Raw genomic sequence first — 57,671 nt, forward strand, 5'->3', positions numbered from 1 at the left:
CCGATGCTGCCAGGCGGGTTGTACAACCCCGCCCGCAAGGGCACGATGATAACCCCGGACTCTACTTATGAGTGGAGGAGAAAAGGGGAGCACGTCACCATTATCGCCACGCATTCCCCAGTTGTTTTGCAAGAAATCCCAAGGTCCTGCGCGTATGTAATGACGCGTTCGAGACTTTCGATGCAGGCGGATCGCCCCCAGATTGAGACTTTTGGCGAGAATGTCGGTTCGTTAACACGTGAAGTGTTCGGACTCGAAGTCACACAATCAGGATTTCATGCGTTACTGCAAAAGGCCGTAATAGAAGGAGGCAGTTACGATACGATCGTAGCATCCTACAACGATCAGCTGGGGCAAGAAGGGCGGGGCATTTTGCGGGCCATGGTCGCGAACCGCGATTCCGGAAAAGCCACGGCGTGAGGAAGCTTGTCACGCCGCAATTCGACGCCCTCGAAACATTTGATCGCTGTGTTGAAGACGTCGCCGACCTGAACCTGCGGGCAAGCTATGTCGGCAGCCGTGCAAGTATAGGGCTAGCGAACACTGCCTTTGATGCTGCTGGCCAAGCCGCTGCCTGGACCACCCTGCCAAGGGTTGCGAGGGGCAATCCCGACGTCGTTATCGCTGGCACACTCACCAAAAAGAATCTGATGGACCTCTATTCGACGAACATGGTCGGCACGACCGGCCCATCGCGCGATATCTATGATCAACTCCTTACTGCAGCCGGGGGATTCTGTCCTTTTTGTGGGGGTCTCGGCCATGTTCGGTCTCTCGACCACTATCTGCCTAAGGCAAACTTTCCTGCATATTCAGTGCACCCAAGCAACCTCGTACCTTGCTGCCGGGACTGCAATACGGGCAAGAATGCCTCTTTCGGTCAATTTACACACCAGCAGTCTCTGCATCCGTATTTGGATCACAATCAATTTTTCAGCGAACGGTGGATCACCGCTCTGGCCTATCCAGGAAGATCGGTCCTAGTTAAGTATAATTGTACGCCGCCCGTGGCCTGGTCGGCCAACGACAAGCAGCGGGTTCAAAGTCATTTTGATGGATATGATCTGGCTCTGCGCTTCTCTGTACAGGCCGGCAGTGAGGTTGCGAAGGTCGTTTCGACCAGAGCTAGCAGTCTTCAAACGCTTTCTCCGGATAGTTTTCGAAACTTCCTTCTGGATGGAGCGAACAGTCAAAGCCATGCACTAAATAGGTGGCACCGCACGATGTATAGCGCTCTCGCCGCCACGGATTGGTTTGTGCAGACAGACTTTCAAAACCCTTATTGGCACCTGGCACTCGTGCCTGAACTATAGTCCGAATCTCATGGTGGTGACGAAGCGAATGTCGGCTCTCGTGACTACTGATATCAGCTTCGCATAGCCAATTGTAGGGTGCATAGCCGTCTTCAGGTCAAAAGTCCGCAATGGGACGCAAACCGCCACCAGCACTTTCCTACACCCACCCGATCATGATATGTTCCCCACCGCTCTTTGACATCGCCAGCACCACTAAACCCTCGTTTCACACCAGACCGCAACGAACCGATGGAGACCCGCAACTTCCGCAACTTCACCTGCAACTTTGGCCCCAATCCGGCCCGCGACTCACCCGATCACGAACACTGCCGCCAGCCCTGCCAGCGCCAGCGCGACGAGCGTTGCCACGCCGATCACCAGCAGCGGCTTCGCTCCGGCATCGAGCAATTGCCGCATCGGGGATCGGATCGCGGTGGCGGTCACCGCGGCGGCGAGAGCGGCGGTGGCGAGGGTTTCGGCGGCGCTCGCGACGATCGCGGGGATGACGCCCAGCGAATGCACGCCCGCCACCGCGAAAAAACCGATGACGAACCACGGCACACCCGGTCCTTTCGTCTTGCCGCTATCGCTCGCGAAAAACAGCACGACGATCGCCAGCACCGGCGCGAGCAGCGCGACGCGGGTGAGCTTGACGATCGCGGCAATATCCCCCGCACCGGGCGAAAAGGCGTAACCCGCGCCGAGCGTCTGCGCGACGTCATGAATTGAGGCGCCCAGCATGAACCCGGCCTGCAGATCGCTCAGCTGCATCGCCTGGGCGAGGATGGGATAAAGCACCATCGCCGCCGCGCTCATCGCCGAAATGCCGACCAGCACGATCGTCAGCTGCGCCTGGCTCGCGCGTCGTTCGCCGAGTGTTGTGGCGAGCGCGAGCGCGGCGGAAGCGCCGCAAATCGCCACCGCCCCGCCCGCCAGCACCCCGAATGCGCTGTCGAAGCCGAACCGCCGCGCCGCGAGCACGCCCGCGCCGATCACCAGCGCAACGATCACCGCCACGCTCAGCAGCGCCACGGGCCCCAGCGCCATGATCTGCCCGAACGTCACCCGCACGCCGACCAGCACGATCCCCCAGCGCAGTAGCGATCGTGACGCAAAGCTCAGTCCATCATGCAGCCGCGCATCGGCATTCAGGAAATTGAGCGCGAGCCCGATCAGCAGCGCCATCAAGGTCAGCGGGGCGCCATAATGATCGGAGATGAACCCGGCGGACAGCGTGCCCGCCGCGACCACCGCCAGCCCGGGGAACAGCCCGCGCCATGTCGATTTGGGGCTCGGCTCGATATCGCCGTACAGGTCGGCGGCCATCGGCAGCGGGCGTTTTGCCGGTTTTGCTTGCGTCGTCGCCATGCCCCGCCTTCTATGCCTTCGCATCAAAATACTAGCCGAACCGTCACGGGTATGACAACGTTATCTGAAAGACGCGGGTCAACCGCAAGCGACCGGGGAGAGCGATGATGGTGGGCATGACTGGAACCCGAAGCGGCGCAAGCCGCTGGGTCATTGTCGCGATGGTGTTCTTCGCGATCATGCTCAATTACGTCGATCGTCAGATCCTGGCGCTGCTGAAGCCGACGCTGGAGGCCGAGTTCAAATGGTCTGATGACGATTATGCCAATATGGTCTCGGCCTTCCAGTTGTCGGCGGCGTTCGCCCTTCTGGGGACGGGTTGGTTCATCGACCGGGTCGGCTTGCGGATCGGCTTTGCGCTCGGCGTGGCCGTTTGGAGCATCGCCGGGATGGCGCACGCCTTTGCGAGTGGGGTGGTCGGCTTCATTATCGCGCGGGTCGTGCTCGGTGCGGCGGAGTCAATTGGTACGCCCGCCGCGGTCAAATCAGCGGCCACCTATTTCAGCCAAAAGGATCGCTCGATCGCGCTCGGTGTGGCCAATACCGCGCCCAATGTGGGGGCCATCGTGACGCCGCTGGCGATCCCCCTGTTGGCAGTCACGCTGGGATGGAAAGCAGCCTTTCTGATCGCGGGCGGGCTCGGCCTCGTCTGGGTCGCGGTGTGGTTCGCTGTGCGCGTTCAGCCCGTCGCAGTCGAGGGCGAACAGCCCGCACCGATTGCGTGGACAACCTTGTTACGCGATCGCAAGACGCTGGCGCTGGCCATTGCCAAGGTATTGTCGGATCAGGTCTGGTTCTTCATGCTCATATGGCTGCCTGATTTGTTTCACCGGCTGTTCGGGCTACCGCAGGGAACTCTAGGGCTGCCGGTCGCGCTGGTTTATGTGTTCGCCGCGCTTGGAGCGCTCACCGGTGGCTGGCTTTCGTCGAGGCTGATGGCCAAGGGGTGGAGTGTCGACCGGGCGCGCAAGTCGACGCTGTTGTTCTATGCGGTGCTGATCTTACCGGTGAGCGGCGTGCTTTTCGTTTCAAGCCCCTGGAGCGCAGCGCTGTTGCTGGGGCTTGGCTTGTTCGCGCACCAGGGGTTTTCGACGAACCTCTTTGGCCTCGCGACAGATGTGTTCCCGGCGCGCGCTGTGGGATCGGTGATCGGGATGGCAGCGTTCTGCGGCAATCTTTGGTCGATCGGGTTAATCAAGCTGACGCCGTTTTCGCTGGCGATGGGCTGGGGCTATGGCCCGTTACTGGCGATCTGTTCGGGCAGCTATCTCCTCGCCCTGCTGTTCATCCACCTACTGATCCCCAAGATTGTCGCGGTCGACGAAAGCGAACGCGGCGACGGGCTGGCGATGGCGCATTAACGGTGTGGATCGCCTCTTCGGCTAGAGGACTTGACGGATGCGTTAGCGTTTGCTAACACATCCGTATGACGACCAGCTTTACCCTATCCAGCGATCTCGATCCGCCCGCCAAGCGCGCCATTGTGGCCACTGCGCTGCGCTTGTTCGCGACCCACGGGGTCGACGGCGTCAACATTCGGGACATTGCCGCCGGTGCGGGCTTCACCAACCCGGCACTGTTCCGCCATTTTGCGAGCAAGGAAGCGCTCGCCCAAGCGTTGTTTGATCGGTGCTATGCCGCGCTCGCCGCTCTGCTGCTCCCGGATCCGGCGCTGTCGCTGAAGGAGCGGCTGACTTCCATCGTCCTGCTGGTCGAGGCAGCACCCGAAGCGGTACATTATGTACTCGAAAACCTGCGCCGTTATTGGCCCGGCTTGCCCGAGACGCAGCGTGAGCTGCCATTGCCTGCGCGGATGCGGCAGTTGATCGAAGCGGAACAGGCGGCCGGGCGGATTGGATGCGACGTCGACCCCCGGCTCGCCGCGATCATCCTGCTCGGCACGCTTGGGCAAGTGGCCCGGCTCGCGCATTTCGATGATCTGCCGCGACCAGTGGATGACTTTGTCGAAACGCTATGGACCCTTGTTTTTCGTGGACTGGAGAATTGAAATCATGTCATATCAGTTAGCAAATGCTCACACATCGCATACCCCATGGGCGCTGATCGGCCCAACCGGGGTTACCGGCGGAATGATCCTCGAACGTGCGCTGGCACTCGGGCATCGGCCCCATCTAATTGGGCGCGATCCGGCAAAACTCACCGCGCTCGCTGAACCTGCGGGACTCTCTTGGTCGGCCGTGGATATCGGTGACAAGGCAGCGCTCTGCGCGGCGCTGGAGGGACAGAAACTGGTGCTCAATGCTGCCGGCCCATTTGCGATTACCGCCCCGCCCGTGATCGCGGCGGCATTGGCGAGCGGGGTCGATTATCTCGATCTCAATGGGGAGTTGCTGGCGCTTGAGGCATTGTTCGATCGTGATGCCGACGCAAAGGCTGCCGGAGTTGCCCTGATTGGCGGCGTCGGCTTCGGGATTGCCGCAAGCGACGGGCTGGCGATGCAGGTGGCAGCTTTACTCGGCGGTGCGGATTCGATGCGGATCGCGGTTGCCGCCGGTTCGGGCTTCGGCTCTCCGGCGGTTGCCGAAAGCACCGTTTCGGTCATCGCAGCTGGCGGGCATGAGGTGCACAAGGGTTCGCTTGTCCGCGCCAGGCTGGCACGTCGCCGCTGGATCGAACGGGACCCGTCAGGCGCTGTGCATAGCTTTGCCAGCGCGCCGCTAGCCGATCTCGCCGCCACGCGCCGGATTGCGGGGGTGCGCAACATCACCGCTGGCGTGCCGATGCCGCGGGGGCAGGCACGCATCCTCTCAATCATCGCGCCGCTGTTGCCGACAATGCTCAAATTCGGCCCGATCCGCCGGGCAATGGCCAATGCCGGGGGCCATGCCGGCGCAGCCCGAACCACCTATGCGTCACGCGTTTGGGTGACAGCGCGGCGTGGCAAACGTACCGCCTCAGCGCGGCTCGATGCAGGCGAGGGTTTTGCTTGCACCGTCGATATCGCCTTGGCCGCTATCGCTGCAACATTGCGCAATCGCCCAGCGTCCGGCGCACACAGCCCGGCAACCGCCTTCGGGGCGGATTTCATCACCGGCGTGCCGGGTATATCCATCGTGATAAACCCCGCTTAACGACGAAGGCCCGGCCAGCTTGCGCTGACCGGGCCTCCCTCCCCCCGAAGGGCCGTGGATCGGATCAGAAATTGACCCGACCAGTAACACCAAAGTAGCGATCCGCATCACGCGGGATCTGGTAGCGATAGGCGCCGCCGGGCCCGCCATTGGCGATCGCCGCCGCAAAGCTCTGGTCAAACAGATTGCGGACCTGGAACGTCAGGCGATATTTGTCGTCATTGGTTGCAACTGCGGCGGTCAAGTTGACCAGACCATAAGCGTCGACCGTGCCCAGGCGGCGCTGGACGGGATCGGCGGCAAACAGCGTCAGCTGCGAGCTTTGGAATGATCCTTGTGCGCCCAGATAAACGTCGGCCGATCCACCGGTGCGAATGCGGTAATCGACGCTCAGATTGCCCTTCCACTTCGGCGCAAAGGCAAGCGGTGTGCCGGGCGGGACCACTGCTGCGCCGAGCGGTGCCCGGAACGCATCGACCTTAGCATCGGTATAGGCAACACCGCCGTTGAAGGTCAGATCGGGGATCGGCCGGAAGCTGGCATCAAGCTCCACGCCGCGCGTGGATACCTTACCAGCATTGGTGAAACGGGTGACGACGACGCCCGCCACAAGATCGGGGTTGTTGGCCTGAAAATTGTCATAAACGGCATAGTATCCGGCAATGTTCAGGATCAACCGACCGTCGAGGAAGGTATTCTTCAGACCAACTTCATAGGCATTCGACGTTTCAGGCGCGATCACGTTGGTACCGTTCTTCGACAGGTTGAAGAACACGTTGAACGCCGGCCCCTTATACCCGCGCGAATAGGTGAAATAGGCGATGTTGTTTTCGGTCAGATCGGCCTGAATCCCCGCCTTTCCCGAAAAATTGGTTGAGCTGGTGCGCGCGGTGAAGGGTACGCCGTTGGTGGCCGTTACCGTACCGTTGATGCCTGGCGAATTGAACACGCCCTGATCGAAGTTTGGCACGATCCCGCTTGTCGGCACCGGCACGCCGCCCACGACATCCAGATTACGGCTGACACGCGAGTGGAACACGTCAAGATGATCTGACGTAAAGCGCACGCCGCCGATCAACCGCACCCAGCTTGCGACATTCAGCGTACCCTGGCCGAACAGCGCAATATTGTCGAAGGTCGAGCCGAAATTGGCCGTGCCGCTCGGGAAGGTCGAAGGTGCCGCGAGCGGGCTGGTGCACGGCGTCAAGCTACCAGCCGGAATGATTGCCCCGACAGCGGCAGCGCAACGCGTTACGTCACGCGTGAAGGTCCTTTCGGATACCGCGCTCGAATAAAAACCGCCGATCACATAATCGAAGAACTGCTTGCCCGGCGACGTCAGGCGGAGTTCCTGGGTGACGGTATGGCCCGTCTGGGGGCCGAAATCATGCAGTTGGTTGAATCCGATAAAGGCCATGGGCAACCAATCCCCATCGCGAATTTCGGTGTTGCGCCAGTTCCGGTACGACGTGATCGACGTTACCGTATGCTCAGCCACGGTATAGTCGGCCTGCAGCGAAAAGCCGTAGCCGGTTTCACGGGTCGCGGTGATCAGGTTTTGGGCGACCTGACGGGTTTCATCGCCACGCGGCGTGGGCAAGGCGAGCGTTGACGCATTGGTGGTCGGCAGGCCGGTTGTGCCATTGATCGGGGGCGTGCCGATCACTTCAGCGCAGCAATCATCCACATTGCGATGATAATCGGCGATGAACATCAGGCTCAAATTGGATGTTGGCTCGGCTTCGATCTGCAGGCGGCCGCCATAATGTTCCCAACCGTTGACAAGCGTGTTGGTGGTGACGTTGCGAATATTGCCGTCATAGTTGCTGTAATAGCCGCTCAGGCGCGACCAGACATTCTCCGCGAGCGGTACGTTGATTGCTGCCCGCGCGCGATATTCGGTGTCCGAGAAATAACCGACTTCGCCGTAGCCGCTGAATTCACGGGTCGGTCGCTTGGAGACGATGTTGATCACACCCGCGCTGGCGTTCTTGCCGAACAGCGTACCTTGGGGCCCGCGCAGCACTTCGATCCGCTCGATATCGAGCAGATCGCTAAACGCTTCGCCTGCACGGCTGAAGACGACGCCGTCGAGCACCGTCGACACCGATGGCTCACCCGCGATCGAGAAGGTCGCCGTGCCGACGCCGCGCAAGAACAGCGATTGGTTGAGCGTGGTGCCCGATTTCAGGAAGTTGAGGGTCGGTACCAGATACTGCGCGCCTTCAAGGCTCACTTTGCCGGTCGCAGCGAGCGTATCGCCGCTGACAACGGTAACCGCCAGCGGCACGTCCTGTAGCCGTTCGCTGCGCTTTTGCGCGGTGACGATGATTTCACCCGTAGTGTCGCTCTCTTCGGCGGCAGGCGCCTTATCAGCCGTCTGCGCAAAGGCCGGTGTCGTCATCAACAGCGCCAGCGATGCGGCACCTGCCATTAGAATTGATCGTTTCATGGTCATCCCTCCCTAAATCCTACTATTTTGATAGGTTATTCTATCTTGGCGGCAAACGCCGCGTTCTTGGCCAGGTTGAAGAAAAACTTGCCCGGCGAGATCTCCACGCTTCAGAACCCCAATTCTGCCATTGTCACGACTCGCTTCTCGCGCGCGCTGAGTTCGGCGGCAGCGCCGATTGCAACCGCCATCAGCCCGTCATGCGCGGTCACCTCAACCGGCCCGGCCCCGCGCACCGCCGCATTGAAGCGCTGATGTTCGTAAAAGGTCGATCCGTGGTGGCTGCCTGCTGCCAGCGCTGCCGGATCAACATCGACCACGCGGCGCTCGACCTGCTTCGGATTGCGAAAGCCGACGCGCGGCGAGAAAACAATAGCGCCCTCGGGAATCAGCACATCAAGACGGGCCTTGTCGCCGACCGCCGTAATCTCTTCCTGATTCTCCGCCCCATCAGCGAACATCGACAAATCGAGCATTGCGCGCACGCCATTGTCGAAATCGATTGTCGTGTAGCTGTTGTCGATAATGTCGGGGCGCTGGCCGTCATAGGCTTCGTCGAGATGGTTCACATCCATCGCGCCCGAGCAGTAAACGCGCACCGGTTCGGCCTGGGTGATCAGCCGCATCAGATCGAAGAAATGGCAGCATTTCTCGACCATCGTGCCGCCAGTGTTGCGCGAAAAGCGGTTCCAGTCACCAACCTTGGGCAGAAACGGAAAGCGATGTTCGCGAATCGACAGCATCTGCAGGCGGCCGATCTTGCCACCATGAATATCGGCGATGAAATCGGCGGCCGGGGGCATGTAGCGATATTCCATCGCCGTCCAGAAAACCTTGTTTGACTGGGCGGCGCGGTCCGCAATCCAGCGGGCATCCTCGATCGTCGTCGCGATTGGTTTTTCGCACAAGATATGGAGCCCCGCGTCGAACAGCGGAATCAGCACGTCGCGGTGGGTGTAGTTGGGGCTAGCGACGATCACCGCGTCGCACAGGCCGCTGGCCGCGAGCGACGCAACATCGTCAAACGCCTGCACACCGTCTGCGCGGTCACCCAGGGCTGATTTGGCCCAGCCGAGCGAACCCGGCACCGGATCGGCAAGCGCCGTCACAACCGCGCCAGGGGTGATGGCGAGATTGTTGATATGTTCGACACCCATCATCCCGGTGCCGACCAGACCATATCGCACTTGCTCTCCCAACCGTCTCACCTCTATGTATGACAACGATGTCTGAAATGCAGCTTACACCCGAATCGCGGCCGCTCGGCAAGAGTGGAATCATGGTCAGCCCGATTGCGTGGGGGATGTGGCGATTTAGTCACGCCGGTGTCACACAGGGCCGCGCGCTGATCGATGCAGCGTTTGAGGCCGGGGTTACGCTGTTCGATACCGCGGATATTTATGGTTTCGACGGCGATGGCGGGTTCGGCGATGCCGAAGCGCTGCTGGGCGATATCTTCGCCGAATCACCTGGCCTGCGCGACCGGATGGTGCTCGCGACCAAAGGCGGCATCACCCCGCCCGTGCCCTATGATTCGTCGCGAGCCTATCTGATGGATGCGCTCGATGCGTCATTGCGCCGGATGCGGACCAATCATGTCGAGCTGTTCCAGATCCACCGGCCTGACGTGCTCGCCCACCCGCAGGAAGTGGCGCGTACGCTTGAGGATATGGTGACGTCGGGCAAGGTCCGCGCGATCGGGGTGTCAAACTACACGCTGGCGCAGCACCGGGCGCTGGCGGCGTTTCTGTCGATCCCGCTGGCATCGACCCAGCCCGAATTGTCACCACTCGCGATTGAGCCAGTCGAAGGCGGTCTGCTCGATCTGGCGATGGAAACTGATCTGGCGGTGCTCGCCTGGTCACCGCTGGGCGGCGGTCGGATCGGCGATCCGCAGGACGCGCAGGCTGTTGCGGTGGCGGCGGCACTTGATGTCGTGGCCAACGACGCCGGCGTTTCGCGCGCCGCGGCTGCCTATGGCTGGATCATGGCGCACCCGGCGCGCGCCATTCCGATCGTCGGGACGCAAAATGTCGAGCGGATCGGCGAGATTGCCGATGTGTTCAAATGCCATTGGACGCGCCAGCGTTGGTATGACGTGCTGGTCGCGGCGCGGGGGGAAAAGCTGCCATGACGACTGAGCCGCTGGGTCCGTGCGAAATCAGCTGGTTTTCCGCTCTGTGCGATGATGATTATGAATTTCTCGGCGTGCCCGATCCGATGCTTGCCTCCAGCTGGGAGCATTGCCGCGATATCGTGATGCAGGCCGAAACCGGCGGGTTTGACAATATCCTGCTGCCCTCGGGCTACGCGCTGGGGATCGACACCACGGCCTTTGCCGCCGCGATCGCGCCAATGCTCAAGCGGCTGGCGCTGTTGATGGCAGTGCGGATCGGCGAAACGTGGCCGCCACAGCTCGCGCGCCAGATCGCGACGATCGATCGGATGCTCGGTGGGCGGCTGAAGGTCAACATCATCTCCTCCGATATGCCCGGCGAGACCATGGCGTCAGAGCCGCGTTATGCCCGCACGGTCGAGGCGATGCATATCCTGAAGACCCTGCTGAACGGCGAGCCGCTCGATCATCAGGGGGAATTCTGGCAGCTAAAACTCGATCCGCCGCGCATCGGCACGCTTTCGGGTAAGGCACCCCAGCTCTATTTCGGCGGCCTCAGCCCGGCAGCGCGCGATGCTGCGGCCAAGGGCTGCGATGTCTTCCTGATGTGGCCCGACAAGCGCGAGACCGTTGCCGACATCATCGCCGATATGCGCGCCCGGGCCGCAGCGGAAGGGCGAACGCTGCGTTTCGGCTACCGCGCGCACGTCGTCGTCCGTGAAACCGAAGCCGAGGCGCGCACCGCTGCCGACCGGCTGCTCTCCAAGCTTGATGCGGCGCAGGGCGCGGCGATCCGGGCGAAGTCGCTCGATTCGCAATCGGCTGGCGTCGCCGCCCAAGCGGCACTGCGCGATAATGCGGGGGATGATGGCTATGCCGAGGCCAATTTATGGACCGGCATCGGTCGTGCGCGTTCGGGCTGCGGCGCGGCGATCGTCGGCGATCCGGATCAGGTGCTGGCCAAGCTGAACGATTACCGGTCGATGGGCATTGAGGCGTTCATCCTCTCGGGCTATCCCCATGCCGCCGAGGCGGATTTATTTGCGCGGCACGTGCTGCCCAAGATTGATCACGCCCTGCTGCGTTAAAAGGACTTTGCCCGAATGGCCGATGTTGCCCCCGCCGATCTGCCGCTTGTCGTCGGGATTGGCGGCACGATCGGGGGTGTTTCCTCCACCGAACGCGCGCTGCGCATCGCGCTCGATAGTGCCGCGCGTGAGGGCTTCCGCACGCGCATGTTCGGCGGGGCCGATATGGCGCAGCTGCCGCTATTTGATCCCAAGGCGACCAGCCGCACCGATGCCGAGCGTGAGTTCGTGGAAACGGTGCGCCAGGCATCGGCGCTGATCATTGCCAGCCCCGGCTATCATGGCAGCATTTCGGGCGTGGTGAAGAATGCGCTCGATCTGCTTGAGGAAACATCGGGCGATGACCGCCCCTATCTGGCCGACATGCCGGTGGGATTGATCGCCACCGCCTATGGCTGGCAGGCGACTGGCAGCACGATCGCGGCGCTGCGATCGATCGTTCACGCGTTGCGTGGCTGGCCAACGCCCTTTGCGGCGGCGATCAACACCCAGATCACGAAGTTCGATGACGCGGGCGGGGCAAATGAACCCGCCGTCATCGAACAGCTGACGCTGGTCGGCCAGCAGGTGGCGCGGTTCGCGCCGCTCGCCACGGCAACCAATGGCTGAGATCGACCGCCGCGATGCGCTCGCGGCGCTGGCGATTGGTGGCGCGGGCCTGACGCTGCCCGGCTGGGCAATGCCTGCAATAGCAGGTACACCGCGACTGGCAGACTTTCCCGAAAAACGCGGCATGCTGATCCGCCGCCAGCGCGCACCTTTGCTCGAAACGCCGTTCGAGGTGTTCGATCAGGGGATCATTACCCCCAATGACCGGTTCTTCGTGCGCTGGCATTATGATGACATTCCGCTGAACGTCGATGTGGCGACTTTTCGCCTACGCGTCGGTGGGCGGGTAAAGACGCCGATCGCGCTGTCGCTCGCCGATATCCTGAAAATGCCGCGCGTCGAGGTGACTGCCGTCAACCAGTGCTCGGGCAATTCGCGCAGCGCCTTTTCGCCGCGCGTGCCCGGTGCCCAATGGGCCGATGGCGCGATGGGCAATGCCGTGTGGACGGGCGTGCGGCTAAAGGATGTGCTCGTGCGCGCCGGGGTCAAGCCAGGTGCGGTCGCCGTGCGCTTGTCGGGGCTTGATCGCCCCCCCGGGGAGGCCCCCTGGTATGCCAAGTCGCTCGATATCGATCATGCGCTCGGCGACGATGTGATGATCGCCTTTGCGATGAACGGCCAGCAATTGCCGCTGCTCAGCGGTTTTCCATTGCGGATCGTCGTGCCTGGCTGGTTCTCTACCTATTGGGTGAAGGCACTCGACCGGATCGAGGTGCTTGCGGCGCCCGATACCGGCTACTGGATGGCCAAAGCGTATCAGATCCCGACCACCCCGCGTGCCAATGTGCCGCCTGGCGCGCATGATTTCGCCAAGCAGCCGATCAGCCGGATGATTCCGCGCGCCTTCATCACCAATCGCGCCAGCGGGCCTGCGCCCGCATCCCGGCCAATCGCGTTGCGCGGCATTGCGCTGGGGGGAGACAGCGGCGTGGCGAAGGTCGAGCTGTCGGTCGACAATGGCCAGCACTGGCGGTCGGCACGGCTGGGCCGCGATTTTGGCCGCTACAGTTTTCGTGGCTGGGACTTGACCCTGCCGGGCATGCCGCGCGGACGGCACACAATCATGGTGCGCGCGACCAACGCCGCGGGCGAAACGCAGCGGCCCGATGCGATCTGGAATCCGTCGGGCTATATGCTGAACACCATCCAGCACATCATGGTGGACGCGACGTGATGCGCAGGTCGATCATTATTGGCCTCGCGGTCGTGCTTGCGGGGTGTAGTGCACCATCTGCGCCAAAAACCGAGGCGCTGCCCAAGGACTTTGCGCTCCGCTCCGCCGCGATAACGCTGCCAGCGGATCAGGTCTCCTTGCCGCCCGCTGCCGAAATCGTGACGATCAACTGCACCGCCTGCCATTCGCCGGAAATGATCCTCTCGCAACCGGTGCTTGACGCGGCGACCTGGCAAAAAGAGATCGACAAAATGCGCACCGCCTATCGCGCATCGATCGACCCGAAAGACGATGCAGCACTGGTGGCTGCCCTTATCAAGATGCAACAGACGCCGACGACGCCGAATTGAGCGGAGCCGGAACAACATTGATCGGGTGGAGCGGCTGGATGCCCCGTGAGGATTCGAACCTCAATTAACGGAGTCAGAGTCCGTAGTCTTACCTTTAGACGACGGGGCAGTGCCGGGCCGCGAGATAGGCGGGGCGTGATCATGTGTCAACGTGCCGGCAACGCTGCCCGCTCGCTTGCCGATAGATATCGGCTGGGCTAGGCTTTGCCCCAAGCACGGTGGGGGCGCCACGCCCCGGACCGCAGAACATAAATGTGAGTAACGGCCGTGGGTGATCAATCCGCCCGAGCGCCGTACCGGCAGGGCGCTAGCCCCGCCCGTTCGGCCCCTCCAAAGGCAGCGCGCGCGCGCTGGCCAGAAGCACGCCATTATGCGGCGCTCGACCTCGGCACGAACAATTGTCGCCTGCTGATCGCACGACCGGCATCGCACGGCTTTACCGTGATCGACGCATTCTCCCGCATTGTCCGGCTGGGCGAGGGGCTGTCGGCCACCGGGCGGCTGAGCGATGCGGCGATTGATCGTACACTGGCGGCGCTATCGATTTGTGCGGACAAATTGCGGCGACGCAATGTAACCCTTGCTCGATCGGTGGCGACCGAGGCCTGCCGCCGGGCCAGCAACGGTGCCGAATTTATCGAGCGGGCGTACCGCGAAACCGGCATCGCACTCGATATCATTACCGCAGAAGAAGAGGCGCGGCTGGCGGTGCTCGGCTGCCATGTGTTGCTTGAGCCTGGTGATGATCCCGCCGTGGTGTTCGACATTGGCGGCGGATCGACCGAACTCGTGCTGATCGACACCCGCACCACTGTACCGACGATACTCGACTGGCACAGCGCCCCCTGGGGCGTCGTATCGCTCACCGAGAGCGCCGGTGGCGGCGACGGACCGGGCGGCCGGGCGGCCGCCTATACCCGAATGAAGCATATGGTGGCTGAAAGCTTCGCCGATTTCGCCAGTCGCCTGCCGAAAGGGGTGGTGCGACCACGGCTGTTGGGGACGAGCGGTACCGTCACCACGCTCGCCAGCGTGCATCTCCGTCTGGAACGCTATGATCGCACGGCAGTCGACGGGTTGATCGTACCCGCGCCGGCGATGCGTCAGATCAGCGCTGATCTGGCAGCGAAATCAATCGAGGATCGCGCACTCCTTCCCTGTATCGGCACCGAACGCGCCGATCTAGTGGTGGCGGGCTGTGCCATTCTGGAGGCGATCATGGATATCTGGCCCGCCGAGCGGCTGGGCGTTGCCGATCGCGGCATTCGCGAGGGCATTCTGCGCCGCTTGATGAACGGGCACGAAAAATGAGGCAGCTTCGATGAGCCCGGTAGATGAGTAGGGGCGGTTCAGGCGGCCGGGTACGCGTGCGCACCTCGCGCGGGCGTACGCCGCAATCGAACCGCTGGCTCGAACGCCAGCTGAACGATCCCTATGTCCGCAAGGCAAAGGCGGAGGGGTATCGCAGCCGCGCCGCGTACAAGCTGATCGAGCTCGACGAGCGGTTTTCGCTGCTGAAGGGCGTAAAGCGCGTGATCGATCTGGGCATCGCGCCGGGTGGCTGGAGCCAGGTGGTCCGCAAGATGACGCCGGGTGCCGCGATTGTTGGCATCGATCTGCTGCCGGTCGATCCGATTGACGGTGTCGTGATCCTGCAGATGGATTTCACTGATGATCGCGCGCCCGAAAAGCTGATGGAGGAACTGGGCGGCGCGCCCGATCTGGTCCTGTCGGACATGGCTGCCAACACCGTCGGGCACCCCCAGACCGATCACCTCAGGACGATGGGGCTTGTCGAGACTGCCGCTGCCTTTGCCTATGATGTGCTGAGCCCCGGCGGCGCGTTCGTCGCCAAAGTGCTGGCGGGGGGTGCGGACAGTGAGCTGGTGAGCGAACTCAAGCGTAATTTCACTGCGGTAAAACATGCCAAACCCCCGGCGAGCCGCAAGGACTCGTCGGAATGGTATGTCATTGCACAGGGGTTCAAAGGGCGACCTGCAAAATAGCGTAGGGGGAGCTGCGCTGCGGCTCCACCCATCGTCTTTCTTCGCTCGATCTACTTGAAAAAGCGAAGGACTCAGCCTTCGTAATCACTGCCCAGATTCTGGTTGCGCGGGGGCGCCGCTGCGGTGAGGCGCAGTGCTTCGGCTGATGCCGCCAGCGAACCGATCTCATCGGGCGCATCGTCATCATCGATCTGAACCCGCTGCAGGCTTTGCACCACTGCTTCCTGCAGATGCTTGGGCTTCACTGTTTCCTCGGCGATTTCGCGCAACGCGACGACCGGGTTCTTATCGCGATCGCGGTCGATGGTCAGTTCGGCACCGCCCGAAATCTGGCGCGCGCGCTGGGCGGCGAACAGCACGAGATCGAAACGGTTGGGAATCTTGTCGACGCAATCCTCGACGGTAACGCGCGCCATAGAAACGCATCCTTCAATGTAACGGAAACCGCGCGCCTAAGCGACAACCACCCTTGAGTCAAGAAAAGCGCTTATCTGGTCACCGTGCCGCTTGCGGGCTTCATGCGCGATGAAACCGCCTTGCCGATTCTGAGTTGTGCTCGCATGACCAGCGCCATGACGGATGTCGCCCCGCCCCCTGCCCCGATGGCGGACAGCCATGTCGTCGACGGCAACCGGTTCATAATGCTGGAGACCGGGCCGCAACGGCTCGAAACACTGATTCGGCTAATCGATTCGGCGCGGCAGACCCTGCGGGTCATTTATTATATCTATGTCGATGATAACGCAGGTACGCGGGTGCGCGATGCGTTGATCCAGGCGGCGGGGCGGGGCGTGGCAGTGTCGCTGATCGTCGACGGGCTGGGCAGTGAGGCAGCGAACCAGAATGATTTCTTCGGTCCGATGCGTGATGCTGGCATCGACGTATGCCGTTTCGTGCCACGCTGGGGCCGCCGTTATCTCCTCCGCAATCACCAGAAGCTCGCGCTCGCCGACGGCGAAGATGACGATGCCCGCGCGATCATCGGCGGGTTCAATGTCGAGGATGCCTATTTCGGTACGCCCGCCGAACAGGCCTGGCGTGATCTCGGCCTCGAGATACAGGGTCCTGCCGCCCAGCGCATCACAGGGTATTTCGATGCCCTTGCGCGTTGGGCGCGCCGACCCCGCCCGCCGCTTCGGGCGCTGCGCCGCGCATTGCAGGGGTGGAGCGAACCCAACGGCCCGGTGCGCTGGGTGTTCGGTGGCCCAACCAGGCGCCTGTCCCCCTGGGCGCGGGCGATAAAGGGCGATATTGAGCGGGCGGCGCGGCTTGACCTGATTACCGCCTATTTCGCACCAAGCCCGGCGATGCTCCGGCGGCTGGACGCGGCGGGGATGCGCGGGCGGGTGCGCATCATCCTGGCATCGAAGAACGATCATGGCGCTGCGATCTGGGCATCACGCTTCACCTATGCCGGATTGCTGCGCAAACGCGTCGAGATTTACGAGTATCAGCCGACCAAGTTGCACACCAAGCTCTTCCTGATCGACGATGTCGTCTATATCGGCTCGTCGAATTACGACGTCCGGAGCCTGTTTCTCAATCTGGAGATGATGCTGCGGATTGAGGACGCCGATTTTGCCGCTCATGTGCGGCGCTACATTGACGGCGAGGTTGCTGATTCGGAACGAATTACCGCTGCCGTGTATCGATTACGCACAAGCTGGTGGATGCGGATCAAGCAAGGGATGGCATTCTTCGTGATGACCGTGCTCGATTATCACGTCACCAAGGGGCTGAACTTCGGACCGGATCAGCGCCAGCGTTAAATTGCCGGGTACGGGGTTGCACCGCGCCCTGAACGGCCTAATCGGGGCCAATGCACAAGCGCGTGGGCCAGATCGCCGTGATCTTCGTGTCGGTACGGACCGAGGAGGATGATGCGGGTTATGCAGCCGCAGCCGCTGCGATGGATGCGCTGGCAGCAGAACAACCGGGCTATCGCGGCATGGAGAGCGTGCGCGGCGATGACCGGCTGGGCATTACCGTCAGCTATTGGGCCGATGATGCGAGCGCCAAGGCCTGGCGTGACCACCCCGATCACAAGGCAATCCGCGATCTGGGCCGCGCGCGCTGGTATCAACGCTATGATCTGGTCGTTGCTGAAGTGACGCGTGATTATGACTGGCAACGCGATCGGCAGGGCCGGGCAGCATGACTCTGCCCAAGATCACGGACCGCGATTTCGCTCTGATGTTCCTCGTGATGCTCACCATCGCTGCGGGCAATACCGGGCTGCAATCGATCCTGCCGGCGCTTGGCCGGTCGCTGAAAGTGGCCGATAGCGGCGTCGCCGCCGCCTTCTCTGTCTCGGCGCTGTTATGGGTGATCGCGGCGCCCTATTGGGCAAAACGATCGGACCAGCATGGCAGGCGGGCAATGATCTTGCTCGGCATGGTCGGATTTGCCGTCTCGCTGGGGCTGTGCGGGCTGTTCCTGATGGCCGGGATTAATGGCTGGATCAGCGGCACCTTGGCGTTTCTGCTCTTCATTGGTGGTCGGCTGATCTACGGCACCTTCGGTGCCGCCGCGCCACCCGCCGTCCAGGCGCTGATCGCCGGGCGCACGACGCGCGAGGAACGCACCAAGGCACTGACCTTGCTCGGCTCCGCTTTCGGCCTGGGGACGATCCTGGGGCCGGCGATTGCGCCCTATCTGATCCTCGGCTGGATCGGGTCAGTCCATATCGGGCTCGCCGGACCTGCATTGATCTTCTCGGTTTTTGGCGCGGCAATGGTTGTGACGGTATACCGGATGTTGCCCGATGATCGCGGCCAGCCGATCGAACATGCCGCAGCGCCCAACGCCTATCCTTCCATCGCCGGGCAAAGCAGTGGCGCGAGCATAACCGCAGCGACCGCGCCCAGCAGCGAACAGGTGAAGTTTACCGATCCCCGCATCCGGGGCTGGATGATCGCCGGACTGGTGATGGGCCACGCGCAGACGATGACGGGGCAGGCGATCGGCTTTCTGGTCATCGATCGGTTGGGACTTTCGCCGATCGATGCACTGCAGCCAACGGGACTCGTGCTGATCATGGGCGCAGGCGCGGCTCTATTGGCGCAGTGGGGCATTATTCCGATCCTGAACCTCGATCCCCGCCGCCTGATGTTGGTGGGGTTGGCGATTGCGGCGGTGGGAACGGTGATGACAGGGATCGCGACATCGCTTTACGGCATCGCCTTATCTTTTGCGCTCGCTTCGCTTGGCTTCGGATTTACGCGACCGGGCTTTACTTCGGGTGCGTCGCTGGCGGTGGGGGCGGAGGGGCAGGGATCAGTGGCAGGCAAGGTGACGTCGATCAACGGCGCGGCCTATGTGCTTGGGCCCTCGATTGGTGTTGGCCTGTACGAGGTTTTCAAACCGCTGCCTTATGTCGTAGCGGGATTTGCATTGGCTTTGCTGTTCATTGTCGCTTGGCGACAGCTCAAGAACAGCCCCGATCCCGGCGCCGAAATCTGACAAGCATTCTGCCGCCGGTACAAAAAAAGGCCGACCCCCAAAGGGATCGGCCATGAAAGTTTTAGGAGAGGATGCCTGAAAGGCACATCCTATGTGCAGTGCAGCAGAAAATTGTGCAAGTGCGAAATGAATAACCGCGATTGCGAATCTTGCAATTGGATCTGGTATTTGGCGCAATCGCTCTGATAATCGTTGACGCCGAATTGCGATGATGCACCGCGCCAGGGAGGAGTCGTTTTGCGCAGATTACCGCCGCTGACCGCGATCGAAGCTTTCGTCCAAGTGGCCCGGTTGGGCTCCGTCAAGGCCGCCGCTCAGGATCTGGCGCTGTCAGCCCCTGCCCTTAGCCGCCGGGTCCAGGCGCTTGAACGCTTCATTGGCAAGCCATTGTTTGATCGTCGGCACCAGTCGATGGACCTGAATAGCGATGGCGAGCGGTTGATCGCGCAGATTGCGCCTGCGCTCGATATCTTGTCCGACGCTGTCGAAACACTAACGAGCGGTGATGTGCTCAGGCTGCGGCTGGGCGTGCTCCCGCTGTTCGCGACTCAACGCTTGTTTCCAAGACTACCGGCGCTTCGGTCAATGCATCCCGATCTTCATCTGGACATCGACACGGCCGGCCATGGTACGACTCGGCTGGGCGAGGGGCTCGACGCGGCGATCGTCTTGCAGCGCGATGTCGATCCAGCGCTCTATGCCTATCGGCTCGATCGCAACACGATCTACGTGATCGGCGCGCGGGAGATGATGACCGGCGACTCGCCAATCGTCGAACCGCGCCAGCTCGCCGGGCTAACCGCACTGGTTCACCGCGACATTCCCGATACCTTCGCGACCTGGTGCAACGCCGCCGGGCTACCCGAGCTTGAACCCCGCGCGATTGACCATTTCGATTCGGGGGCGCTGATGCTCGAGGCAGTGGCGCAAGGCCTAGGCGTTGCCTTCATGCACGCGAATCATTTCAACGATGCGCACGATCCACGGCTTGTCCGGCTGTTCGATATCGAAGTCGAAAGCCCCTACAGCTATTGGTTTGTATGCCGACCCCGCGCGCTGCAACAGCGCCCGGTGAAACTGTTCCATGATTGGCTGATCGATGCATTGGGGGCACCCGGCACCTGATCCGGATGCCCCCCGCTGTTCGAAAAGGTCAGGCAGCGCGCATCGAGACGATCTTGCCGGGGCTACGCGGCGGCTCGCCCTTGGGCAGCGAATCGATATGCTCCATACCGTCGGTGACCTGGCCCCAAACAGTATATTGACCATCTAGGAAGCGCGCATCGTCAAAGCAGACGAAAAACTGGCTGTTGGCGCTGTTGGGCGCCGACGATCGCGCCATCGAGCAAACCCCGCGGATATGCGGTTCCTTGCTGAATTCGGCCTTGAGGTCGGGATTTTCCGATCCGCCCATTCCGGTACCGGTCGGATCGCCGCCCTGCGCCATAAAGCCTGGAATCACCCGGTGAAAAATCACGCCATCATAAAAGCCTTGATTGGCCAACGTGCCGATCCGCTCGACATGGCCCGGCGCCAGATCGGGGCGCAGCTTGATCGTCACGTCGCCGGTTTCCAGCGTCATCGTCAGGGTTTCGAAATGATCTGCCATTGGGCATCCTTTGTTCGGGGAAAAATGATGACGCGGCCCTAGCGATGCTAGGGCTTGGTGGCAAATGACAGTCCACGCGTCGCGCACGCCACCGCTGTCGCCGCCCGATCCCGCACGGCATTGGCATTGCTGGCACACAACGGTAGAGCCCAAGGCTGCAACGCCAAGCCGAGGGAGGTCGAATGATGAGCGAGACCGATCTTGGCCATGCCGATCTGAGCGGCAACGACAGCAACCAGCTCGATTCGGACGATATGCTGAAGCCCGAATTCGTCCGCGCCGTGCTCGATGCGGTCGATCAGGGCGACACCGAAGGGGCCCGCGCCCTCGTCGAGCCGCTGCACCCGGCGGACATCGCCGATCTGTTCGAGCTCGTGCCCGCTGATCAACGCGCCGCGCTCGCAACTGCGATCACCGATCTGCTTGATGGCGATGTGTTCGCCGAAATGAACGATTACGTGCGTGAAGCGCTGATCGATGCGCTCGATCCGGCGCAGGTCGCGGGCATCGCCGCCGAACTCGATACCGACGATGCCGTCGCGATCATCGAGGACATGGAGGAGAGCGACCAGCGTGCAGTGCTGCGCGCGCTTGATCCCGATGATCGCGCCGCGATTGAGGAAGCGCTTTCCTATCCGGAGGAATCCGCCGGCCGCCTGATGCAGCGCGAGCTGATCGCGGTGCCCGAACATTGGACCGTCGGCGATGTGCTTGATTATCTCCGCGGCAACGACGATCTGACAACCGATTTCTGGGAAATCTTCGTCGTCGATCCAGCCCATAAGCCGGTCGGCACCTGCCAGCTTTCCTGGATCATGCGCACGCCGCGCTCGGTGGCGATGGCTGACGTCATGAAGCGTGAACAGACGCTCATCCCCGTCGACATGGATCAGGAAGAGGTGGCGCTTCGCTTCCAGAAATACGCGCTGATCTCCGCCGCGGTCACCGATCTCAGCGGGCGGCTGGTCGGCATGATCACTGTCGACGATGTCGTCCACATCATCAGCCAGGAGGCCGGCGAGGATATTCTACGACTGTCAGGCGCGGGTGAGGGCGACATCAACGAGCCCGTGATCGAAAGCTACAAGACGCGGGTCCGCTGGCTGATCGCCAATTTGTTCACCGCGCTGCTGGCCTCCTCGATCATCGCGCTGTTTGAAGGCACGATCGCCAAAATGGTGGCGCTGGCGACGCTGATGCCGATTGTTGCGGGCGTGGGCGGCAATGCGGGTACGCAGACAATGGCCGTTACGGTGCGCGCGATCGCGACCAATCAGCTGACCGATTCGAACACCTGGCGCACGATCCGCCGCGAGATCAGGGTCGCGCTGCTTAACGGGGCGACGATCGCGGTGGTTATCGGCACGGGGGTGACGATTGTTTTCCAGAACCCGCAATTGGGCGCGGTCATTGCCGCCGCGATGATGACGAACATTCTCGTCGCCGGGTTGGCAGGCGTGCTGGTGCCCGTGACGCTTGATCGGATGCGTACCGATCCTGCCGTTTCATCGTCGATCTTCGTGACGATGACGACCGATTCGATGGGTTTTTTCGCTTTTCTGGGTCTCGCAACGCTCACCGGTTTGACCGGCTGACTTGACGCCCCGGCCCATGCGCCGCACGCAGAAGTGACCATGCCGCTTCACTTGACCAAGGTCGCGTTCGGCGCGACCGGCACCGATCATCTCGCCGAACGCCTGCTTGCCCGCGCCGCGCTGGGACCGCTGTTTCTAACGACGCGTTACCTCCCCAAGCGGCATCAGGAGATCGCCGGGCAGGGTTCGCTGTTCTGGATCATCAAGCATCAGTTGATTGCGCGGTCGCCGATCACCGGTTTCGGTGAGGCGGAGGGCGGCAAGGTCGCGATCCTGCTCGATCCGCATCTCGTCCTCGTCAGCGCCGTGCCGAAACGCGCGCATCAGGGCTGGCGTTATCTGGAAGGCGCCGATGCACCCGCCGATCTGATTGGCGATGCGACCGATATCGATCAGATGCCGCCTGCGCTGATGAGCAAGCTGGCCGCGCTCGCCTTATTGTGATCCGCAGCTGATCGGGCCGCCGCCGGCCGATTTGACCTTGCAGGCCGGTTTGCCGACGACGACGATCGCGCCGAGGCCGCTCGACGTGACATCAGCGGTGTACCGCGCGTTCAGCCGCAATTCGCCATTGCCTTCGGACCGGGCGATCAGATCATTGGTCACAAGGCTGCTTGCATCAATTGTACCCGGGCCCGATAACTGAAACCGCGCCCGACCCGCTCGCCCGGCCAGCGTCATCGTGCCCGCACCAATGACGGTGGCGACCAGCTGATCTCCTTCAAGCCCCTGCACGGTGATCGCGCCCGCACCGTTCACGGCCACATCGAGCCGCTGCCCGGCCATGCGGGCCACTGCGAGCCGCCCGCCGCCATTGACGTTGGCCGATCGCAAAACCGGCGTGCTGAGCGTGACGACAAGCGGAATTTTGGGCGAGGGTGGGTTTTCGCCCACCGCCAGCGGCCGGGCACGCACGATCAGGGTCTGTCCCTCAACCGTCAATGTCAGCGTATCAAGTGCGCGTTCGTCTCCTGTCGCGCGCCCGCTGGGGGGCTTGCCGGTCGCCAGCTTTACCTCATACGGCCCCTCAATCCGGATCCGTTCGAAACTGCCGATTGAATAGTTTCGGTCCGCGGCAACGGCCGGGACCGCGAACAGGATCAACGCAACAAAAATCGGGATACGGGCCATAACGTTGCATCGCACCGTTCCAATCCGGTCGACAAGCCCCGCGGCAGATTTACTTGCCGCAGGAAACGTCGCCCGATCCGAGCTTGCTCGTCGTGCAGGTGGCGTTGCTGCCCATGTCGACATCGCCCGACCCCAGGATCGATACGGTTGCCGGGCCATTGACGTCAGCGGAAATGCTGCCTGATCCGGCGATCGATGCATCGGCCGAACTTGCCTTTACGCCGCCCGCCTTGATGTCACCCGATCCGGCAATCGACATCGACAGCTTGTCGGCGGCGCCGCTGGCGGTGATTTCGCCTGATCCGGCAATGTTGAACTCGGCCGATTTCACCTTGAGCGCGGCGATGGTGATACTGCCTGAGCCTGCGTTCGATGCCTCGAACTTATCGCCTTCGGCGGCGCCGACCGTCATGTCGCCCGAGCCCGCGACATTCGCCGCATCCAACTTTGGCAAGGTGACGTAGATCTTTGCACCTTTGTAGGAGCCCCAGTTGAAGCTGGGATCGGACTTACGGCCGATTTTGAGCGTGGTGCCGTCGCGCTCGATCTTCAAGCGGTCGAGCACTTCGCTCGGCCCTTCGGCGCGAACCGAAAAAGTGCTGGCGAGCTTGATGTCAACATCGTCCGATCCGCGCAGCGAGACGCCGGTAAAGTCGGCGACGTCAAAGGTCCGCGAGGTGCCGCTGCCGTTAGCGGCAACACCGCCAGCGTCTTCAGAAAAGCTGATGCCCGAACAGGCGGCGAGCGGCAGCAACGCCGATACCAAAGCGATGAGTTTCAAGTTGCGCATCGGTGATCCCTCATTGTGTATTGTTCTAATAACACACCGAGGCTTATCACGCAAATGAAAAGGGGCGGCCGTTGCCGACCGCCCCCTTTCCTCAATCCCCGTTCCACAACCGAACCAGTGAACCGGATCAAGCCGGTTCCTTGTCCTTGTTGTGGATGGCCGCAGCCTTGCGCAGAATCTCAAGGATTTTTTCCTGCGCGGTCGGCTCGTCGACCTGCTCCATCGCTGCCAGTTCGCGGGCGAGGCGGCTGGTGGCCGCTTCGAAGATCTGGCGTTCGGAATAGCTCTGCTCGGGCTGGTCATCGGCACGGAACAGATCGCGGACCACTTCGGCAATCGACACCAGGTCGCCCGAATTGATCTTGGCTTCATATTCCTGCGCCCGGCGCGACCACATCGTCCGCTTGACGCGCGGCTTGCCGGTCAGCGTATCAAGGGCTTCACGCAGGGTTTTGTCGGATGACAATTTACGCATACCGACGCTTTCCGCCTTGTTGGTCGGCACACGCAGCGTCATGCGTTCTTTCTCGAAACGCAGCACATAAAGTTCCAGCTGCATGCCGGCGATTTCCTGCCGTTGCAGTTCGATTACACGGCCAACGCCGTGCTTTGGGTAAACAACATAGTCACCGACGTCGAAGGACAGCGCCTTGGCAGCCATTCTGTTGAGCCTTTCCGTGATCATGGCCCCGGGGGATGCGCGCTTGCGGCCTTAGCGGTCGGCGCGATCGGGGCGGTGTGCGTGCAGTTCTCCGTAGCAGCGATGCGCAATGGCACCGCCGTCCTGCAGTGTTTAACATAGTCGTCACAAAATTACCAGCCGAGCGAAATGCTCGCCTGTGGAAAACCCACGCAACGCCAATCGTCCGGCGCCCTCACCATCCTGATGGGGCGATCCGAGTGGTCGGTCAGTCGCCCTGGCCGGGTTCGGGCGAAAACAGTTCTTCGAACTTGCCTTTGCGGCCCTTGAAGTCATCGGCATCGGCAGGTGCTTCGCGCTTCCGCGTGATGTTGGGCCACTCGGCGGAAAATTTGGTGTTGATCTCCAGCCACTTCTCCAGACCGCTCTCGGTATCGGGCAGGATCGCTTCGGCCGGGCACTCAGGCTCGCAAACGCCGCAATCGATGCATTCGCTGGGGTTGATCACCAGCATATTCTCGCCTTCATAGAAGCAATCGACCGGGCACACCTCGACACAGTCCATATATTTGCAACGGATGCAGGCGTCGGTGACGACGTAGGTCATGCTTCAATAACTCCCCTTGGCTGGTTCGCCCCTGCTATGCGTGCGCCCCGTACCCGTCAACTCTGCTCGACAAGATCGGTGCACAGCAACGCCGCTTCGGTCGCCGGACCGCGTCGCACCGGAAGCTTCTCGACACGAAGTACCCGTACCGCGCCATTCTGGACCATCGCGATGACCGATCCTGTGCGCACCGGGGTATGGGCTCGATCGACCCGGCGTCCATCGAGCCGGATCGCGCCACTTTCGGAGAGTGCCTGTGCGGCGCTGCGCGAGCGGGTGAGCCGGGCGAACCACAAAAACTTGTCGATCCGCATCGTCGGCGAAGGTTCGCTCGCAACCATGCCCGGCATTGCCGCTTAGCCCTGATGCCCGCTGGTGAGCTGGCGAAGCGCCGCAAAGGCATTGTCGCGCGGTGCCGTGATGGCCGACTTCACTCGGGCTGGCCGACCGCGCCACACCCAGCGCGAGACGCCCGCCTCGGGTTCGGCGGCACGAAAGCCGAGTTGCGCCATCAACCGATCCATCGTCGCCGGTGCCAAGCCAATCGATGTCGCCATGGCCGAATCGGGTGCAAATGGCGCCTTGCCAGCGCGCGCTTCATGCGCGGCTCGGGCAATGCGTTCCACCAGGTCAACCCGCACAGCCTGTCCGCCAATCTCGCGAAAGCCAAAGCCAGCGGCGTTACCAAGCACACCGCGCGCCAGCACGGTTGCCCCCGGCAGCGGCAACGGTGGCATCGACGCCCCTGATCGCGCCGCGATCAACGCCTGCCGCCAACGCGCGGCGCCGGGTTTCAGCAGGCGTGGGTCGAACAGATCAAGCGCCCCGATCACGATGCCGGCCTTGCGCAATCGCTGGCGATCACCTGCCTGCAAGCCATCAATCGCGTCCCCAAGCGGCAATCGGGCAGCAAGGCCAGCGCCCTGCACCAAAGTGGCCGCTACCACCCGCAGCGGCGCCGACGCTGCCGCATCGCGACCAATCGCCTCCAGCGCCACCAGCGCGGCAACATGCCGGGCGAGTTGCGCCGCCACCCACCCCTCGAGCCGGGTCCGCACCCGCTCGCGCAGCGCGGGATCAAGGCAATCAAGCGCGCGATCAAGCTCGATACGGGGCCGTGCGAGCGATGCCCCAGGCTTCAGCACGCCAACGGTCCATCCGGACCAGACAATGATCGGTTGATCGCCTGGCGCGAGCGACAGCGCCGCCTCCGCCGCATCGGCAAGCGCCGCGCCCCGCCGGGCACGCTCGCCGCCAAGCCTTTTCTCGGCCGCTGCGAGCAGCAGCCTTTTGTCAGACGCACGCGCATCGGCAGCAACCACGAAGCGAAATCCTTCAAGCCGACCGATCAGCTGATCCTCGACAAGGACCGATCCGTCGTCCGCCACGGTCACCGCCAACGCGCTCGCATCTGCCCCCAGCTGCCGCATCAGCACGGTCGTGCGGCGATCGACGAAACGCTGGGTCAGCCGATCATGCAGGGCATCGGACAGCCGCTCCTCAAGAGCGCGCGTTCGATCTGCCCAGTGCGCGGGATCGGCCATCCAGTCGGCGTGGTTGGCGATATAGGCCCAGCTGCGCGCTGCCGCGATCCGCCCCGCAATCGTCTCGACATCGCCCGCGACATTGTCGAGCCGGGCAATTTCGGCCGCAAACCAGTCATGTGGAATATGGCCGTTTCCTTCGGACAAATGGCCATAAACGCGCGCTACGAACCGCGTGTGCGGATCAACGCCAAGCTTGCGGAAATCGGGCAGGCCGCACGCCGCCCAGAACCGATTGACCATCGTGCTGCCCCGCGTCCGCGCGCGTACGCCATCTTCTTCGGCAAGCCGTTTGAGCACCGCCAAATCGATCGATTCAGGGGCCGCGCGCAATACCGGCGAAAGCGGCTTTTGCTCAAGATCGGCAACCAGATCATCGATGCTGGCGGTCGCTGGCTGGCCATTGCGCCAATAGAGATGCTCGAGTCGCGGAAAGCGATGCTCCTCAATGGCAAGCACTTCCTCAGGGGTAAAGGCACCCGGCCCCTCCTCGCTCAGCGCACCAAAAGTCCCGTCGCGCTGGTGCCGCCCGGCGCGCCCCGCAATCTGCGCCATTTCCGCAACCGTCAGGCGGCGCTGGCGGTGCCCGTCGAACTTGCGAAGCGATGCAAAGGCGACATGGGCGACATCCATATTGAGCCCCATGCCGATTGCATCGGTGGCGACCAAATAATCGACCTCGCCCGCCTGGAACATCGCCACCTGGGCGTTGCGGGTGCGTGGCGAGAGCGCGCCCATCACCACGGCGGCACCACCGCGCAGCCGCCGCAGCATCTCAGCAACGGCATAAACCTCTTCGGCGGAAAAGGCGACGATCACGGAGCGCTTGGGCAGCCGGGAAATCTTGCGCGCGCCGGCATAGCTGAGCGTCGAAAAGCGCGGTCGAGAGAGAATGTCGGCATCGGGCACCAATGTCTTGATCATCGGTCGCAGCGCTTCCGATCCCAGCACCATGGTTTCTTCACGCCCCCGCGCCCGCAACAGGCGATCGGTAAAGACATGGCCGCGCTCCGCATCGGCCCCCAGTTGCGCCTCATCAATGCCGACAAACGCGAGATCCTTGTCGATCGGCATGCTTTCGGCGGTGCACAGGAACCAGCGGGCATCGCGCGGGACGATCTTCTCTTCGCCGGTGATCAGCGCCACCTGCCCGGCACCCTTGATTTTCACCACCCGATCATAGACTTCTCGCGCCAGCAGCCGCAACGGAAAGCCGATCATGCCGCTCGAATGGCCGCACATCCGCTCAATCGCGAGATGCGTCTTGCCGGTATTGGTCGGGCCCAAAACGGCGGTGACCGGGCGGGTGGCATGTCCAGTCATGATGGACCCAAGATCGCGTGGCAAAGGCGCCAGCGCAACCGCCCTGACCATGAAAAATCTTCGTTAACGATTTTCGCAAGTTAAGCGCAGAAATCCGCCAGTCAGGGGGGTGGTGCAGCGGCGCTGACTTTTGGCCGCGCGATCGCCCCGCAAACCCGTCCCGACCGTTTCGAAGAGTTCCGCCATCGAATCGCGCAGATTGATTGGGCGCCTGACCTCGGCGCGCAAATCGGCTCGGCGACCTGGTGGCGCGGCGCCGCCACTTGCACGGCCTTGATCGCCGCGACCTGCTATATGTCGCCCGGGCTCGACAATCCGCTGATCGGTGCGACACCAGCACCACTGGAAGGATCGGCGTGGGAAGCATCGCGCGCACAAGCGATTACGCCGCTGGGGCTTGGTGCCAATACGGGTCGGCGAATCGCCGCCAATGATCTGGTTGCACCGCTGGCCGAAACCCCCGAACGCCCGATCATCGAACTGGCAGCGACGCTCGGCAGCGGCGACAGCTTCTCGCGCGTTTTGACTCGCGCCGGCGTGGCCCGTGATGAAGCCGCCACGGTCGCCGATATGGTGGCACGCGCTGTATCCCTGTCAGCAATCAGACCCGGCACCCAACTGGCGATGACCCTGGGGCGTCGGCCAAGCCGCGACGTACCCCGCCCGCTCGATAATCTGCGCTTCCGGGCGCGGTTCGACCTCAACGTGTCGGTCGCCCGCACCAATGGTCAACTGGTGATGACGCCCGAACCGATCGCGATCGACAACACACCGCTGCGCATTCGCGGCGTGGTGGGGCAGAGCCTGTACCGTTCCGCTCGGGCGGCAGGGGCCCCCGCCAAGGCCGTCGAGGCCTATATTCGCGCCCTTGCAAGCCGCCTGTCGATCGGCCGTGACGTTCAGGCGAGCAACGTTTTCGATCTCGTCATCCGCCAGGCCCGTGCCGCAACCGGCGAAGTCCAGATCGGCGAGTTATTGTATGCCGGGCTAGAACGGGACAATAAAAAGGTGCAGCTCGTCCGTTGGGGCGAGGGCAAGGGCGGCCAATGGTTTGAAGCATCAGGCGTCGGCGAACGCCGCGGCGTAATGGCAACGCCGGTCGCTGGCCGGATGACATCGGGCTATGGCGTGCGGTTTCATCCGATCATGCGGATGATGCGGATGCACAAGGGTGTCGATTATGGTGCCCCCTATGGCGCGCCGATTCGCGCGTCGATGGATGGTATAGTCGCGCTCGCCGGGCGCAGCCGCGGCTATGGCAATTTCGTGAAGCTGGCGCATGCTGGGGGTCTGGCCACGGGCTATGGCCATATGAGCCGGATCGCGGTTCGTTCGGGCACGCGCGTCGCGCAAGGGCAGATCATCGGCTATGTCGGATCAACCGGCATGTCGACCGGCCCGCACCTTCATTACGAAGTGTGGCGCAATGGTGTGGCCGTGAACCCGCGCAATATGACCTTCACACAAGTGGCGCAGCTTTCAGGATCAGCGTTGCGCGCGTTCAAGGCGCGCGTGGCCGCGTTGCTGGCCGTCAAACCCGGGGCACGCTGACCTCAATTCGGTGCTGATTGGCGACACGACCGGGAATTGACGGGCACCGTCATCGATACTTGATCAGTGACCCTGGGATCGCCAGCGCTTGATGGTACGCGCGATGATCTGATCTTCCTGCCCCACTTCCCGCCATAGTTGCGAGAAGAGCGGGTCTTCGGAAGCCGGGCGGCGGTCCTCGGCCAGCGAATCGAACGACACTCGGATCGGCACCGCGACACCTTCGCCGCAGACGATGCACTCGCGATTGCGCAACGCGGGGATGACGTCGAGGAAACCACGCGCACCTTCAGGCATGGCGGCGCGCACAAAAGCCTGATCGCGATCATTGTTCAAGCGCATTGCGATGATCGTGCCGCATTGCGACAGCACGCCTTCGGCCAGATCGGACGGCCGCTGCGTAATCAACCCCAGCGACACGCCGTATTTGCGGCCTTCCTTCGCGATCCGGCTGAGAATCCGGCCGACCGAGGTCATGTTATCGGCTGCTGGAATGTAACGATGCGCCTCTTCGCAGACGAGCAGAATCGGACGCTGCGGCTCGTTGCGTGACCAGATCGCGAAATCGAACACCATCCGCGCCAGCACCGCGACGACGACGGCGGTAATTTCAGAAGGCACACCCGACACGTCGATGATCGAGATCGGCTTGCCGTCCCCCGGCAGGCGAAACACGCGTTCGATGAACCCCGCCATCGTATCGGCGACCAGCATGCCCGAAAACATGAAACCATAACGAGGATCGGCCTTTACCTCATCGATCTTGGTCTTCAGTCGCAGATAGGGGGCGGTATCGCCCGCCCGGTCCATCTTGCCCATTTCCAGCGTGATCAGATTGGTCAGATCGCTGAGCAGATAGGGGATCGGCGCATCGACCGTCAGCTTCGAAATCTCTTGCCCCAGACGTCCCTTTGCGCGCGCCATCAACAGGCATTTGGCGAGGATATCGGAGTCGATCTGGCGTTCTGACCCGTGGCTGGTGACGAACACTTCGCAATGTTCCTCAAAATTCATCAGCCAGTACGGCATCTGCAGATTGGATACGTCGTAGATCGCACCATTGGTCTTGAAGGCGGCGGCATATTCGCCGTGCGGATCGACCATCACAATATGACCTTGCGGTGCCATATCGCAGATGCGGTGCAGGATCAGCGCAGCCGATGTCGACTTACCTGTTCCGGTCGAGCCGAGCAGCGCGAAATGCTTGCCGAGCAGCGCATCGATGTACAGCGCCGCCCGAATGTCGCGCGTCGGATAGACGGTGCCGATCTCGATATTGGCGCGATCATCGGCGGCATAAATTTGCTTCAGGTCAGCGGTAGACACAGGATACACCGCGCAGCCCGGCATCGGATAACGCGTGACGCCGCGCCGGAACTTATAGAGCTTGCCGGTCAGCTTTTCCTCATCGCCCTCACCAAGAAAATCGATGGCCGCGATGATGTGGTCGCCGTGATCACCCTGCCCGTCAGCGAGCTTCAACGAACGGATATTGGCGATGAGCCAGGTGCTCCCGATCCGCATCTTGACCTGCGCACCGACCTGCCCGGCCGATGCGATCACCGGATCAGCGCTTTGTGCCAGCCGATCGAGCGCCACGCTATCGAGCAGGATCTGGCTGCTCGATCCGGCGATCTCGAACACAACACCAATCCCGCTCGCCGTCTCGGTTTGTGGGTTGCCCATAATCGCGGGCGACGCCGCCTGACGATCGGTGTCAAAGGCGCTGAACTGGGCGCTGTCATTCATGAAGAGGTGATCCCCGGCCGTGGCGAACCCGGATCATGCACGGTGATTCGTAAAAATACCGTGTTCGTAACGACTGTTTAGAAGCGGCGGGCGATCCAGCCGGCGCTCCAGCCCAGCAGTACCGACAACGCCACCGCGGCCAGCCCATAAGCAAAGGCATTACGATCCGCAGCGCGCGCCACGAACCGCTCAAATCCCGATTTACGGATGTCGATATCGCGTACCGCCGCCGCCAGCACGCGGCCGTCGCGGATCAGGAAAGTCTCAGCTGTAAAACGGCCTACCGGCACGCGGGCAGGAATACGCAGCCGGGCGCGATAGAGCACGCGATCCGCGATCTCCACAGCACGGGGCGCCTCATAATAAAGCCCCGTGCGTCGCTTGAGAGCCACCAGCCCTTGGGCAAAGCGCGACTGTTCGGCACTTGGCGTATTGCTGCCGGGCGAAAGCTGCAGGCTATCGAGCCCCAGTTCATAAATCGCTCTAGTACGATCATCGACCAGCGTATCGATCGGCCGCGAGGAGGCTATCGCGTAAAAGGACGGTGCTGACAAATAGCGCATCCGCGCGGCATTCACCCAGATTCCAGCGATCTTTTGCTTTTCGCGCACCAGAATCGACTGCGACGGGCCCTTGACGACGACCACGATATCGGCGTCACGCTCGGTCGGCACGCGCCCGCCGGGATAGAGGATCGCGCCGAACAGCAGCAACTCCGCACCGGTGAAGCTGTAGGCAATCTCGATATCGCGCTGTGACACGTCGGGCACAAGCACGGGCTTTGCCTGCGCCATCAGCAACGGCGACGCCATGGCCAGCGCCAGCAACGCCCACTTCACGTCAACTCGACCGAATAGAGCTCATCCGGGCGGAAACCCAGACCAATCGCCACCCGGAAAGCAACCAGCAGCACGATGATGGCCAGCGCCAGCCGCAGATATTCCGGCTTCACGCGACTTGCGAGCCGGGCACCAACCTGCGCCCCAACCACCGAGCCGAACAGCAACAGTGCGGCGAGCACGATATCGACCGCCTTGGTCGTCATGGCATGCACCATCGTTGCCGTGGCGGTGACGAACAATGTTTGGAACAGCGAAGTGCCCACCACCACCTGCGTCGTCATACCGATCAGGTACAGCATCGCGGGCACGAGGATGAAGCCGCCGCCAATGCCAAGCAGGATCGTAAGAATGCCAACGAAAAAACCGAGCATCAGCGGTGCAAGCGGCGAAATATAGAGGCCCGACCGGTAAAAACGCGTCCGCAGCGGCAGTGCCGCGACCAGTGGATGATGCCGCCTTGTCCGCGCGCGGACCGTAACCCCGGACTGGATCGCGCGAATGCTCAGCACCGATTCGCGGGCCATCATCGTGCCGATCGAGCCGAGCAGCAGCACATAGATGATCGCGATCACCGTATCGATCTGGCCGCTCGCTTGAAGCAGCTGGAAGATCCATGCCCCCACAAACGAGCCGACCACACCGCCTGCCACGAGCACGCCGCCCATTTTCACATCCACGCCATTGCGCCGGAAATGCGCGAACACGCCCGAAACGCTTGCCCCCGTCACTTGGCTGGCGGCCGATGCCGCAGCGACAGTGGGCGGAATACCATAAACGATCAGCAACGGCGTCGTCAGAAATCCGCCGCCCACGCCGAACATGCCCGACAACAGGCCCACCCCGCCGCCGAGCAGGATGATGACGAGCGCATTTACGCTCAGATTGGCGATGGGCAGGTAAACGTCCATGTGGATACCCGCGATATCCCTTTCGGGCGCACGGCGGAAGGACCGACGCGCGCGATGCTAGAAATCGGTGCCAATCGACAGCGCCGGACCCGATCCTGGCCGTGCATTACCCGCCACACGCTGCCGCCAGTCAAGTGACAGACGGACCCGGTTCGCGCCGATCGGGAGGCGCGCGCCAATCGACGGGCCAAGGTCAAGCCGGGCGGCACCGGGCTGGATCGCCCCCCAGCTCCCGCCCCCCAGATCGATCGGGGTGCCTGCGATCATTGCCACTCGCCGGTTGATCCGCACCGCGCCATCGGCATAACCAATAATGGTCGTGCGCTTGATAAGACCGGCCTGACCATAGCCTTCCAACCAAAAGCCCTGCCCGACTGGTAGTGGCCCCGCGCCGCCTACCAGCCCCAGCGAGGGCCCGCCTGCCGCATCGTTGATGCCGATCCGTTGTTCGGCGACAAGCCGAACGGGCAGGCGGGTTGGCCGCCATTCAATGCCGATCGCCCCTTCCTGCCCCGATCCGCCCAGGGGACTGGCGATGCGCCCGACAATGGCCACCCGCCGCGCCGCGCCAAGCGCATAGGCCAGCCGCAATCCCGTCTGGCTGCCGCCAAGCTGGCTACCCGACAAACTGGCGCCGAGGCCCCGGCCATCGCGAACAACAAGCCACAAGCTGCCCGACCAGCGCGATGGCAATGGGGTGAGCTTCCCGCCATGGTCAGCCGGATTGTGGGGGACGATGGTGGTAGCTGACGGCGCTACCGCAGCCCGTGCGACCGGCTCAGCGATACCGACAGGCGTGGTGATATGGGCGACCCGATGCCGATCGGATGGTTGGTTGAAGGAGTCCTGGCGAACCGGACTGCGCGGAGGAACTTGGCGAGAACCGCGCCCGCCTTGCCGGTTAATTGCGATTATTGCCGTTCCCACTATCGCCGTTCGCACTATCGCCGGTTGGCCAGCGTCGCGTGGTGCTACCGCGCGAACATTTGGCCGCAACGCAGTGCGCGTGCCGGGTTGTGGCAAGAGCATCGTCACGCGCACTGCCACCCACGCCCCAAGCACGACGGCAAGGAACCGGATCGCATTGCCGCGCGCAATCACCGTGCTTGTCCGCCAGCGAGCTCGGGGAAAACATGTGCCGTCTTGTCCCATTCAAGTGCCGACCCCCGCAGCATCGCCACATAGCGGATGATTGCCCGCCGGGCCGCAAGCAGCGCGATGATGTTGGCCACCAGCGCGCGCGGAACCGACCATAGCCCCTCCCGCCAGCCATAGGCCGCCGTCGTAAAGGCAGCGCGCATGGCCAGCCGCCAGCCAAGCAACAGCGCATTGGCGGCGATGACAAACTCGGGAAGCGGCAGCGGCGCAGGCGCCGTGCCCAACAAGGCATGGCTCAACAGGGACAGCGCAGTGGCGACCAGCGTTAGGTAGGCAGCGGCCAGCACCAGCACGGCCAGCGGCCCGCGCCGATCACGCATGCGCATCCAGTGATCTCCCCAGGCGAACCGGCGCCCCCAGCCGATCCGATCCCAACCCGCCAGCGCAATCCCGATCATCCAGCGGGCCTTTTGGCGAACAGCGGCGTTCAACGTCGACGGGAAATAGGCGCGAACCGCCACCACCGGGCCACCCCGATATTCATGCACGCGCGCCATGATCGATTGGCCACCCAGGGCGGCGACATGCAGGCCCAGTTCGTAATCTTCGGTCAGGCTCTGGGCATCAAACGGCTCGCCGCCGCGCGCCGCCGCCACGACCTCCAACAGCGCGCGCGATATGGCGCAACCAACCCCGGCTAGCGGCAGTCCGACGCCAAGCGCCTGGCGGACGACGAGCTGCTTGGCATGCGATTCGGCAAATTCGTCGCAATAATGGCCCGATATCAGCCGTGATCCGCCCTGAACCAAGGGCAACACAGGGAGTTGCACCGCCGCGTACCGGCCGATCAATCGATCGAACAGACGCAGTTCGTGCGGGTGAACGACATCTTCTGCGTCATGAAGCACAATCGCCCGCGCCCGATCACCCCCTTCAGCTTCATCGCGCGCCAGTGCGTGCCAAAGAGCATTCAGATTGGCAGCCTTGGTCGTCGGGCCGGGATCATCGCCGATCACCAGCCTGATGCGCGCATCGCGCAGCGCGATCGCCGCGACTGCATCCGTCGTCGCCGGATCATTGGGATAGGTACCGACATAAATACTGTAATTGGGATGATCGAACCGCGCGAGCGCTGCTTCGAGCATGGCGCCGATCACATTGGCCTCATCCCATGCGGCAACAAATACCACGATCCGGCCCTGCGGCTCGGGTGCGGCAAAATCGGCGAGCGTGGGCACGGGCACGCGCGGCCTTGCCTGGTGCCGCCAGCCAGTGCGGATCAGGAATACAATATCAACGGCGAGATCATCGATCCCGCCAATTGCGATGCCAATAACGGCAAACAGCAAGGATTCGCGCGCGATGAAATCGACGAGCGCGATGCCACCCCCAAAGTCGATCAACCGCGATTCCCCCGATTCGGACCGACCAGAGTTGTTCCCCAGCTTTGCTGATACCGCAAGCCACTGGCGTAACACATTATTCCGTACTGGACCGAAAGAGCCGCGACCGGTAGTTAACCTTATCCTTTTCCGCAAAGGGGCGATGATGAAGCTGGTCTCCCGTCTAGCATTCCTGGCCCTTGTGGTCGCCCCGATCAGCGCTTCGGGGGATAACTCTCCGCAAGTCATTGTCGCCACGCCCGGCATCGGGAATGGCGCGATCGAACGGTTCACCGCCCGTTTCAGCCAGCCGATCGTGGCGCTCGGCGATCCGCGCGCGGCTTCCCCTTTCAAGGTGACCTGCGCGATTGCCGGTGAAGGCCGCTGGGTCGATCAGCAGACCTTTGTTCATGAATTCAAGTCGCCATTGCCGGGCGGCACCACCTGCAGCTTCGATCTGATCGATGGGCTGAAGACGGTGGCGGGCTATGCCGTTGGCGGGCAGCGCAGCTTCAAGGTCGATGCTGGCGGCCCGGTGGCGCGCGCAATCCTGCCGGGTCAATATGGCGGTGAGATCGAGGAGGATCAGGTGTTCCTGATCGCCGCGAACCTGCCCGCAACGCCTGCATCAGTCGCCGCCAACGCCTATTGTGCAGTCGATGGCATCGGCGAAAAAATCCCCGTCGATGTGCTCGGTGCCGATGTTGCGCCCAAGCTGCTCGGCGAGCTTGGTACTGACCGGTATGAAGTGACGAGCTTCCTGGAAAATGCTGGTTTGCCAGCCGCGATTCCGGCGGCAGAGGCTGATCGCCAATCGATGACAGCCGGGATCACGGCGTTGAAGTGCCGTCGTCCGCTGCCCCCGGGGCGCGACATGGCGATCGTCTGGTCGGGCAAGATCGCGGGCGCGAGCGGCAAGCTCGCCGGGTCCGATCAACGCTTCGACTATACCGTGCGCAAACCCTTTACAGCACGGTTCGAATGCGGCCGCGTCAACCCGCAGGCCGGGTGCAGCCCGGTCGAAAAGGCATATGTGCGTTTTTCCGCGCCAATCGCGAAAAGCGTTGCTGAGCAAATTCGCATCCAGACCGCCGACGGTAAATCGATCGCCCCCAAATTCGATGCCGATACCAAACGGCAGTCAACCGTCAGCGATATCAGCTTTGCCACCCCGCTGCCCGCCGCGAGCACCGCGAAGCTGATTCTGCCTGCCGACATCAAAGACGAGAGTGGCCGTCCGCTCTCCAATGCGGAGCGTTTCCCACTCGATATCCGTTTCGATGAAGCCCCGCCGCTGGTGAAATTTGCCGCGCCCTTTGGTATCTTGGAGGCGCGTGAGGGCGGCGTGTTGCCGGTCACCGTGCGCAATGTCGAACCGGCTTTGCGCGGACGCAATCTGGCGATCGCCGGGCAGACGATGAAGGTCGACGGCACCGACGGCCAGATCGCCCAGTGGCTGCGGACCGTCGACGATGCCGATGATTATGCCAGCCATGAGGAAATGCGCGGCAAGGAAAAGGTGACGATCAACGACACCGGCTCCAAGCCGATCCTGGCGGCGAACCAGGGCACTGATCTTTCGGTCGGGTTGCCGGGCAAGGGCAAGGATTTCGAGGTCGTCGGCATTCCGCTGACCAAGCCGGGCTTCTATGTGGTCGAACTCGCTAGCCCGAAGCTCGGCAATGCATTGCTCGGGCGCGATGCGCCGCGTTATGTCGCCAGTGCCGCGCTCGTCACCAACATGGCGGTACATTTCAAATGGGGTCGTGATCGCAGCCTCGCCTGGGTGACGTCGCTCGATAGCGGCAAGCCCGTGGCGAACGCCGCGGTGGCCGTTTCCGATAGCTGCACCGGCAAAATGCTCGCGCGTGGTGTTACCGACAAGAGCGGCGGCGTGCTGATCCCCAGCGGTCTGCCGGCGCCCGAAACCTATGCCTCATGCGAGGGATCCGAGCATGCGCTGATGGTCTCGGCACGCAAGGACGATGATTTCAGCTTCACGCTGACCGATTGGGGCGAGGGCATCCGTCCTTATGATTTCGACCTGCCCTATGGCTATTCGGCGCGTGACGACATCGTCCATACCGTGTTCGATCGTGCGCTCGTCCGCCAGGGCGAGACGATCAACATGAAACACATCGTCCGCAAGCCCATTGCGGAGGGTTTCGCGACCACACCAGCCTTTACCGGCACGTTGCGACTGTCGCACCGCGGATCGGACACGCAGTTCGACCTGCCACTCAGCATCGACGCCAGCGGCATCGGCGAGACGACTTGGGTAGCGCCGCAGGGCGCGCCGATGGGCGATTACGACCTGCAAGTTATTAGCGGCGACAAGACGATCTTCACCAGCCAATCGTTCAAGGTCGACGAATATCGCCTGCCGACGATGCGCGCGACCGTGACCGGGCCGAAAGAAGCCGCGATCCGGCCCAAGACGCTGCCGGTCGATCTGTTCGTCGGCTATTTGTCGGGCGGCGGTGCTGCCAATCTACCGGTCGATGTCCGCGTCGGCTGGTTCGGCAATATCAGCACGCCTGCCGGTTACGAGGGCTACAGCTTCGGCGGCAAGGCCGTGACCGAGGGCGTCAAAGCGATGAACGGCGATGGCGAGGAGGAGCAGACCCCGCTGCCCCCAACCCAAACCCTGCCCGTCACCTTGGGGGCAGATGGCACCGCCCGCACCGCGATCGAGGTACCGCAAACACTCGACGGCGCGGCAAACATGCTTGTCGAGATGGATTATCAGGACGCCAATGGCGAGGTGCTCACCGCATCGCGCAGCATCGCGATCCACCCGTCGGCGGTGCGGATCGGGATCAAGACCGATGGCTGGCTGATGAAGCAGGATGATCTGCGGCTTCGGCTCGTCGCGGTCGATACCGAGGGCAAGCCGATCGCCAATCAGGCGATCACCGTCGCGCTCTATAATCGCGAAATCCTGACCGCACGTCGCCGGTTGATCGGCGGCTTCTACGCCTATGACAACCAAATGAAGACCACCAAGCTGGCCGCCACCTGCAGCGCGACGACCGATGCGCAGGGGCTGGCGACCTGTGCGATCAACCCCGGCGTGTCGGGCGAAGTCTATGCCGTTGCCACCACCACCGATGCCGCTGGCAATCTGGCGCGCAGCACCGTTTCGACCTGGCTGGTCGGCGATGACGATTGGTGGTTCGGCGGCGACAATGGCGACCGGATGGACGTGATCCCCGAAAAGCCCGAATATAAGGCGGGCGAAACTGCACGCTTCCAGGTTCGCATGCCGTTCCGCGAGGCGACCGCGCTCGTCACTGTCGAGCGCGAAGGCGTGCTGTCGAGCTTCGTTACGCATCTTGAGGGCAAGAACCCCGTCGTCGAGGTGAAGATGCCGGGCAGCTATGCCCCTGATGTTTTCGTGTCCGTCATGGCGGTGCGTGGCCGGGTGCAAGGCGGTTTCTGGGACTGGCTGACCGATTTCGGGGCGATGTTGGGCATTGTCGCCAAGAATGAACCGGCACCCGAGGCCACCGCCTTGGTCGACCTCAGCAAACCCGCCTACCGGTTGGGTATCGCGAAGGTGAAGGTCGGCTGGGACGCGTACCGGCTCGGCGTGACCGTGAAAGCGGACCGTGAGCGCTATGCCGCGCGCGATGTGGCGCAAGTTGATGTCGATGTAAAAACACCTGACGGCAAGCCAGCGGCGAGCGCCGATGTGGCGTTTGTCGCGGTCGATCAGGCACTGCTGCAGCTTGCCCCCAATGAAAGCTGGGATGTGCTCGCCGCGATGATGGGCGAACGGTCGCTGTCGGTGCTGACGTCAACGGCGCAAACGCAAGTCGTCGGCAAGCGGCATTACGGCAAAAAGGCCGTCGAAGCTGGCGGCGGCGGCGGTGATCTGTCCGGCCTCAACCGCGAGAATTTCCAGCCGGTGCTGCTCTGGAAGGGCCGCGTTGCACTGGATGCGAACGGTCATGCCCGCGTGCCGGTAACGCTCAATGATGCGCTGACATCGTTCAAGCTAGTCGCAATTGCCACTGACGGTGCACAATTGTTCGGCACCGGCGAAACCGACATCCGCGCAGCGCAGGACCTCAGCATCTTCAGCGGTATCCCGCCGCTGGTGCGCACGGGTGACAATTACGGCGCGGTGTTCACGCTGCGTAACGGGTCGGACAAGCCGATGACGGTCACCGCCACGGTTGACCTGATGCCGCGCGTCGCGACCGGCAAGCCGCTGACGGTGACCATCCCGGCGGGCGGTGCCGCGCCGGTCGTGTGGAATCTCACCGCACGCGACGGCCTGTCGAGCCTGCGTTGGCAGGTCTCCGCCAAAAGCGCCGATGGCAAGGCAGTCGACAAGATCACGGTCGACCAGCAGATCGTCCCCGCCGTCCCCGTAGAAGTGTGGGCGGCGACGCTCGCCCGCGTCGGCGCGGCAACGACGATCCCGATCGGGGCGCCCGCCGGCGCAATTGCAGGGCGTGGCAGTGTCGATATCCGGCTCACCGATACGCTCGCGCCGCCCCTGGCGGGGGTTCGGTCGTACATGACCGCCTATCCGTACAACTGCTTCGAACAGCGGCTGTCACGGATCGTCGCGCTGGGTGATGTGGCGGGCTGGACGGCGCTGGCAGGCGAAATCCCGACCTATCAGGCACCCGATGGCCTGTTGCGCTATTGGCCGTCGGACAAGCTTGAAGGGTCGGAGGCGCTGACCGCCTATGTCCTGTCGATTGCCTCCGAAGCGGGGCTGCCGATACCCGAGGGCCCGCGTGCGAAGATGATCGACGGGCTGAAGGCCGTTGTCGACGGGCGCGTACGGCATGAGGATTATGGCGATGTACGGTTGCAACGGATCGCCGCCTTTGCGGCACTAGCCCGCGCAGGGGCCGCGACACCGGCGATGCTCGGCCAGATCGGGCTCCCGGTGGGCGAAATGCCGACCGCGCAGCTTGCTGATTATCTGGTCGCACTCGACAAGGTGCCCGGCCTTGCCAACGCGACCGCGCTCAAGGGGTCAGCGCAGGCCGAACTGCGCAAACGGCTCGTTTACGAAGGCACGCGGCTCGATCTGAGCGATCAGTCGAGCGCGGCGTGGTGGCTGATGTCATCGGGTGATGAAGCCGCCATCAAGGCGCTGATCGGTGTGCTTGGGCGGCCCGGTTGGCAGGACGATGCGCCGCGCATGATGGTCGGCGTCTCGCTGCGCCAGTCGCGCGGACATTGGGACACGACAACCGCCAATGCCTGGGGTGCAATTGCGGCGCGCAAGTTCGCCGGGCTTTACCCGGCAGAGGCGATCGCTGGCGTCACCACTGCATCGATCGGCACCACGACGCTGACGCGAAACTGGCCGCTAGCCGAGCCGTCACGTTTCGTCAGCCTGCCGCTGCCAGCGGCACAGACCCCGTTGAAACTGACGCAGAGCGGCGGGGCAGGCCCATGGGCGATGGTATCGGTCTCTGCCGCAGTCCCGCTCACCAAGCCGCTCAACGCCGGGTACAAGATGACCAAGACGGTGTCGGTGGTGCAGGCGCGCAAGGCTGGCGTGCTCACGCGCGGTGATGTGCTGAAAGTGTCGATCACCGTTGATGCATCGGCCGAACGCAATTGGGTGGTGGTGAGCGATCCGGTGCCCGCAGGCGCAACGATCATTGGCGATCAGGGCGGGCAATCCTCGCTGCTCGCGCAGGTAACCGGCGATGCCGGGGTATCGCCAAGCTATGTCGAGCGTGGCGGCGCGACGTGGCGGGGCTATTTCGCCTGGGTGCCACGCGGCAGTTTCACCGTCAGCTATACGGTGCGGCTGAATGGTGCTGGCCGGTTCAACCTGCCACCGACACGGGTCGAGGCAATGTATTCACCCGCGATCCGCGCTGCCCTGCCCAACGCCCCGGTGACCGTGCTCCCCAAATAGCATGACGTGGATTGCCCGATTGCAGAAGCTGTTGGCCGATCAGCCCGATCAGGCGATTGCAGCGCTGATCGCATGGGTTCGGGCGTTGCGGCCGGCGCATTACGCAATTGGCGGGCTGGTCGCGCTCGTGCTGGCGGGCGCTGGCCTGGATTATGTGACCCAGCCGCCGCCGCTGCCCGGCTATGGTCAGGTACGTCGCCAATGGCAGCCCTCTGAAGCGTGGCTCTATGACCGAAACGGGACGCTGATCGATAGCGCGCGCGTGAACTTTGCCGCGCGGCGGCTTGCCTGGACACCGATCGACAAGGTCTCCCCCGCCACGCGGGAAACGTTGCTGCAGGCCGAGGACAAGCGCTTCTACAGCCATGGCGGGGTTGATTTCCTCGCGCTAGGCAGCGCGTTTCGCGATCGGCTGCGCGGCGAGCGCGGGCGAGGTGCGAGCACCGTCACGATGCAGGTCGCGGGGTTTTTGAGTGCTGATCTAGCCGCTCCCGGTGCACGCGGCTGGCGGGAAAAGCTGCGCCAGATGCGCGCTGCCTGGGCGCTGGAGCGTGCCTGGCGCAAGGATCAGATTTTCGAGGCGTATCTGAACCTCGCCGGGTTTCGCGGCGAGGCGCAGGGGATTGGCGCCGCCGCGCTCGGGCTGTTCGGCAAAACACCCGATGCGCTGTCACGCGATGATTCGCTGTTGCTGGCTGCGCTGCTACCCAATCCACAGGCACGCCCCGATCAGGTGGCGCGTCGGGCATGTGCACTGGCGCAGCAACGCGACTGCACGCGTTTCGACGGCGCTGCCTTTTCGATGCTCGGCCCGGCGCGCAGCCTGGCGCTCGATCCCGGCCTCGCCCCCCATCTCGCCGGGCGATTGCTCACCAAACCCGGCGTGAAGGTGACAACGACGATCGACGCCCAGACCCAGCGGATCGCCATAGCCGCGCTGGTGCGCCAGTTGCGCGGCCTTGGCGGGGCACGCGCGCGTGATGGCGCCGTGATCGTGGTGGATAATGAAAGGGGCGATGTGCTCGCTTATGTCGGCGGGGTTGGCGGGGCATCGACTGCAGCGGCGGTCGATGGCGCGGCGAGTTACCGCCAGGCCGGATCGACGCTTAAGCCGTTCCTTTATGCTCAGGCAATCGAGAAGGGCTATCTCACCGCTGCGTCGATCCTCGATGATTCGCCCGTTCAGCTCGACACCGCATCGGGGCTGTATGTGCCGCAAAATTATGATCGCGATTTCAAGGGGCTGGTGTCAGCCCGTAGCGCGCTTGCGGGGTCGCTGAATGTGCCCGCGGTGCGTACCTTGCTGCTGGTCGGCGTCGAATCGTTCCGCGACCGGCTATGGGATACCGGCTTTCGCGGACTGACCGAAGACGGCCAATATTACGGCTTCTCGCTCGCGCTGGGATCGGCCGAAGTGACGTTGCTTGAGCAGGTCGCCGCCTATCGCTCTTTGGCGCTGGGGGGGCGATGGTCGCCGCTGCGGCTGACACCAACCGACAAACCCGAAGCCCCCCGCGCCATCACATCCCCGGCGGCGGCGTGGATCGTCAGCGACATGATTGCCGATCCTAATGCGCGCGCGGGCACCTTCGGGCTGGACAGCGCCTTGCGGCTGCCGTTCTGGGCAGCGGTGAAGACGGGCACCTCAAAGGGCCTGCGTGACAATTGGTGCATCGGCTATTCGGATCGCTTCACGGTTGGCGTCTGGGTCGGCAATCTCGAAGGCGATCCAATGCGCGCGGTGTCTGGCACCAGCGGGGCCGCGCCCGTGTGGCGCGATATCATGTTGGCGATCAATTCCGCAGGGGCGGGGCGGCCAAACCCGCCGCCGCGCGGCGTTGAGACCCGCCAGATCAGCTTTGCAAGCGCGATCGAACAGCCTCGCCGGGAATACTTCCTCACAGGTACTGCGCAAACGCAGATTGCCGGTGCACCCGACAGCGCCCGCCGCCCGCGCATCACCAACCCGGTATCGGGCAGCGTCTATGCGCTCGATCCCGATATTCCGATGGATCGGCAACGTCTCGCCATCGGCGTCTCGGGGGCAGCGGCGAGCCACCGGATCGAACTCGACGCGCGCGATCTGGGTGCGGCGGATGCAAAGCCGCTTGTGCTTGCGGCACCGGGCAAGCACCGGCTGCGGTTGATCGATCTGGGTGGCAAGGTGGTCGATCAGGTGATCTTCACGGTTCGCTAGTCACATGAAAAGACCGGCCCGGGCAGCAACCCGGACCGGCCAGTTCAGATCAATATGTCGAGGCTTTAGAAGAAAAAGCCGCGATAGACGTCGAGGACGATGCCACGACGCGTGTCGACCAGCAGCACATCGTCATAATGACGCACCCAGCGGGCATAGCCACGGGCAGGTGGCAGGCGATAGCGCCATGGATCGGCGATGAAATAGCGCGAGCCATAAAAGGCAGGCGCGATCCGCACGCCGGCGCGGAAGTTGTTGTAGCGGAACGGCGCCCGCCAATCGCCACGACGATAATAGTCGCGATGATCGTTGCGATAACCGCGCCAGTCGTTGCGGCCCCAGGCACGATCACGATCGAACCGGTCCTCGCGCAATTCCTGCCGCGCTTCGCGCACATCGCGCTGTTCACGACGAATATCGCGCTGGTCGCCATAACGATAGGCACGATTAAGGTCGCGCTGCTCGTCGCGAAGATCCTGCCGTGATTCGCGAACTTCGCGCTGCGATTGTGCGCTGGCCGCCACTGGCAGCATAGTTGCGGCCATCAAACCCATGATGATCAATTTACGCATGATGCTTCTCCATTCTTCGTACCAGACATAACGCCCAGGATTTGCCCGAGTCGCGCTGAACGATCCTCGAACGTGATTGTCAGCAAATCGACAGGGTCGTTAACCGGATCAGGGCTGGTCGCGGGTGCCGCCGCCCTGACCCTGACCCTGCGGCCCCTGCCCGGACCCGACCGAACCGATGTTGCCGAACAGATCCTGGAAGAAGGTGCGGCTACGACCCAATGTCGGCGTCGTCTTGCCGTAAGGATTAATCGACGCGACCTGCTCGACCCCGGTGCGATCGACTGCAGATACCACACCCTTGTCGTCGAAGCGGACACGCAGCACCATCTGATCCCGAACCTTGGGATTGTTATAGGCGTAGAATTTGGTGTCCCGCGAGACATAATACCATTCACGCTCATCGAACGTGCTGGTAAAAGTCGGTTTGCCAAGGACTTGCGCGACCGATGCGCGTGTATCCACCCCCGGCTGGACCGAGTTGACCAGATCGACATCGACAACATAGCCCTGATGGCCCTTCAGCCGGGCGCAGCCTGACAGCGAAACGCCAGCGACGCTGATCAGCAGCAACATTCCCATGCGGGCGGACAAAAGCTTCATTCGACTCTCCCAGACGGGCTACGCTTACAAAGGCGGGCAATCGACAACGCATTGCATCACACCGAATGAACCTCAATATGCCGGGGGACGCCAGCAAACAAGGCGCACCGTAACGTTGCGGCGAAAGATGGGAAGCTGATGGGATTGATTGACAGAATTTTCGGTGAAAAGCAGCCACCGGCCACGGCGCCGTTATACGATGCCATCATTGCCGAAGGCCGCGCCGAGCACTGGTATATCGACGGTGCTGTCCCCGATACGATGGACGGCCGGTTCGATATGATCGCGGCGATCCTGGCGTTCGTGCTGCTGCGTCTGGAGACCGATTCGACCGCCGCCGAGCCCAGTGCCCGTCTGACCGAACAGTTTATCACCGACATGGACAACCAGCTCCGCCAGAGCGGGGTGGGCGATGTCGGCATCGGCAAGTATGTCGGCCAGATGATGAGCATGCTGGGCGGCCGGCTGGGTGCCTATCGCGACGGGCTGGCGGCGGGCGATCTGCTGCCAGCGATCAAACGCAACCTGTACCGGGGCGATGATCCGGGCATGGCCGCGCTTGACCATAGCATTGGCCGGTTGCTGGCACTGCGTGACACGCTGGCCGCGCTCGACACGGCGGCAATCTTGCGCGGGCAGCTGCGATGACGACACCCGAATTTTCTCGGACCGAACGGGTCGACACGATCGGCGAGGCGCCGCGCACGGTCCACATCGCGGCAGAGCCCGGCGAGCGAGCGGCGCTTGCCGAGCGATTTGCCCTGATCGCGATCGAGGAACTGCGCGCCGACTTTACGGTGCAGCGTGATGAGATCGGCATCGTTACGCGCGGGCGGATCATCGCCCATGTCACCCAGCCTTGCGTCGTGACCGGGGAACCGGTGCCAGCAAGGATCGATGAAAGCGTGGCGCTGCGCTTTGTCGATGATGACGACGAACCCGCGCGTGACGAGATCGAGCTTACCGCAGATGCACTCGACATCATTCCATATGAAAACGGGGAGATCGATCTGGGCGAAGCCGCAGCTGAAACGATGGCGCTCGCGCTCGAACCCTTTCCCCGAAGTGCCGATGCTGAAGCCACGCTGCGCGCGTCGGGCGTCCTGCAGGAGGATCAGGTGGGGCCATTTAGTGCACTTGCGGCGCTGAAAGCCAAGCTGGGCGGTTCGCCGTCGTGATTACCTAATCGCTTTCGTCTGGCCCCAGCGACGGATCAAGATCTCGTGGGCGCACGAACCGCGATAGCGTGGCGGGCAGCGCGGGGAATTCCGCCCAAGTCGCACAATCCACCTGCAGTTCGGCAAGGCTGGCCGTCGGGAACTTGATCTCCACTGCGTCACGCAGAGAGGGTTGGGCGTCTTGGGCATCCGCCCCTACTGGCACCAGCATCAGCACCAAATCCTCAAGACCTGGGTTATGCCCCACCAGCAGGACGTTATTGGCCGAATCGGGTAACGCCGCGACCAGCTCCAGCAGCGTTGCCGCCGAAGCGAGGTAGATTCGCCGTTCCCATTCGGGCGACACCGCCAGCGTGTAATTTGACGCCAGACAGTCGAGCGTTTGCGTCACCCGCACGGCTGGTGACGCAAGGATATAATCGTAAACCAGCCCATGATCAGCAAGATACTGGCCGATCTGCGCAGCCCCGCGCTTACCGCGCGCATTCAACGCCCGATCGAAATCGCGCGCGACGGGATCATCCCACCCCGATTTGGCATGCCTGAGCAGCGTCAGCGTCTTCATGCCCCCCTCCGTCTCAGGCGCTCGTTACGCCCTCATGCCTCAGCGACGCGACGGATGAAAGACGCTGTGTGACTCGATCAATCGCCTCGTCGAGCGTCACCCGTGCAATTGGTACCCCAGCCGGAAAAGCACTCAACAAGCGCGACGGCATGGCCGCCGACAGCAGCACGAACGAACCGCGGTCATCCGCCCGTCTGATCAGCCGCCCGAACGCCTGTGCCAGCCGCGCGCGCACCAGCCGGTCGTCATAGGCCGCCCCGCCGCCCGCCAGACGCCGCGCGGCATGCAGCACGCTTGGCTTGGCCCAGGGCACCCCCTCCATCACCACCAAGCGCAGCGAATGGCCGGGAACATCCACCCCGTCGCGCAACGCATCGGTGCCGAGCAATGAGGCACGGGCATCATCGCGAAAAATGTCGACCAGTGTGCCGGTATCGATCGGATCGACATGCTGGGCATGGAGCGCCAGTCCCTCGCGTGCGAGCCGATCGGCAATGCGTGCGTGGACGACCCGTAACCGTCGAATCGCGGTGAACAGACCCAGCGTCCCGCCGCCTGCCGCCGCAATCAGCCGGGCATAAGCATTGGCGAGTGCCCCCATGTCGCCGCGCTTCACATCGGTGACGATCAGCACTTCGGCTGCCGATGCGTAATCGAACGGGCTCGGTGCTTCGAAATGAGTGGCTGGCCGGGAAAGGTGCAGTGCCCCTGTCCGTGCTTCGGCCACCGCCCAGCCCTCGTGGCGGTCAGCACCGCCGCCGGTCAGTGTTGCCGACGTCACCAGCGCGCCTTGGGCGGGTTTCAGCACGATTTCGGCAAAGGGACGGGTGGGATCGAGCCAGCGGCGATGCACGCCGACATCATATTCGCGTCCCTCGACGCGCTCGACCGCAAGCCAGTCGACGAAATCGGGATCGGCCGGGCCGCCGATCCGGGCGAGCAGCGCCAGCCAGGCCGCAACCGTGTCGACCCGCCAGCCAAGCGAGGCAATCGCGCCCTCGATCCGCGCGCGGGCCGGGCCATCCATCCAGTCGGGTGCATCCTCAAGCACCGCCTCGAGCCGCCGGCCGAGTGCCACCAGCGGGCGATAAAGCGAATCGAGTGCCTGGGTCGCCTCCCCCGCCGCCTCGATCAGCGCGGCATCGGGTTCGGCCAGCTCGGTTTCCAAGCCATAGCCTGCATCCTCGGTACTGTCGTCACGCGCATAAACGAGCCCGCGTACCGCCGCGAGCAATGCCTCGATCGCGCCGAAGGGTTGCCCTTCGTTCAGCCGCCCGATCCAGCCATCAGCGGGCAAAGCGCGCGCCGCATCGCCTGCCTCGGTAATCGCCCGCGCGCCCGCCTCGTCATAGCTCGCCACGTCGGACAAGCGCGCCGCCAGCCCGCGCCGTCGTCCGCGCCCGGTTGTTTCCGGCCCAATCACCCATCGGCGAAGCTCGATTGTCTCCTGACCCGTCAGCGCGGTGGCGAACATCGAATCGGCGGCGTCGAACAGATGATGGCCTTCGTCGAACACATAGTGCGATGGCCGGGTCGCGGTTTCGCGGCCGCGCGCGGCGTTCACCATCACCAGCGCGTGATTGGCGATAACGATATCGGCATCAGCACTCGCCCGGGCCGCCCGCTCGATGAAGCATTTGCGGTAATGCGGGCAGCCGGCATAAACGCACTCGCCGCGCCGGTCAGTGAGCGCGGTCGGGCCATTGCGGCGAAACAGCGTCGGCAGCCAGCCCGGCAGATCCCCACCGATCATGTCGCCATCGACGGTATAGGCGGCCCAGCGCGCGACGAGTTGCGCCAGCACCGCCGCCCGGCCCTGAAAGCCGCCTTGCAGCGCATCCTCCAGATTGAGCAGGCAGGCGTAATTCTCCCGCCCTTTTCGCGTTACCACCTTCGCCTTGCGCACTGCCGCATCAGGGAACAGCCGTGCGCTTTCATGGGAAAGTTGGCGCTGCAGCGTCTTGGTGAAGGTCGACACCCATACCGCCCCGCCAGCCTGTTCCGCCCAGAGCGAAGCGGGCGCGAGGTAGCCAAGCGTCTTGCCGATCCCGGTCCCTGCTTCAGCCAGCACCAGATTGGGTGCATCGCGCGCCATGCGGGGCGCGAAGGCCTGCGCCGCCGCATCGGCAAAGGCGCGTTGGCCGGGGCGTTGCTCCGCCGCGCTGCCCGTCAGCGCTGTGAGCCGCGCTTGCGTATCGACTGGATCAATCGTGATGCTTCGCGGGGCGGGGCGGGGTGCGCCCTCAGTCCATTCGGGCAATTTGGAAAACAACCAGCGCTCGGCCGTTTCCGGCTTGGCAATCTTGTCCGTCAGCAAAGGCACCCATGGCCAACGCAATCGAGCCAGTGCTTGAAGCGCTGTCCACGCCCCCTCGCGCTCGGGCCAGTCGCCTGCCGTCTGCGCAATCAGCGCCGCCGCTGCCGTTGCGAGGAACGGCGCGATTTCGTCGTCGCGCCCCGGTTCGCTCAGCCCCGCTGCGCGAGCGAGGCCGCGCGGCGTGGGCACCATGAAGCGCGCCGGATGCAGGAACGCGAACAGTTCAAGCAGATCGAGCCCCGACAATTCGGCATAACCAAGCCGTTGCCCGATCAGCGCAGCGTTGAGCACGATCACCGGCGTATCCGCCGCAATCCGCATCGCCTCGCCCCGCCCGACCTGCCGGGTCTGGCCATCCCGCGCAATCCAGATCCCACCATGGCTTGCGTGGAGCGCGGGATAAGGCAAAGAAGCGATCATCCCCATCAGCTTTGCCGATACCGGAACGAAAGGGCAACTTGTGACTGAACTGCGCGCCGCTGCACTCGCTTCAAAGGCCTGGCCTTATGAAGAGGCGCGCAAGCTGCTGAAACGCTACCCGGATGGCAAGCCAGATGGCGCCGCGATCATTTTCGAAACCGGCTATGGTCCGTCGGGCCTGCCGCATATCGGCACCTTCAACGAAGTGCTGCGCACGACGATGGTGCGCCACGCATTTCAGGCGATGTCGGACGCGCCGACGCGGCTGATCGAATTTTCTGATGACATGGATGGCTTGCGTAAAGTGCCGGACAATGTCCCCAACCAGGTGATGCTGACCGAGCATCTCGGCAAGCCGCTCAGCCGCATCCCCGATCCGTTCGGCAAGTTCGAGAGCTTTGCCGCGCACAACAATGCTATGCTGCGCGATTTCCTCGATCGTTTCGGTTTCGAATACGAGTTCATCTCGTCGGCGTCGCAATACGAAGCCGGGGTGTTCGACGAGGCGCTAAAGGGCGTGTTGCGACATTATGACGCGATCATGGGCGTCATGCTGCCGACGCTTCGCAAGGAACGCGCCGCGACCTATTCGCCGGTGTTGCCGATCAGCCCGAAGACGGGTGTGGTGCTGCAGGTGCCGGTCGAGGTGATCGACGCTGATGCCGGGCTGATCCGCTTTACCGATGCCGATGGGGAAGTCCTGACGCAAAGCGTGCTCGGCGGGCAGGCCAAGCTGCAATGGAAGGTCGATTGGGCAATGCGCTGGGTCGCGCTTGGCGTCGATTATGAAATGTACGGCAAGGACCTGATCGACAGCGGCATCCAGTCGGGCAAGATCGCCCGGGTGCTCGGCGGTCGCCCGCCCGAGGGGCTGATTTACGAGATGTTCCTCGACGAAAAGGGCGAGAAAATCTCCAAGTCCAAGGGCAATGGCCTGACCTTGGAGCAATGGCTCGATTATGGCACGCAGGAGAGTCTGGCGTTCTTCGCCTATCGTGAGCCCAAAAAGGCCAAGCAGCTTCACATCGGCGTCATCCCGCGCGCGGTGGACGAGTATTTCCAGTTCCGTGGCAATTATGCCGATCAGCCGGTGGAACAGAAGCTCGGCAATCCGGCGCATCATATCCATGACGGGGAGGTGCCCGGCACCAATCCGCCGGTGACCTTCGGCTTGCTGCTCAACCTGGTCGGCGTGCTCGGCGCGGGCGCAACGGCGGAGCAGGTGCGCGGTTATCTGAGCAATTATGTCGAGGGAGATATCCCAGCCGAACTCGATGCGCTGATCGGCCATGCGCTGGCGTACAATCGCGATTTCGTCGCGCCGACCCTGGTGCGGCGCAAGCCGGCAGGGGTGGAAATCGCCGCGCTCGAACGGCTCGATCGAGAGCTGGCGCCGCTCCCCGCCGACACATCGGCGGTCGATCTGCAGAACATCGTCTACGCCATCGGCAACGAAGGCGGGTTCGACAATCTGCGTGACTGGTTCGGCGCCCTGTACGAAACCCTGCTCGGATCGAGCCAGGGCCCGCGCATGGGCAGTTTTATCGCACTCTACGGCATCGAGAACAGCCGCAACCTAATCGCCGAGGCGCTTGGCCGCGCGTGATCAATGCGTCGGCTCGGGATCGGCCTTGGCACTGCCATAGCCGGTCCTGAGCGCAAGCGCCTCCATTGTCATGCTCTGGACAACAATGGAGAAAATCACGACCCCCAGCGTCGCTGCAAAAATCGCCTGGCGTTCGGGAATATCGGGCAACGACAGCACCATTGCCACTGACAGCCCGCCGCGGACCCCGGCCCAGGTAAGGACGTTATAAAATTTCAGCGGTATCTTGTTGCCCACTGCCAGCAGCATGACCCCTAGCGACGATACCGCAATCCAGCGGGCTGCCAGCACCATTGCCGCACCCGCCGCCATCAACAGCAGCGCCAGCGGCGACAAGCTAAGCGCAATTGCTTTGATGCCGACAAGGAAAAACAGCACAGCGTTCATGCCTTCATCAACAATGTGCCAGAATACGTGGACATATTCCTTGGCATGGGGTGCCAGCGCCTGCCGCGCCCATTGCGATGCCATCACGAGCCCGGCAGCCACCACGCCCAACGGGCCGGACAATTCGAAATGCAGCGCAACCGCATAAACGATGGTTGCCGTGGCGATCGTAATCATCGTTTCGGTGATCCAATCGTTGACGGCGTAGAGCACCACAACGGCCACCACCGCCACCGCCAGCCCCAGCGCGATGCCGCCAAACGCCTCAATCGCGGCATGCTGAGCGATGACAGAGAAATCGGTATGGCCGCCGCCGACTGCAGTCTGGCCAATCGCATAGGCCAGCAATGCCTTGAACAGGACAACCGCAACACCGTCGTTAAACAGCGCTTCCCCCTCCAGCGTTGCTTGCAAATGGGGTTCCAGATCGGTGCGTTTGGTCATCGCGAGCACCGCGATCGGATCGGTTGGGCTGATCAGCGCGCCGAACACGAGCGCCCAGCTGACCGGCATGGCGATCCCCAGCGCGTGGCACAGCGCCCAAAATGCGGCGGCAATCAGGGAGGCAGTGATGACCGTGCCGAACAGCGCCAGCATGGCGACGGCCCAGCCTCGTCGGATCATGGCATCCAGATTGACGTTCATTGCGCCCGCAAACAACAAATAGCAGAGCAGGAAATTGAGCACGAGTGCGGGATAATCGATCTGGCGTTCAAGCAGGCGGAACACCGCCCCCGCGCCGAGCCCGGGACTGAACATATCGGTGAGCGCGATGGCGCCGCTAACGGCAAGCCCCACAATCAACAGGCCGACGGCGACCGGCAACTTCAACGTATTGGCATTGATCCAGCATGCCACCGTTGTTGCTGCGAGAATGAGCGCCGCCATCTCGAACAGATTGAATGTCATCTTTGCCCCCCGACTGACGCCCACGATTCGTTAACCATTGTACCCGCTGGCGGACGGGTGGCCAGCTAAACTTGGCGCTTCCCATTCTCCCTCGCGGGCTTTCTTACGCCACGCTATGCCGTTGACCTGATTTGCGCCCTAGCTGCAAAGGACTAACCCGATGCGCCGTTTCTTTTCCCCCAACCAGCTGGCCCATGCGCCGCTGCAGGAGCTGCATAATGGCGGGTTCACCGCCTATGCCGAAAGCCCGGCGCGGGGCGAGGCGATGGCGACGGCGCTGGGTGGCCTGGAAGAACCCGACGATCGCGGCGACGCGGCGATCCGGGCGGTGCACGGCGCGGACTATCTCGATTTCCTGCAGACCGCGCCTGCCAAATGGGCGGCGGCGGGGCGGCCGGGGGATGTGATGGGCTATGTGTGGCCGGTGGTCGGCAGGCGGCCGCTGACGCTCAACCGGATCGATGCGCTGGTGGGGCAGTATAGCTTCGATGCCTCGACCCCGCTGACTGCTGACACCTATCAATCGGCCTATTGGAGTACCCAGTCCGCGCTGGCGGCGCTGGCGGCGGTGCAAGGTGGCGACCGCGCGGCATTCGCGCTGTGCCGGCCGCCAGGGCATCATGCTGGGGCGGATTATCTCGGCGGCTATTGCTACCTCAACTCCGCCGCGATCACGGCACAGGCGGCGCGTGATGGGGGCGCGGGCCGGGTCGCCATCCTCGACATCGATTATCACCACGGCAACGGCACGCAGGACATTTTCTACGATCGCGGCGATGTGTTCTATGCAAGCCTCCATGCCGATCCGGCGACTGATTATCCATTCTACTGGGGCCATGCCGATGAACGCGGTGATGGCGACGGGCTGGCGGCCAACCTCAACCTGCCGCTGCCGCAGGGGACGACGATGGCCGGATTCCGCGTGGCGCAAACCACTGCGCTCGATGCCATCGCCAGTTTTGCCCCCGATCTGCTCGTTGTCAGCTTCGGGGCGGATACCTGGGAGGGTGACCCGATCAGCCATCTGAAACTCGCCACCGCCGATTATGCTGTCCTCGCCGCCGATATCGCCGCGCGCGGTTGGCCAACGGTGATCCTGATGGAGGGCGGCTATGCGGTCGATGCGCTCGGCAACAACGTGATCAGTTTTCTGAGCGGTTTTTAGGGCCGGTCGGTCGCATCGATCGGCGGCATGCCGACCATCGATTTCGCGACCGCCTCCACCTTTTCCATCACCCGCAGGATGTTGCCGCGTGCCAGCCCTGCGAGATCGGCATCGCTCCACCCGCGGCGGGCGAGTTCGGCGAAGAGCGCCGGGTAGCCGTCGACCCCGGTCATGTCGCGTGGGGACGTGCCGTTGATGCCGTCATAATCGCTGCCGATGCCGACGCTCGCCTTGCCCGCCAGCTTGGCGATGTGATCGACATGATCGGCGATCGTTGCCGAGGTAACGATTGGTTCGGGATGAGTCGCTTCCCATGCCAGCACGGGTGCGGTCGCATTGGGGCCATAGACCTCCGCCGATGCGCCGACCGATTTGGCGTAATCGCTGCGGGCCTTGTCCCAGTCTCGCCACGCCTGCGAGACGAAGCTGGGGTAGAAATTGACCATCACGACCCCGCCATTCTTGCCGATCGCGGTGAGCAGTTCATCGGGAATGTTGCGCGGTGCATTGTCGAGCGCGCGCACCACCGAATGCGAAGCAATGACCGGGGCCTTGGTCACTTCCAGCACCGCCGCCAGCGTCGCATCGGAGACATGGCTGATATCGACCATCATCCCGATTCGGTTCATCTCGGCCACCACCTGCTTGCCGAACGCGCTTAGTCCGCCAGAGCGCGGATCGTCGGTCGAGGCATCGGCCCAAGGCAGGCTGAGTGTGTGGGTGAGCGTCATGTAGCGCACGCCGAGATCATGATAGCGCCGCAGCACCGAGAGCCGCCCGTCAATCTGGTGGCCGCCCTCCACCCCCATCAGCGAGGCGATCTTGCCTGCCTTTTCGATCCGGCGGATATCGGCGGCAGTCCCTGCCATCTCGAACGCGCCCGGATTGGCGGCGACGAAGCGTTTGACGATGTCGATCTCCTCCAGCGTCATCTCCACCGCGCGCGGCCCGAGATTATCTGCGGTAATCCACACCGACCAGAATTGCGCGCCGACATGGCCCTTGCGGAGGCGCGGAATATCCGTCTGCAGCGGGAAGGGCAGTTTCGACGTGTCCTTGGTGAGATCGACCGATTCCACCTTGGCGGCGTATTTGGTGCGGATTTCCCAGGGCAGATCATTATGCCCGTCGATCACCGGATTGGCGGTGAGCAGCTTTTCGATGCGGGCAGCGGTGGCGGGATCGGCGGGCGGGGGTGCGGGCGTTGCCGCCGCTTGCGCGAGCATCAGCAGTGAACACATCAGCATATCATTCATCCCCCTGATCGGTGGTTCGGGTGGTGACCGCCGAACGTGCGCGCGTATCGACCGCCAGCGTAAAGACATCTGGCCGGGCATAATGGCCACTGACGTCGAGATCATAGCGCCCGCGCACGATATCGATCGGATCGATATCGGCAACCAGCACCGCCTCCGCGCCATCAACCGGTCCGGCGAGCACATCCCCCATCGGCCCCATAATCACGCTGCCACCGCGGATCAGCACGGTGGCGGGGTCATTGCCCTGGATGCAGTCATAATCGGCGGGCGCATCGGCGCGGGTCATGTACTGACAGGCGCTCAGCACGAAGCAGCGGCCCTCATAGGCGATGTGGCGCATCGTCGTCTGCCAGATATCGCGATCATCGACTGTCGGCGCGCAGTAATATTCCACCCCGCCCGCATAATAATGCTGGCGGAGTGCGGGCATGTAATTCTCCCAGCAGATCGCCGCTGCGACCTTGCCAATGGGCGTATCGGCCACCTGAAGCGTCGAGCCATCACCCTGCCCCCAGATCAGCCGCTCGCTGGCGGTTGGCATCAGCTTGCGGTGGCGGGCGAGCAGCGTGCCATCGGGGCCGAAGGTGAGCGCGGTGCAGTAAAGCGTGGAGCCCGCGCGCTCGATAACGCCGACGACCAGCGTTGCGTTGGCGCTGGCCGCCATCTCCGCCATGCGCGTGACTTCGGGGCCGGGGACCTCGATCGCCGATTGCCAGTAGCGCGCGAAATCATCGCGCCCGGCGGGGGTGCGCGACCCCACCCGCGCCCCGAAATCGAGCCCCTTGGGATAGCCGCCGACATAGGCTTCGGGGAACACCGCCAGCTCGACCTGCTGCGCGCGTATCGTGTCGACATGCGCGGCCATGCGATCGAGCGTGGCGGGGGTGTCGAACAGGGTGGAGCCCGCCTGAACGACGGCGATGCGGTGCTTTTCAGTCAAGACAGGTCACTCCATCGCGCGGCCCGGCGCCTGCAAAGTTGCGGAAGTTGCTGGTTGCCATTGCTTTCGTTGCGGGTGCCGCAAATTCGCGCGTTTGCTGGGGGAGCGACGGGCCAGCCATAGCGAGCAGGATCGGATACCGAATCGAACGTCCCTTCGCGAAAGGTGATGAAAGTGATGACCTATTCTAAAAAACCGGCGCGGCACTGGCCGGCGCCAATCGACACCGCACGGGTGAATGGATGGCAGATGAATCCCAACATTTACAGGGGGAGTTGGAGCGCTGCGGGCGACAGCGGTTGGCACTCTCCGCGCTTCGTCACCCCGGCCTTGTGCCGGGGCCCATCTCAACCCTGGCGAGCACCAATCAGCTTTAGCGCACCCTCCAGTCGCCCGGTGGACCCCGGCACAAGGCCGGGGTGACGTTGGGGTCCAATCAGGTTTCAGCTACTTGCAGACGTTTACCACTTCAACGATTATCCGGTCATGAGCGACGACAACTTGAACTGGCTTACTTCTTGGTATCTCGCGGAATGTAACGACGACTGGGAGCATTCTTACGGCGTCAAGATTGACACGCTGGATAATCCCGGTTGGACAGTAGCGATTGATCTGCAGGAAACGAATCTCGAAGGAAGGGCCTTTGAGAGCGTAACCGTAGGGGAGCCTGCCGACGATCTGGACGAATGGAAGCGATTGGGTAGCTGGTGGGTTGCCGACGTAAATGACAATGTCTTCAAGGCAGCATGTGGCCCACTCGATCTCGGCAGTGTGATCGGCGTATTTCGGCGCTGGGTAGAACAGGCGGACGGCAGCTAGGCATCATTATCTGCCATTCACTGACCGTTCCGATCAGACCCCAGCCCAGCGCAAACCATGAGCGAGCTGCTCGGCGCTATAGTCGACTTGCAGCACACGCCGACCGGTAACGGACGTCGCAGCGGCCGATGCGTGCAGGATTGGTGTGCGATACACCCACACATCGCCTCGATCGGCGAGGCAGGCATGCGTTCCGCACCTCACCACCAATGCCGGTACTTCCGATTCGGGAACACGACCAAATCGATGCGACCCCGGGGCGATCAACAAAGGCGCATTGTCGGCAGGCACCGGATCGAGGTGGATACGAAGCGTCACCATCTGCTCAATGACCGCAAAGGGTGGCTCGACATGGTGCACGCCCGCCTTGATCGACCAAGGCCCATAGCCCGCGACATCGACGCGTTCCTTGACCGCGATCGTCCGATCCTGATGCCAGCCTAGCGCCCAATTGGTCGCAGCGGTCTTGTCGAACAGGATTGCCCTTATCGCATGAGCATCACTCCCCAACATTTGGGCAGTGAGCGAACCGATCGGACCGGTCACATCCAGCAGCGCACTCAAACCGGCTCGGTTATAAAGGCGTGCGCCAGCCAGATCGGGTGGTACATCCGCCAATTCGGCTTCGAGTGCCGACAGAATCGAAAGGGCGGCCCCGGCATGCAGGACCGCCCCGTCCTTATCAAAGTCGAGCTGATCGGTGACCACCGTCATCCCGCAGACTGGCCTCAAAGCTTCTCAGTAAGCTCCGGCACCAGCTTGAACAGATCGCCGACCAGGCCGATATCCGCCACCTGGAAGATCGGGGCGTCTTCGTCCTTGTTGATCGCGATGATGACCTTCGAGTCCTTCATGCCCGCGAGATGCTGGATCGCGCCCGAGATGCCGACCGCGATGTACACTTCGGGGGCGACGATCTTGCCGGTTTGGCCGACCTGATAGTCGTTGGGGACGTAACCTGCGTCCACCGCTGCGCGGCTCGCGCCGACGCCTGCGCCGAGCTTGTCGGCAAGGGGTTCGATGATGCTCGTGAAATTCTCGGCATTCTGCAGTG

General features: G+C 63.0%; 50 protein-coding genes, 1 tRNA gene and 1 pseudogene (1 of these 52 running past the window's edge). 26 read left to right on the forward strand and 26 right to left on the reverse strand.

Annotated elements, in window-relative coordinates:
- Positions 1 to 420: pseudogene (locus tag B7Y49_RS08770) on the forward strand (hypothetical protein); the annotation flags it as partial.
- The gene (locus B7Y49_RS08775; protein WP_374127210.1) at positions 417 to 1,313 is read left to right on the forward strand and encodes an HNH endonuclease; all 897 of its coding nucleotides are present in this window, start codon (positions 417 to 419) and stop codon (positions 1,311 to 1,313) included. The pseudogene B7Y49_RS08770 and the gene B7Y49_RS08775, both read left to right, overlap by 4 nt.
- A 291-nt stretch (positions 1,314 to 1,604) precedes the next feature.
- Here the strand turns inward: B7Y49_RS08775 and B7Y49_RS08780 are convergent, their stop codons facing one another.
- Positions 1,605 to 2,663, reverse strand: coding sequence for a YeiH family protein (locus B7Y49_RS08780; protein WP_374127211.1), 1,059 nt, complete (start codon positions 2,661 to 2,663; stop codon positions 1,605 to 1,607).
- A gap of 116 nt (positions 2,664 to 2,779) precedes the next feature.
- Here B7Y49_RS08780 and B7Y49_RS08785 point away from each other — a divergent pair, with 116 nt between their 5' ends.
- The 3 genes from B7Y49_RS08785 to B7Y49_RS08795 all read left to right on the forward strand — a co-directional run bounded on the left by B7Y49_RS08785 (position 2,780) and on the right by B7Y49_RS08795 (position 5,755).
- A complete protein-coding gene (locus tag B7Y49_RS08785) occupies positions 2,780 to 4,024 on the forward strand; it encodes an MFS transporter (RefSeq protein ID WP_374127212.1) in 1,245 nt (414 codons plus the stop codon).
- 65 nt (positions 4,025 to 4,089) lie between these two features.
- The gene (locus tag B7Y49_RS08790; protein ID WP_374127213.1) at positions 4,090 to 4,671 is read left to right on the forward strand and encodes a TetR/AcrR family transcriptional regulator; all 582 of its coding nucleotides are present in this window, start codon (positions 4,090 to 4,092) and stop codon (positions 4,669 to 4,671) included.
- Between the two features lie 4 nt (positions 4,672 to 4,675).
- Positions 4,676 to 5,755, forward strand: coding sequence for a saccharopine dehydrogenase NADP-binding domain-containing protein (locus B7Y49_RS08795; RefSeq protein WP_374127214.1), 1,080 nt, complete (start codon positions 4,676 to 4,678; stop codon positions 5,753 to 5,755).
- Between the two features lie 64 nt (positions 5,756 to 5,819).
- Here the strand turns inward: B7Y49_RS08795 and B7Y49_RS08800 are convergent, their stop codons facing one another.
- Both B7Y49_RS08800 and B7Y49_RS08805 read right to left on the reverse strand, forming a co-directional pair.
- The gene (locus B7Y49_RS08800) at positions 5,820 to 8,207 is read right to left on the reverse strand and encodes a TonB-dependent receptor (RefSeq protein ID WP_374127215.1); all 2,388 of its coding nucleotides are present in this window, start codon (positions 8,205 to 8,207) and stop codon (positions 5,820 to 5,822) included.
- Between the two features lie 110 nt (positions 8,208 to 8,317).
- Positions 8,318 to 9,394 carry a Gfo/Idh/MocA family protein gene (locus tag B7Y49_RS08805; protein WP_374127216.1) on the reverse strand — a complete coding sequence of 359 codons (1,077 nt, stop codon included), beginning with the start codon at positions 9,392 to 9,394 and terminating at the stop codon, positions 8,318 to 8,320.
- Positions 9,395 to 9,432: 38 nt separating this feature from the next.
- Between B7Y49_RS08805 and B7Y49_RS08810 the strand changes: the two genes are divergently transcribed.
- The 5 genes from B7Y49_RS08810 to B7Y49_RS08830 are packed head-to-tail and all read left to right on the forward strand — an operon-like array spanning position 9,433 to position 13,544.
- Positions 9,433 to 10,341, forward strand: coding sequence for an aldo/keto reductase family oxidoreductase (locus tag B7Y49_RS08810; RefSeq protein ID WP_374127347.1), 909 nt, complete (start codon positions 9,433 to 9,435; stop codon positions 10,339 to 10,341).
- Positions 10,338 to 11,411 (forward strand): LLM class flavin-dependent oxidoreductase, encoded by a 1,074-nt coding sequence (locus B7Y49_RS08815; protein ID WP_374127217.1) that lies wholly within the window; start codon positions 10,338 to 10,340, stop codon positions 11,409 to 11,411. The genes B7Y49_RS08810 and B7Y49_RS08815 overlap by 4 nt, the downstream gene beginning before the upstream one ends.
- Before the next feature lie 15 nt (positions 11,412 to 11,426).
- A complete protein-coding gene (locus B7Y49_RS08820) occupies positions 11,427 to 12,020 on the forward strand; it encodes an NADPH-dependent FMN reductase (protein WP_374127218.1) in 594 nt (197 codons plus the stop codon).
- Positions 12,013 to 13,194, forward strand: a complete 1,182-nt coding sequence (locus B7Y49_RS08825) for a molybdopterin-dependent oxidoreductase (protein ID WP_374127219.1) — start codon at positions 12,013 to 12,015, stop codon at positions 13,192 to 13,194. Before B7Y49_RS08820 ends, B7Y49_RS08825 begins: the two co-directional genes overlap by 8 nt.
- Entirely contained in the window at positions 13,194 to 13,544 is a 351-nt protein-coding gene (locus B7Y49_RS08830) for a cytochrome C nitrite reductase (RefSeq protein ID WP_374127220.1), read from the forward strand. Before B7Y49_RS08825 ends, B7Y49_RS08830 begins: the two co-directional genes overlap by 1 nt.
- 35 nt (positions 13,545 to 13,579) lie before the next feature.
- Here the strand turns inward: B7Y49_RS08830 and B7Y49_RS08835 are convergent.
- A tRNA-Gln gene (locus B7Y49_RS08835) sits at positions 13,580 to 13,653 on the reverse strand.
- A gap of 158 nt (positions 13,654 to 13,811) precedes the next feature.
- On the opposite strand from B7Y49_RS08835, the gene B7Y49_RS08840 reads away from it, so the two are divergent.
- Both B7Y49_RS08840 and B7Y49_RS08845 read left to right on the forward strand, forming a co-directional pair.
- Entirely contained in the window at positions 13,812 to 14,855 is a 1,044-nt protein-coding gene (locus B7Y49_RS08840) for a Ppx/GppA phosphatase family protein (RefSeq protein ID WP_374127221.1), read from the forward strand.
- A 23-nt stretch (positions 14,856 to 14,878) separates the two neighbouring features.
- Entirely contained in the window at positions 14,879 to 15,550 is a 672-nt protein-coding gene (locus B7Y49_RS08845) for an RlmE family RNA methyltransferase (protein ID WP_374127222.1), read from the forward strand.
- 71 nt (positions 15,551 to 15,621) lie between these two features.
- On the opposite strand, the gene rpoZ is transcribed toward B7Y49_RS08845, so the two are convergent.
- Positions 15,622 to 15,966, reverse strand: coding sequence for a DNA-directed RNA polymerase subunit omega (gene rpoZ, locus B7Y49_RS08850; RefSeq protein ID WP_374127223.1), 345 nt, complete (start codon positions 15,964 to 15,966; stop codon positions 15,622 to 15,624).
- A 156-nt stretch (positions 15,967 to 16,122) separates the two neighbouring features.
- On the opposite strand from rpoZ, the gene B7Y49_RS08855 reads away from it, so the two are divergent.
- The 4 genes from B7Y49_RS08855 to B7Y49_RS08870 all read left to right on the forward strand — a co-directional run bounded on the left by B7Y49_RS08855 (position 16,123) and on the right by B7Y49_RS08870 (position 20,137).
- Positions 16,123 to 17,319, forward strand: a complete 1,197-nt coding sequence (locus B7Y49_RS08855) for a phosphatidylserine/phosphatidylglycerophosphate/cardiolipin synthase family protein (protein ID WP_374127224.1) — start codon at positions 16,123 to 16,125, stop codon at positions 17,317 to 17,319.
- Positions 17,320 to 17,369: 50 nt separating this feature from the next.
- A complete protein-coding gene (locus B7Y49_RS08860) occupies positions 17,370 to 17,708 on the forward strand; it encodes an antibiotic biosynthesis monooxygenase (RefSeq protein ID WP_374127225.1) in 339 nt (112 codons plus the stop codon).
- Entirely contained in the window at positions 17,705 to 19,012 is a 1,308-nt protein-coding gene (locus B7Y49_RS08865) for an MFS transporter (protein ID WP_374127226.1), read from the forward strand. Before B7Y49_RS08860 ends, B7Y49_RS08865 begins: the two co-directional genes overlap by 4 nt.
- 237 nt (positions 19,013 to 19,249) lie before the next feature.
- Positions 19,250 to 20,137 (forward strand): LysR substrate-binding domain-containing protein, encoded by an 888-nt coding sequence (locus B7Y49_RS08870; RefSeq protein ID WP_374127227.1) that lies wholly within the window; start codon positions 19,250 to 19,252, stop codon positions 20,135 to 20,137.
- 28 nt (positions 20,138 to 20,165) lie between these two features.
- Here the strand turns inward: B7Y49_RS08870 and B7Y49_RS08875 are convergent, their stop codons facing one another.
- Complete coding sequence (locus B7Y49_RS08875; protein WP_374127228.1) at positions 20,166 to 20,621, reverse strand: peptidylprolyl isomerase; 456 nt, start codon at positions 20,619 to 20,621, stop codon at positions 20,166 to 20,168.
- A 185-nt stretch (positions 20,622 to 20,806) separates the two neighbouring features.
- On the opposite strand from B7Y49_RS08875, the gene mgtE reads away from it, so the two are divergent.
- Both mgtE and B7Y49_RS08885 read left to right on the forward strand, forming a co-directional pair.
- Entirely contained in the window at positions 20,807 to 22,216 is a 1,410-nt protein-coding gene (mgtE, locus tag B7Y49_RS08880) for a magnesium transporter (protein WP_374127229.1), read from the forward strand.
- A gap of 39 nt (positions 22,217 to 22,255) precedes the next feature.
- Positions 22,256 to 22,660, forward strand: a complete 405-nt coding sequence (locus B7Y49_RS08885) for a DUF1489 family protein (RefSeq protein WP_374127230.1) — start codon at positions 22,256 to 22,258, stop codon at positions 22,658 to 22,660.
- Here the strand turns inward: B7Y49_RS08885 and B7Y49_RS08890 are convergent.
- The 6 genes from B7Y49_RS08890 to B7Y49_RS08915 form a co-directional block, all read right to left on the reverse strand.
- Positions 22,652 to 23,347, reverse strand: coding sequence for a head GIN domain-containing protein (locus B7Y49_RS08890; RefSeq protein ID WP_374127231.1), 696 nt, complete (start codon positions 23,345 to 23,347; stop codon positions 22,652 to 22,654). The genes B7Y49_RS08885 and B7Y49_RS08890 overlap by 9 nt on opposite strands.
- Before the next feature lie 49 nt (positions 23,348 to 23,396).
- Positions 23,397 to 24,137 (reverse strand): head GIN domain-containing protein, encoded by a 741-nt coding sequence (locus B7Y49_RS08895; RefSeq protein ID WP_374127232.1) that lies wholly within the window; start codon positions 24,135 to 24,137, stop codon positions 23,397 to 23,399.
- 127 nt (positions 24,138 to 24,264) lie between these two features.
- Positions 24,265 to 24,798, reverse strand: a complete 534-nt coding sequence (locus B7Y49_RS08900) for a CarD family transcriptional regulator (RefSeq protein ID WP_374127233.1) — start codon at positions 24,796 to 24,798, stop codon at positions 24,265 to 24,267.
- Positions 24,799 to 25,045: 247 nt separating this feature from the next.
- Positions 25,046 to 25,384 (reverse strand): ferredoxin family protein, encoded by a 339-nt coding sequence (fdxA, locus tag B7Y49_RS08905; RefSeq protein ID WP_374127234.1) that lies wholly within the window; start codon positions 25,382 to 25,384, stop codon positions 25,046 to 25,048.
- A gap of 56 nt (positions 25,385 to 25,440) precedes the next feature.
- Entirely contained in the window at positions 25,441 to 25,734 is a 294-nt protein-coding gene (locus tag B7Y49_RS08910; RefSeq protein WP_374127235.1) for an RNA-binding S4 domain-containing protein, read from the reverse strand.
- A gap of 6 nt (positions 25,735 to 25,740) precedes the next feature.
- Positions 25,741 to 28,251, reverse strand: a complete 2,511-nt coding sequence (locus tag B7Y49_RS08915; RefSeq protein WP_374127236.1) for a helicase-related protein — start codon at positions 28,249 to 28,251, stop codon at positions 25,741 to 25,743.
- Between the two features lie 273 nt (positions 28,252 to 28,524).
- Between B7Y49_RS08915 and B7Y49_RS08920 the strand changes: the two genes are divergently transcribed.
- Complete coding sequence (locus tag B7Y49_RS08920) at positions 28,525 to 29,802, forward strand: M23 family metallopeptidase (RefSeq protein WP_374127237.1); 1,278 nt, start codon at positions 28,525 to 28,527, stop codon at positions 29,800 to 29,802.
- Positions 29,803 to 29,865: 63 nt separating this feature from the next.
- Here the strand turns inward: B7Y49_RS08920 and B7Y49_RS08925 are convergent, their stop codons facing one another.
- The 5 genes from B7Y49_RS08925 to B7Y49_RS08945 form a co-directional block, all read right to left on the reverse strand.
- The gene (locus tag B7Y49_RS08925) at positions 29,866 to 31,488 is read right to left on the reverse strand and encodes an ATP-binding protein (protein WP_374127348.1); all 1,623 of its coding nucleotides are present in this window, start codon (positions 31,486 to 31,488) and stop codon (positions 29,866 to 29,868) included.
- Positions 31,489 to 31,628: 140 nt separating this feature from the next.
- Positions 31,629 to 32,345, reverse strand: a complete 717-nt coding sequence (locus B7Y49_RS08930; protein WP_374127349.1) for a TIGR02186 family protein — start codon at positions 32,343 to 32,345, stop codon at positions 31,629 to 31,631.
- 41 nt (positions 32,346 to 32,386) lie between these two features.
- Complete coding sequence (locus B7Y49_RS08935) at positions 32,387 to 33,301, reverse strand: sulfite exporter TauE/SafE family protein (RefSeq protein WP_374127238.1); 915 nt, start codon at positions 33,299 to 33,301, stop codon at positions 32,387 to 32,389.
- Positions 33,302 to 33,358: 57 nt separating this feature from the next.
- Positions 33,359 to 33,970, reverse strand: coding sequence for a hypothetical protein (locus B7Y49_RS08940; protein WP_374127239.1), 612 nt, complete (start codon positions 33,968 to 33,970; stop codon positions 33,359 to 33,361).
- Between the two features lie 428 nt (positions 33,971 to 34,398).
- A complete protein-coding gene (locus tag B7Y49_RS08945) occupies positions 34,399 to 35,802 on the reverse strand; it encodes a glycosyl transferase family protein (protein WP_374127240.1) in 1,404 nt (467 codons plus the stop codon).
- A gap of 142 nt (positions 35,803 to 35,944) precedes the next feature.
- Here B7Y49_RS08945 and B7Y49_RS08950 point away from each other — a divergent pair, with 142 nt between their 5' ends.
- Positions 35,945 to 41,680 carry an alpha-2-macroglobulin gene (locus B7Y49_RS08950; RefSeq protein WP_374127241.1) on the forward strand — a complete coding sequence of 1,912 codons (5,736 nt, stop codon included), beginning with the start codon at positions 35,945 to 35,947 and terminating at the stop codon, positions 41,678 to 41,680.
- Position 41,681: 1 nt separating this feature from the next.
- Positions 41,682 to 43,877: a penicillin-binding protein 1C gene (gene pbpC / locus B7Y49_RS08955; protein ID WP_374127242.1), complete on the forward strand. Its 2,196-nt coding sequence runs from the start codon at positions 41,682 to 41,684 to the stop codon at positions 43,875 to 43,877.
- Between the two features lie 65 nt (positions 43,878 to 43,942).
- Here pbpC and B7Y49_RS08960 read toward each other — a convergent pair whose 3' ends face one another.
- Together B7Y49_RS08960 and B7Y49_RS08965 are read right to left on the reverse strand one after the other, a co-directional pair.
- Positions 43,943 to 44,449, reverse strand: coding sequence for an RcnB family protein (locus B7Y49_RS08960; protein ID WP_374127243.1), 507 nt, complete (start codon positions 44,447 to 44,449; stop codon positions 43,943 to 43,945).
- 108 nt (positions 44,450 to 44,557) lie between these two features.
- Positions 44,558 to 45,052, reverse strand: a complete 495-nt coding sequence (locus B7Y49_RS08965; protein WP_374127244.1) for an outer membrane protein assembly factor BamE — start codon at positions 45,050 to 45,052, stop codon at positions 44,558 to 44,560.
- Positions 45,053 to 45,190: 138 nt separating this feature from the next.
- Here B7Y49_RS08965 and B7Y49_RS08970 point away from each other — a divergent pair, with 138 nt between their 5' ends.
- Both B7Y49_RS08970 and B7Y49_RS08975 read left to right on the forward strand, forming a co-directional pair.
- Positions 45,191 to 45,700, forward strand: coding sequence for a ubiquinol-cytochrome C chaperone family protein (locus B7Y49_RS08970; protein ID WP_374127245.1), 510 nt, complete (start codon positions 45,191 to 45,193; stop codon positions 45,698 to 45,700).
- Positions 45,697 to 46,230 (forward strand): DUF177 domain-containing protein, encoded by a 534-nt coding sequence (locus B7Y49_RS08975; RefSeq protein WP_374127246.1) that lies wholly within the window; start codon positions 45,697 to 45,699, stop codon positions 46,228 to 46,230. Before B7Y49_RS08970 ends, B7Y49_RS08975 begins: the two co-directional genes overlap by 4 nt.
- Positions 46,231 to 46,234: 4 nt before the next feature.
- Here the strand turns inward: B7Y49_RS08975 and B7Y49_RS08980 are convergent, their stop codons facing one another.
- Both B7Y49_RS08980 and B7Y49_RS08985 read right to left on the reverse strand, forming a co-directional pair.
- Positions 46,235 to 46,795, reverse strand: a complete 561-nt coding sequence (locus B7Y49_RS08980) for a histidine phosphatase family protein (RefSeq protein ID WP_374127247.1) — start codon at positions 46,793 to 46,795, stop codon at positions 46,235 to 46,237.
- A 13-nt stretch (positions 46,796 to 46,808) separates the two neighbouring features.
- A complete protein-coding gene (locus B7Y49_RS08985) occupies positions 46,809 to 49,532 on the reverse strand; it encodes an ATP-dependent DNA helicase (protein WP_374127248.1) in 2,724 nt (907 codons plus the stop codon).
- A gap of 40 nt (positions 49,533 to 49,572) precedes the next feature.
- Here B7Y49_RS08985 and B7Y49_RS08990 point away from each other — a divergent pair, with 40 nt between their 5' ends.
- Complete coding sequence (locus B7Y49_RS08990) at positions 49,573 to 51,138, forward strand: lysine--tRNA ligase (protein ID WP_374127249.1); 1,566 nt, start codon at positions 49,573 to 49,575, stop codon at positions 51,136 to 51,138.
- Here the strand turns inward: B7Y49_RS08990 and B7Y49_RS08995 are convergent, their stop codons facing one another.
- Positions 51,139 to 52,434 (reverse strand): sodium:proton antiporter, encoded by a 1,296-nt coding sequence (locus B7Y49_RS08995; RefSeq protein ID WP_374127250.1) that lies wholly within the window; start codon positions 52,432 to 52,434, stop codon positions 51,139 to 51,141.
- A gap of 160 nt (positions 52,435 to 52,594) precedes the next feature.
- Between B7Y49_RS08995 and B7Y49_RS09000 the strand changes: the two genes are divergently transcribed.
- The gene (locus B7Y49_RS09000; RefSeq protein WP_374127251.1) at positions 52,595 to 53,599 is read left to right on the forward strand and encodes a histone deacetylase family protein; all 1,005 of its coding nucleotides are present in this window, start codon (positions 52,595 to 52,597) and stop codon (positions 53,597 to 53,599) included.
- Here B7Y49_RS09000 and B7Y49_RS09005 read toward each other — a convergent pair.
- Both B7Y49_RS09005 and B7Y49_RS09010 read right to left on the reverse strand, forming a co-directional pair.
- Positions 53,596 to 54,846, reverse strand: a complete 1,251-nt coding sequence (locus tag B7Y49_RS09005) for a dipeptidase (RefSeq protein WP_374127252.1) — start codon at positions 54,844 to 54,846, stop codon at positions 53,596 to 53,598. The two genes, B7Y49_RS09000 and B7Y49_RS09005, sit on opposite strands and share 4 nt — an antisense overlap.
- A 1-nt stretch (position 54,847) precedes the next feature.
- Entirely contained in the window at positions 54,848 to 55,798 is a 951-nt protein-coding gene (locus B7Y49_RS09010; RefSeq protein WP_374127253.1) for a carbon-nitrogen hydrolase family protein, read from the reverse strand.
- Between the two features lie 486 nt (positions 55,799 to 56,284).
- On the opposite strand from B7Y49_RS09010, the gene B7Y49_RS09015 reads away from it, so the two are divergent.
- A complete protein-coding gene (locus B7Y49_RS09015) occupies positions 56,285 to 56,617 on the forward strand; it encodes an immunity 53 family protein (protein ID WP_374127254.1) in 333 nt (110 codons plus the stop codon).
- Positions 56,618 to 56,650: 33 nt separating this feature from the next.
- Here the strand turns inward: B7Y49_RS09015 and B7Y49_RS09020 are convergent, their stop codons facing one another.
- Together B7Y49_RS09020 and B7Y49_RS09025 are read right to left on the reverse strand one after the other, a co-directional pair.
- The gene (locus B7Y49_RS09020) at positions 56,651 to 57,331 is read right to left on the reverse strand and encodes a phytanoyl-CoA dioxygenase family protein (RefSeq protein WP_374127255.1); all 681 of its coding nucleotides are present in this window, start codon (positions 57,329 to 57,331) and stop codon (positions 56,651 to 56,653) included.
- A 14-nt stretch (positions 57,332 to 57,345) separates the two neighbouring features.
- Positions 57,346 to 57,671: the final stretch of an electron transfer flavoprotein subunit alpha/FixB family protein gene (locus B7Y49_RS09025; RefSeq protein ID WP_374127256.1), read on the reverse strand. The gene runs 604 nt beyond the window's last position; 326 of the gene's 930 nt are visible here — the last part of the coding sequence; the start codon falls outside the window, past its right edge; its stop codon occupies positions 57,346 to 57,348.

It is taken from the genome of Sphingomonas sp. 28-62-11 (assembly GCF_002278865.1).
Lineage (GTDB): Bacteria > Pseudomonadota > Alphaproteobacteria > Sphingomonadales > Sphingomonadaceae > Sphingomonas.

Bases quoted from the DNA above. Each gene is read 5' to 3' on its own strand.
- B7Y49_RS08780 (WP_374127211.1), bottom strand. From the start codon at position 2,663: ATGGCGACGACGCAAGCAAAACCGGCAAAACGCCCGCTGCCGATGGCC.
- B7Y49_RS08785 (WP_374127212.1), top strand. From the start codon at position 2,780: ATGACTGGAACCCGAAGCGGCGCAAGCCGCTGGGTCATTGTCGCGATG.
- B7Y49_RS08790 (WP_374127213.1), top strand. From the start codon at position 4,090: ATGACGACCAGCTTTACCCTATCCAGCGATCTCGATCCGCCCGCCAAG.
- B7Y49_RS08795 (WP_374127214.1), top strand. From the start codon at position 4,676: ATGTCATATCAGTTAGCAAATGCTCACACATCGCATACCCCATGGGCG.
- B7Y49_RS08800 (WP_374127215.1), bottom strand. From the start codon at position 8,207: ATGAAACGATCAATTCTAATGGCAGGTGCCGCATCGCTGGCGCTGTTG.
- B7Y49_RS08810 (WP_374127347.1), top strand. From the start codon at position 9,433: ATGTCTGAAATGCAGCTTACACCCGAATCGCGGCCGCTCGGCAAGAGT.
- B7Y49_RS08815 (WP_374127217.1), top strand. From the start codon at position 10,338: ATGACGACTGAGCCGCTGGGTCCGTGCGAAATCAGCTGGTTTTCCGCT.
- B7Y49_RS08820 (WP_374127218.1), top strand. From the start codon at position 11,427: ATGGCCGATGTTGCCCCCGCCGATCTGCCGCTTGTCGTCGGGATTGGC.
- B7Y49_RS08825 (WP_374127219.1), top strand. From the start codon at position 12,013: ATGGCTGAGATCGACCGCCGCGATGCGCTCGCGGCGCTGGCGATTGGT.
- B7Y49_RS08830 (WP_374127220.1), top strand. From the start codon at position 13,194: ATGCGCAGGTCGATCATTATTGGCCTCGCGGTCGTGCTTGCGGGGTGT.
- B7Y49_RS08845 (WP_374127222.1), top strand. From the start codon at position 14,879: ATGAGTAGGGGCGGTTCAGGCGGCCGGGTACGCGTGCGCACCTCGCGC.
- rpoZ (WP_374127223.1), bottom strand. From the start codon at position 15,966: ATGGCGCGCGTTACCGTCGAGGATTGCGTCGACAAGATTCCCAACCGT.
- B7Y49_RS08855 (WP_374127224.1), top strand. From the start codon at position 16,123: ATGACGGATGTCGCCCCGCCCCCTGCCCCGATGGCGGACAGCCATGTC.
- B7Y49_RS08860 (WP_374127225.1), top strand. From the start codon at position 17,370: ATGCACAAGCGCGTGGGCCAGATCGCCGTGATCTTCGTGTCGGTACGG.
- B7Y49_RS08865 (WP_374127226.1), top strand. From the start codon at position 17,705: ATGACTCTGCCCAAGATCACGGACCGCGATTTCGCTCTGATGTTCCTC.
- B7Y49_RS08875 (WP_374127228.1), bottom strand. From the start codon at position 20,621: ATGGCAGATCATTTCGAAACCCTGACGATGACGCTGGAAACCGGCGAC.
- mgtE (WP_374127229.1), top strand. From the start codon at position 20,807: ATGAGCGAGACCGATCTTGGCCATGCCGATCTGAGCGGCAACGACAGC.
- B7Y49_RS08885 (WP_374127230.1), top strand. From the start codon at position 22,256: ATGCCGCTTCACTTGACCAAGGTCGCGTTCGGCGCGACCGGCACCGAT.
- B7Y49_RS08890 (WP_374127231.1), bottom strand. From the start codon at position 23,347: ATGGCCCGTATCCCGATTTTTGTTGCGTTGATCCTGTTCGCGGTCCCG.
- B7Y49_RS08895 (WP_374127232.1), bottom strand. From the start codon at position 24,137: ATGCGCAACTTGAAACTCATCGCTTTGGTATCGGCGTTGCTGCCGCTC.
- B7Y49_RS08900 (WP_374127233.1), bottom strand. From the start codon at position 24,798: ATGGCTGCCAAGGCGCTGTCCTTCGACGTCGGTGACTATGTTGTTTAC.
- fdxA (WP_374127234.1), bottom strand. From the start codon at position 25,384: ATGACCTACGTCGTCACCGACGCCTGCATCCGTTGCAAATATATGGAC.
- B7Y49_RS08910 (WP_374127235.1), bottom strand. From the start codon at position 25,734: ATGCCGGGCATGGTTGCGAGCGAACCTTCGCCGACGATGCGGATCGAC.
- B7Y49_RS08915 (WP_374127236.1), bottom strand. From the start codon at position 28,251: ATGACTGGACATGCCACCCGCCCGGTCACCGCCGTTTTGGGCCCGACC.
- B7Y49_RS08925 (WP_374127348.1), bottom strand. From the start codon at position 31,488: ATGGGCAACCCACAAACCGAGACGGCGAGCGGGATTGGTGTTGTGTTC.
- B7Y49_RS08930 (WP_374127349.1), bottom strand. From the start codon at position 32,345: ATGGCGCAGGCAAAGCCCGTGCTTGTGCCCGACGTGTCACAGCGCGAT.
- B7Y49_RS08935 (WP_374127238.1), bottom strand. From the start codon at position 33,301: ATGGACGTTTACCTGCCCATCGCCAATCTGAGCGTAAATGCGCTCGTC.
- B7Y49_RS08950 (WP_374127241.1), top strand. From the start codon at position 35,945: ATGATGAAGCTGGTCTCCCGTCTAGCATTCCTGGCCCTTGTGGTCGCC.
- pbpC (WP_374127242.1), top strand. From the start codon at position 41,682: ATGACGTGGATTGCCCGATTGCAGAAGCTGTTGGCCGATCAGCCCGAT.
- B7Y49_RS08960 (WP_374127243.1), bottom strand. From the start codon at position 44,449: ATGCGTAAATTGATCATCATGGGTTTGATGGCCGCAACTATGCTGCCA.
- B7Y49_RS08965 (WP_374127244.1), bottom strand. From the start codon at position 45,052: ATGAAGCTTTTGTCCGCCCGCATGGGAATGTTGCTGCTGATCAGCGTC.
- B7Y49_RS08970 (WP_374127245.1), top strand. From the start codon at position 45,191: ATGGGATTGATTGACAGAATTTTCGGTGAAAAGCAGCCACCGGCCACG.
- B7Y49_RS08975 (WP_374127246.1), top strand. From the start codon at position 45,697: ATGACGACACCCGAATTTTCTCGGACCGAACGGGTCGACACGATCGGC.
- B7Y49_RS08980 (WP_374127247.1), bottom strand. From the start codon at position 46,795: ATGAAGACGCTGACGCTGCTCAGGCATGCCAAATCGGGGTGGGATGAT.
- B7Y49_RS08985 (WP_374127248.1), bottom strand. From the start codon at position 49,532: ATGATCGCTTCTTTGCCTTATCCCGCGCTCCACGCAAGCCATGGTGGG.
- B7Y49_RS08995 (WP_374127250.1), bottom strand. From the start codon at position 52,434: ATGACATTCAATCTGTTCGAGATGGCGGCGCTCATTCTCGCAGCAACA.
- B7Y49_RS09000 (WP_374127251.1), top strand. From the start codon at position 52,595: ATGCGCCGTTTCTTTTCCCCCAACCAGCTGGCCCATGCGCCGCTGCAG.
- B7Y49_RS09005 (WP_374127252.1), bottom strand. From the start codon at position 54,846: ATGCTGATGTGTTCACTGCTGATGCTCGCGCAAGCGGCGGCAACGCCC.
- B7Y49_RS09015 (WP_374127254.1), top strand. From the start codon at position 56,285: ATGAGCGACGACAACTTGAACTGGCTTACTTCTTGGTATCTCGCGGAA.
- B7Y49_RS09020 (WP_374127255.1), bottom strand. From the start codon at position 57,331: ATGACGGTGGTCACCGATCAGCTCGACTTTGATAAGGACGGGGCGGTC.